At 41.6% G+C, this 57,671-nt stretch carries 48 protein-coding genes, 1 tRNA gene and 1 pseudogene (2 of these 50 only partly in view); 27 read left to right on the plus strand and 23 right to left on the minus strand.

Annotation, left to right across the window (positions count from 1 at the left end):
* Together L3V77_RS14750 and nudF are read right to left on the minus strand one after the other, a co-directional pair.
* Positions 1-346, minus strand: the 5' portion of a protein-coding gene (locus L3V77_RS14750; RefSeq protein WP_195704331.1) for a DUF1249 family protein. It extends 92 nt beyond the left edge of the window; 346 of the gene's 438 nt are visible here — the first part of the coding sequence; the start codon lies at positions 344-346; the stop codon falls past the left edge of the window.
* Positions 334-945 (minus strand): ADP-ribose diphosphatase, encoded by a 612-nt coding sequence (gene nudF / locus L3V77_RS14755; RefSeq protein ID WP_275134804.1) that lies wholly within the window; start codon positions 943-945, stop codon positions 334-336. The genes L3V77_RS14750 and nudF overlap by 13 nt, the downstream gene beginning before the upstream one ends.
* Positions 946-1,181: 236 nt before the next feature.
* Here nudF and tolC point away from each other — a divergent pair, with 236 nt between their 5' ends.
* Positions 1,182-2,495, plus strand: coding sequence for an outer membrane channel protein TolC (gene tolC, locus L3V77_RS14760; RefSeq protein WP_275134805.1), 1,314 nt, complete (start codon positions 1,182-1,184; stop codon positions 2,493-2,495).
* A 57-nt stretch (positions 2,496-2,552) separates the two neighbouring features.
* On the opposite strand, the gene glnE is transcribed toward tolC, so the two are convergent.
* Both glnE and L3V77_RS14770 read right to left on the minus strand, forming a co-directional pair.
* Positions 2,553-5,399 (minus strand): bifunctional [glutamate--ammonia ligase]-adenylyl-L-tyrosine phosphorylase/[glutamate--ammonia-ligase] adenylyltransferase, encoded by a 2,847-nt coding sequence (gene glnE, locus L3V77_RS14765; protein ID WP_275134806.1) that lies wholly within the window; start codon positions 5,397-5,399, stop codon positions 2,553-2,555.
* Positions 5,400-5,537: 138 nt separating this feature from the next.
* Positions 5,538-7,136 (minus strand): methyl-accepting chemotaxis protein, encoded by a 1,599-nt coding sequence (locus L3V77_RS14770; RefSeq protein WP_275134807.1) that lies wholly within the window; start codon positions 7,134-7,136, stop codon positions 5,538-5,540.
* Positions 7,137-7,252: 116 nt separating this feature from the next.
* Here L3V77_RS14770 and L3V77_RS14775 point away from each other — a divergent pair, with 116 nt between their 5' ends.
* Positions 7,253-8,044, plus strand: a complete 792-nt coding sequence (locus tag L3V77_RS14775) for a potassium channel family protein (protein ID WP_275134808.1) — start codon at positions 7,253-7,255, stop codon at positions 8,042-8,044.
* Between the two features lie 217 nt (positions 8,045-8,261).
* Here L3V77_RS14775 and L3V77_RS14780 read toward each other — a convergent pair whose 3' ends face one another.
* Complete coding sequence (locus L3V77_RS14780) at positions 8,262-9,785, minus strand: inorganic triphosphatase (protein ID WP_275134809.1); 1,524 nt, start codon at positions 9,783-9,785, stop codon at positions 8,262-8,264.
* Between the two features lie 210 nt (positions 9,786-9,995).
* On the opposite strand from L3V77_RS14780, the gene L3V77_RS14785 reads away from it, so the two are divergent.
* The 3 genes from L3V77_RS14785 to L3V77_RS14795 all read left to right on the plus strand — a co-directional run bounded on the left by L3V77_RS14785 (position 9,996) and on the right by L3V77_RS14795 (position 12,832).
* The gene (locus L3V77_RS14785) at positions 9,996-10,676 is read left to right on the plus strand and encodes a TIGR00153 family protein (protein ID WP_195704338.1); all 681 of its coding nucleotides are present in this window, start codon (positions 9,996-9,998) and stop codon (positions 10,674-10,676) included.
* A 106-nt stretch (positions 10,677-10,782) separates the two neighbouring features.
* Complete coding sequence (locus tag L3V77_RS14790; protein WP_275134810.1) at positions 10,783-12,042, plus strand: inorganic phosphate transporter; 1,260 nt, start codon at positions 10,783-10,785, stop codon at positions 12,040-12,042.
* A gap of 178 nt (positions 12,043-12,220) precedes the next feature.
* Complete coding sequence (locus L3V77_RS14795; RefSeq protein ID WP_275134811.1) at positions 12,221-12,832, plus strand: TIGR04211 family SH3 domain-containing protein; 612 nt, start codon at positions 12,221-12,223, stop codon at positions 12,830-12,832.
* A gap of 110 nt (positions 12,833-12,942) precedes the next feature.
* Here the strand turns inward: L3V77_RS14795 and L3V77_RS14800 are convergent, their stop codons facing one another.
* Both L3V77_RS14800 and L3V77_RS14805 read right to left on the minus strand, forming a co-directional pair.
* The gene (locus tag L3V77_RS14800; protein ID WP_275134812.1) at positions 12,943-13,725 is read right to left on the minus strand and encodes a general secretion pathway protein GspB; all 783 of its coding nucleotides are present in this window, start codon (positions 13,723-13,725) and stop codon (positions 12,943-12,945) included.
* Positions 13,726-13,727: 2 nt separating this feature from the next.
* Entirely contained in the window at positions 13,728-15,326 is a 1,599-nt protein-coding gene (locus tag L3V77_RS14805; RefSeq protein WP_275134813.1) for an ExeA family protein, read from the minus strand.
* A gap of 106 nt (positions 15,327-15,432) precedes the next feature.
* Between L3V77_RS14805 and L3V77_RS14810 the strand changes: the two are divergent.
* Positions 15,433-16,668: pseudogene (locus L3V77_RS14810) on the plus strand (multifunctional CCA addition/repair protein); the annotation flags it as partial.
* A 113-nt stretch (positions 16,669-16,781) separates the two neighbouring features.
* Here L3V77_RS14810 and L3V77_RS14815 read toward each other — a convergent pair.
* From L3V77_RS14815 to folB, 3 genes are read right to left on the minus strand one after another with little or no spacing between them, the layout of a single operon-like run.
* Positions 16,782-17,588 (minus strand): undecaprenyl-diphosphate phosphatase, encoded by an 807-nt coding sequence (locus L3V77_RS14815; RefSeq protein ID WP_275134814.1) that lies wholly within the window; start codon positions 17,586-17,588, stop codon positions 16,782-16,784.
* Positions 17,589-17,598: 10 nt separating this feature from the next.
* Entirely contained in the window at positions 17,599-18,081 is a 483-nt protein-coding gene (folK, locus tag L3V77_RS14820; protein WP_275134815.1) for a 2-amino-4-hydroxy-6-hydroxymethyldihydropteridine diphosphokinase, read from the minus strand.
* The gene (gene folB / locus L3V77_RS14825) at positions 18,081-18,446 is read right to left on the minus strand and encodes a dihydroneopterin aldolase (RefSeq protein ID WP_275134816.1); all 366 of its coding nucleotides are present in this window, start codon (positions 18,444-18,446) and stop codon (positions 18,081-18,083) included. Before folB ends, folK begins: the two co-directional genes overlap by 1 nt.
* 362 nt (positions 18,447-18,808) lie before the next feature.
* Between folB and plsY the strand changes: the two genes are divergently transcribed.
* The gene (gene plsY / locus L3V77_RS14830; protein WP_275134817.1) at positions 18,809-19,399 is read left to right on the plus strand and encodes a glycerol-3-phosphate 1-O-acyltransferase PlsY; all 591 of its coding nucleotides are present in this window, start codon (positions 18,809-18,811) and stop codon (positions 19,397-19,399) included.
* Positions 19,400-19,454: 55 nt separating this feature from the next.
* Here plsY and tsaD read toward each other — a convergent pair whose 3' ends face one another.
* Entirely contained in the window at positions 19,455-20,477 is a 1,023-nt protein-coding gene (gene tsaD, locus L3V77_RS14835; protein ID WP_275134818.1) for a tRNA (adenosine(37)-N6)-threonylcarbamoyltransferase complex transferase subunit TsaD, read from the minus strand.
* A 196-nt stretch (positions 20,478-20,673) separates the two neighbouring features.
* Here tsaD and rpsU point away from each other — a divergent pair, with 196 nt between their 5' ends.
* From rpsU to L3V77_RS14865, 6 genes are all read left to right on the plus strand, one after another.
* Positions 20,674-20,889 carry a 30S ribosomal protein S21 gene (rpsU, locus tag L3V77_RS14840; protein WP_004396009.1) on the plus strand — a complete coding sequence of 72 codons (216 nt, stop codon included), beginning with the start codon at positions 20,674-20,676 and terminating at the stop codon, positions 20,887-20,889.
* A gap of 28 nt (positions 20,890-20,917) precedes the next feature.
* Positions 20,918-21,361 carry a GatB/YqeY domain-containing protein gene (locus tag L3V77_RS14845; RefSeq protein WP_195704349.1) on the plus strand — a complete coding sequence of 148 codons (444 nt, stop codon included), beginning with the start codon at positions 20,918-20,920 and terminating at the stop codon, positions 21,359-21,361.
* 98 nt (positions 21,362-21,459) lie between these two features.
* A complete protein-coding gene (gene dnaG / locus L3V77_RS14850; RefSeq protein ID WP_275134819.1) occupies positions 21,460-23,208 on the plus strand; it encodes a DNA primase in 1,749 nt (582 codons plus the stop codon).
* A 95-nt stretch (positions 23,209-23,303) separates the two neighbouring features.
* Entirely contained in the window at positions 23,304-25,157 is a 1,854-nt protein-coding gene (gene rpoD, locus L3V77_RS14855; protein ID WP_275134820.1) for an RNA polymerase sigma factor RpoD, read from the plus strand.
* Between the two features lie 142 nt (positions 25,158-25,299).
* A tRNA-Ile gene (locus tag L3V77_RS14860) sits at positions 25,300-25,375 on the plus strand.
* Between the two features lie 266 nt (positions 25,376-25,641).
* Positions 25,642-27,480 carry a hypothetical protein gene (locus tag L3V77_RS14865; protein WP_275134821.1) on the plus strand — a complete coding sequence of 613 codons (1,839 nt, stop codon included), beginning with the start codon at positions 25,642-25,644 and terminating at the stop codon, positions 27,478-27,480.
* A 64-nt stretch (positions 27,481-27,544) separates the two neighbouring features.
* Here L3V77_RS14865 and L3V77_RS14870 read toward each other — a convergent pair.
* The 6 genes from L3V77_RS14870 to yhfZ all read right to left on the minus strand — a co-directional run bounded on the left by L3V77_RS14870 (position 27,545) and on the right by yhfZ (position 33,733).
* A protein-coding gene (locus tag L3V77_RS14870; RefSeq protein WP_275134822.1) for an IS3 family transposase occupies positions 27,545-28,779 on the minus strand; the annotation gives its coding sequence in 2 pieces (ribosomal slippage) (positions 27,545-28,428 and positions 28,428-28,779; 1,236 coding nt in all).
* A gap of 482 nt (positions 28,780-29,261) precedes the next feature.
* Complete coding sequence (gene nagB / locus L3V77_RS14875; RefSeq protein WP_275134823.1) at positions 29,262-30,050, minus strand: glucosamine-6-phosphate deaminase; 789 nt, start codon at positions 30,048-30,050, stop codon at positions 29,262-29,264.
* 2 nt (positions 30,051-30,052) lie between these two features.
* On the minus strand, positions 30,053-31,267 hold the full coding sequence (locus L3V77_RS14880) for a phosphopentomutase (protein WP_275134824.1): 1,215 nt from the start codon (positions 31,265-31,267) through the stop codon (positions 30,053-30,055).
* Positions 31,260-32,399, minus strand: coding sequence for a YhfX family PLP-dependent enzyme (locus tag L3V77_RS14885; protein ID WP_275134825.1), 1,140 nt, complete (start codon positions 32,397-32,399; stop codon positions 31,260-31,262). Before L3V77_RS14885 ends, L3V77_RS14880 begins: the two co-directional genes overlap by 8 nt.
* Positions 32,400-32,457: 58 nt before the next feature.
* A complete protein-coding gene (locus L3V77_RS14890) occupies positions 32,458-32,811 on the minus strand; it encodes a hypothetical protein (protein ID WP_275134826.1) in 354 nt (117 codons plus the stop codon).
* 10 nt (positions 32,812-32,821) lie between these two features.
* A complete protein-coding gene (yhfZ, locus tag L3V77_RS14895) occupies positions 32,822-33,733 on the minus strand; it encodes a GntR family transcriptional regulator YhfZ (protein ID WP_275134827.1) in 912 nt (303 codons plus the stop codon).
* Positions 33,734-34,174: 441 nt separating this feature from the next.
* On the opposite strand from yhfZ, the gene L3V77_RS14900 reads away from it, so the two are divergent.
* From L3V77_RS14900 to L3V77_RS14925, 6 genes are all read left to right on the plus strand, one after another.
* Entirely contained in the window at positions 34,175-34,543 is a 369-nt protein-coding gene (locus L3V77_RS14900; protein WP_275134828.1) for a DUF2620 domain-containing protein, read from the plus strand.
* Positions 34,544-34,546: 3 nt separating this feature from the next.
* Positions 34,547-35,965, plus strand: a complete 1,419-nt coding sequence (locus L3V77_RS14905) for a YhfT family protein (RefSeq protein WP_275134829.1) — start codon at positions 34,547-34,549, stop codon at positions 35,963-35,965.
* 47 nt (positions 35,966-36,012) lie between these two features.
* A complete protein-coding gene (locus tag L3V77_RS14910) occupies positions 36,013-36,888 on the plus strand; it encodes a phosphotriesterase-related protein (RefSeq protein ID WP_275134830.1) in 876 nt (291 codons plus the stop codon).
* Entirely contained in the window at positions 36,885-37,973 is a 1,089-nt protein-coding gene (locus L3V77_RS14915; RefSeq protein ID WP_275134831.1) for an aminotransferase class I/II-fold pyridoxal phosphate-dependent enzyme, read from the plus strand. The genes L3V77_RS14910 and L3V77_RS14915 overlap by 4 nt, the downstream gene beginning before the upstream one ends.
* Before the next feature lie 342 nt (positions 37,974-38,315).
* A complete protein-coding gene (locus L3V77_RS14920) occupies positions 38,316-38,534 on the plus strand; it encodes a DUF6500 family protein (protein WP_275134832.1) in 219 nt (72 codons plus the stop codon).
* A 79-nt stretch (positions 38,535-38,613) separates the two neighbouring features.
* Complete coding sequence (locus L3V77_RS14925; RefSeq protein WP_275134833.1) at positions 38,614-39,147, plus strand: type II secretion system protein; 534 nt, start codon at positions 38,614-38,616, stop codon at positions 39,145-39,147.
* 68 nt (positions 39,148-39,215) lie between these two features.
* Here the strand turns inward: L3V77_RS14925 and L3V77_RS14930 are convergent, their stop codons facing one another.
* The 4 genes from L3V77_RS14930 to L3V77_RS14945 form a co-directional block, all read right to left on the minus strand.
* Positions 39,216-39,560, minus strand: coding sequence for a DUF3316 domain-containing protein (locus L3V77_RS14930; protein WP_275134834.1), 345 nt, complete (start codon positions 39,558-39,560; stop codon positions 39,216-39,218).
* Positions 39,561-39,822: 262 nt separating this feature from the next.
* A complete protein-coding gene (locus L3V77_RS14935; protein ID WP_275134835.1) occupies positions 39,823-41,160 on the minus strand; it encodes a sigma-54 dependent transcriptional regulator in 1,338 nt (445 codons plus the stop codon).
* A complete protein-coding gene (locus L3V77_RS14940) occupies positions 41,157-43,649 on the minus strand; it encodes a PAS domain S-box protein (protein WP_275134836.1) in 2,493 nt (830 codons plus the stop codon). Before L3V77_RS14940 ends, L3V77_RS14935 begins: the two co-directional genes overlap by 4 nt.
* Positions 43,650-43,763: 114 nt before the next feature.
* A complete protein-coding gene (locus tag L3V77_RS14945) occupies positions 43,764-46,145 on the minus strand; it encodes a hypothetical protein (protein WP_275134837.1) in 2,382 nt (793 codons plus the stop codon).
* 349 nt (positions 46,146-46,494) lie between these two features.
* Between L3V77_RS14945 and L3V77_RS14950 the strand changes: the two genes are divergently transcribed.
* From L3V77_RS14950 to L3V77_RS14980, 7 genes are all read left to right on the plus strand, one after another.
* Entirely contained in the window at positions 46,495-47,586 is a 1,092-nt protein-coding gene (locus L3V77_RS14950; RefSeq protein ID WP_275134838.1) for a cytochrome c peroxidase, read from the plus strand.
* Between the two features lie 9 nt (positions 47,587-47,595).
* Positions 47,596-48,846, plus strand: coding sequence for a cytochrome c peroxidase (locus tag L3V77_RS14955; protein WP_275134839.1), 1,251 nt, complete (start codon positions 47,596-47,598; stop codon positions 48,844-48,846).
* Positions 48,843-49,451: an arsenate reductase (azurin) small subunit gene (locus L3V77_RS14960; protein WP_275134840.1), complete on the plus strand. Its 609-nt coding sequence runs from the start codon at positions 48,843-48,845 to the stop codon at positions 49,449-49,451. Before L3V77_RS14955 ends, L3V77_RS14960 begins: the two co-directional genes overlap by 4 nt.
* A 2-nt stretch (positions 49,452-49,453) precedes the next feature.
* Positions 49,454-52,150, plus strand: coding sequence for a molybdopterin-dependent oxidoreductase (locus L3V77_RS14965; RefSeq protein ID WP_275134841.1), 2,697 nt, complete (start codon positions 49,454-49,456; stop codon positions 52,148-52,150).
* Positions 52,151-52,328: 178 nt separating this feature from the next.
* The gene (locus L3V77_RS14970) at positions 52,329-52,637 is read left to right on the plus strand and encodes a cytochrome c (protein WP_275134842.1); all 309 of its coding nucleotides are present in this window, start codon (positions 52,329-52,331) and stop codon (positions 52,635-52,637) included.
* Between the two features lie 146 nt (positions 52,638-52,783).
* Positions 52,784-53,152, plus strand: coding sequence for a PilZ domain-containing protein (locus L3V77_RS14975; RefSeq protein ID WP_275134843.1), 369 nt, complete (start codon positions 52,784-52,786; stop codon positions 53,150-53,152).
* A gap of 200 nt (positions 53,153-53,352) precedes the next feature.
* Positions 53,353-55,134, plus strand: coding sequence for a lysophospholipid acyltransferase family protein (locus tag L3V77_RS14980; RefSeq protein ID WP_275134844.1), 1,782 nt, complete (start codon positions 53,353-53,355; stop codon positions 55,132-55,134).
* 75 nt (positions 55,135-55,209) lie between these two features.
* Here the strand turns inward: L3V77_RS14980 and L3V77_RS14985 are convergent, their stop codons facing one another.
* Complete coding sequence (locus tag L3V77_RS14985; RefSeq protein WP_275134845.1) at positions 55,210-55,824, minus strand: response regulator transcription factor; 615 nt, start codon at positions 55,822-55,824, stop codon at positions 55,210-55,212.
* 156 nt (positions 55,825-55,980) lie between these two features.
* Complete coding sequence (locus tag L3V77_RS14990) at positions 55,981-56,925, minus strand: LysR family transcriptional regulator (protein WP_275134846.1); 945 nt, start codon at positions 56,923-56,925, stop codon at positions 55,981-55,983.
* A 246-nt stretch (positions 56,926-57,171) separates the two neighbouring features.
* On the opposite strand from L3V77_RS14990, the gene L3V77_RS14995 reads away from it, so the two are divergent.
* A protein-coding gene (locus L3V77_RS14995; protein ID WP_275134847.1) for a YjjI family glycine radical enzyme crosses the window boundary here: on the plus strand, positions 57,172-57,671 show its start. 1,027 nt of this gene lie beyond the right edge of the window; the window shows 500 of its 1,527 coding nt (coding positions 1-500); it begins with the start codon at positions 57,172-57,174; its stop codon lies beyond the right edge, outside the window.

The raw sequence follows: 57,671 nt of genomic DNA on the forward strand, positions 1-57,671 counted from the left end.
GCATCATTTTTAAATTTGGGTAATCATAACGAGCTTGCACTCTAGAAATCTGTTCACTTGCACACACTTCCGCAACTCTAGCATCGTGATATAGCCTCACTGTCATCTTCGGCAATGGAAAAATGGGTTGTTGATCACACTGGCTAACATCAATCAAGGTAGTGTACTTGGTTAATTCAATGACTTCTAACTGGTAGATCATCTGAGCTACTTGATAGGATCGCACATCACCGACACTCGGTTGATTTGGCAACAGAGCGTTCAACTTAGCATAATTTGTTTCGTAAACTCTCATCAACCCAGCTAAGTCTACGTGATAAGGTTTCCCTGAAATTACGGTAGCCATTCGGTTCTAAGTTTCTCGTGATTAAGTTCTAGCCACTGTAAGGCAACGATCGAGGCACCATTTTCAATTTTGCCTTCGGCTATTAATGCATAGGCATCACTTCGGTTCATGACCAATGCCCGGATATCTTCATTCTCGTATTCAAGACCATATACACCTCCAGCTCCCAGAGAACTTACCTGACCGACAAATACATCCAGCTTTTCCGAGCATCCACCAGCGGAAGGGTAATAGCTGGCAACCGAGGCAATATTTTTCACCTCTAACCCTGCCTCCTCCATCGCTTCGCGACGAACAAGTTCTTCTGTCTCTTCATCTGCATCCATTATCCCAGCAACAATTTCTAATTGCCATGGGCTTTCATGCTCCAATGCACCGACTCGAATCTGTTCAATGAGTACAACTTCATCTCTAATAGGATCATAAGGCAACATAGCAGCAGCATGACCGCGCTCAAATAATTCGCGTTCAACGGGCTGACTCCAACCACCATCAAACAACTTGTGCTTAAATGTATACTTAACCATTTGAAAAAAACCTTGAAATAAGGTTTCTTTAGAAATGATTTTTACATCTTTAGAAGTAAATTGTGGCTTCATAGAGTAGTCGGTTCCATAAATTCATTATGCACAGTTATTTAATCATAGAGTAACTTTAGTGCCAATGATATGACTCAACTTTTTTAGTAAAGTTTAAATAGTTTTTGAATTTGTCAGAATTTTATTGCACGAGCGTGTAATAAGTTGTAAAAAAGCATAAAGATTAGAACAAAATACCTTCAACATAGGTTAAACTCTTGAAGAATCGATCCTTAATTAAGGCAGGAACAAACAAAATGAAAAAGCTGCTTCCTTTATTTATCAGTGCTGCGCTAGGTACTACTTCTACCATCGCTCTTGCTGATGATCTTGCTGAAATCTATAATTTAGCAAAAGACAACGACCCGACACTGCGACGCTCAGCGGCCCAACGTGATGCTGCATTTGAAGCAATCACTTCGAGTCGTGCTACCCTTTTGCCTCAAATCAATTTGACTGCTAGCTACGATATTGCACGTAGTGACTACGACGGTGCTGAAAATAACATATTGGCTGCGGGTATTAATTTTTCGCAAGAGCTTTATCAACGCTCAAGCTGGATCACTCTCGATACGGCAGAAAAATCGGCCAGACAAGCGGATGCTGCCTATGCGGCTCAACAACAAAACTTAATTCTACGTGTCTCTACAGCGTACTTTGAAGTACTTCGAGCTCAAGATAGCCTAGAGTTTGTTCGCGCCGAAAAAGCAGCGGTCGCAAGACAATTAGAGCAAACGAAGCAACGTTTCGAAGTTGGACTATCTGCTATTACTGACGTCCATGACGCTCAAGCAGAATATGATACTGTGCTAGCAAACGAAGTCGTCAGCGAAAATGACCTTGTTAATAGCTATGAAGCACTTCGTGAAATAACAGGTCGTGAGCACACCGATCTTAAGGTTCTCGACACCAAAACGTTCTCGGCTAGTGAAACCCAAGAGTCAGCTCAGCAACTTATGGAACTAGCACAGACTAAAAACTTGACGCTATTAACCGCAAGAATATCGCAAGATATCGCCCGTGATTCCATCTCATTGGCCAGCTCTGGTCACCTCCCATCATTAACATTAGATGGTGGCTATGGATATACAGATAAAAGCGAAAGCACTTTTGATTATGATGCCAATACTTTCAATGTTGGCCTGAATCTTTCTGTACCTCTTTACACCGGTGGTGACATTACATCTCAGGTTAAACAGGCTGAGTTTAACTATGTAGCCGCAAGTGAAGATTTGGAAGCGACGTATCGCAGCATCGTCACTACCGTTCGTAGTTCAAACAACAATATCAATGCAACAATTGGGACTATCCGTGCATATGAGCAATCGGTAGTGTCGGCTAAATCCGCCCTAGAAGCGACAGAGGCTGGATTCGATGTAGGTACACGTACCATTGTTGATGTATTAGATTCTACTCGTCGTCTTTATGATGCAAACCGTAACTTGTCTGATGCTCGATATAACTACATCATCAGCGTTCTAAATTTACGTGATGCTACTGGTACACTGAGTGAACAAGAGATCCTAGACATCAATACCGGTCTTAAAGCACCAGAAGTCGCTAAAAAATAAAGCTATTTGGTGGTTAAATGACATAAAAGAGGTTGGTCATGCCAACCTCTTTTTTATTTAAACAAACCATTTGTCCCATTGTTGTCTTACGCAGTCACGCTCTTCAATGAAGCGGCTCTCATCCACATCTGCATCTTGGTTAAGTAAATTTCTGTGGTGAATTTCATCTCTAAGGGTTGTATAGGCTCTGTTCAGTGCTAACGCTTCTTGCTCTTCAATAATACCTTGGCTTGCTAATGACTCGAAAATTCTTACATTATCAGACCAACGAGTTAACGTAGGGTATTCGTTGCTGTAAGAGAGAACCAAATACTGAGCGAGAAATTCGATATCGGTGATCCCCCCTTTATCTTGTTTAAGCATAAATCGTCCCGCTTTCTTTCCACCTAAGTGCCCTCGCATCTTCACTCGCATCTCTGCAACATCTTGCTTTAGCTTTGCCTTATTTCTTTCATTAGAGAGCACGTTATGTCGTATCTCATTGAAAGCAAGTGCTAAAGGTTTGTCCCCATAGATCAGCCGTGTTCGGACAAGCGCCTGATGTTCCCAAGTCCATGCCTCTGTTTGTTGATACTCTTCGAATGCGTCAGTGGGGCTAGCCAAAAGCCCAGATGCGCCAGAAGGTCTCAAACGAGTATCCACTTCATACAAAATTCCGGAAGCCGTTCGAGTCGAAAAGATATGGACGATTCTCTGAGCCAATCGTAAATAAAATTGCCTTCCGTCAATCTCTTTCTTGCCGTCTGTATAAACATTTACAGGGCAGTCATGCATAAAAACGATATCGAGATCGGAGTTATATCCTAACTCCCAGCCACCCACTTTCCCATAACCGACAACAGCAAAGCCTTTGCCCTCTCTTTCTTTTAGATGGGTAGGTTCTCCATATTTTTCAGATAGTTGTAACCATGCTTGGTTAATAACTGCTTCTACGATGGCTTCAGCAAGGGAAGTCAAATGATCACTTACTTTCATCACCGGCAGTACATCGGCAATGTCGGCAGCGGCAATTCTTAGGCTGCAAATCTGCTTAAACTGTCGCAGCGCTTCCATCTGCTGCTCCATGTCGTCTTCTGGAATACGAGCTAAGTAATCTCGTAACTCCGTCCTATAAGATTCTAACGGTACTGGATTATACAGTTGGTTTGGGTCTAATAGTTCATCGAGCAGGATAGGGTATCGACTGAGTTGCTCCGAGATCATAGGACTTGCCGTACAAAGGCGTACTAGTTGGGTAAGAGCGGCAGGGTGCTCATCAAGAAGCTCTAGATAGGTTGTACGAGTCACAATCTTATGCAAAATATGCAGAACCCTAGACAGGCCAAATTCGACATCTTTATGCGCAAATATGGATTGAAAGACCTTAGGCATCAACTTATTTAAGACTTCTCGACCTCTTGGTCCAAGCGTTTTTTTTGCTAAATCATTCTTAAATTGGATGATCACTTGGCCTTCTTTCAGTGGGTTCTCTCTTGAAAGATCTTGTGCTAGAACGTGCTCAATCACTTCTTCGTTATGTGCCATATCCCAAAGCTCAGAGAAGTGTTTTTTCACCGCGGTACTTTCTTCTTCCTCATCACCAATTAATAACTCAAATATACGATGAACGGATTGCATATGAGTCTGCGTCTCTTGCAATAGTTCTTGCCAGGTTTCTTTGCCCATGGCCCATGCTAATTTCAATTGATCAGATTCGTTCTCAGGCAAGGTTTGAGTTTGCTTGTCTGCCATCGCTTGTAGCAGGTTCTCTTGCTTTCGCAAAAAACGATACGAAGCTTCTAGTTGAGCAACTTCCGCCACATCTAACAGATTAAGTCTCTTAATTGCCGTTAAGGTTTCTAATAACCCACGCCCTCTTAAGCTGGGCTCTCTACCACCACGAACCAATTGAAATACTTGTGCGATAAACTCAATTTCACGTATACCACCGGCGCCCAATTTAATATTATTCGCTAAGCCTCTGCGCCTGACTTCGCTGGATATCATTGACTTCATTCGTCGAAGCGATTGTATGGCACTAAAATCGATATAGCGTCTGAATACAAAAGGCCTTAGCATCTGTCGCAACTCTTGATATTCCGGGTACATTTCGCTTCCCATGACCCGGGCTTTTATCATGGCATAACGTTCCCAATCTCGTCCCTGCTCTTGGTAATAATCTTCGATGGCAGCATAGCTCATCACTAAAGGGCCACTTTCACCAAATGGTCGTAACCGCATATCGACTCGATAACAGAAGCCGTCAAAGGTTTGTTGATCTAATGCTTTAATGATCCGCTGGCCGAGCCGAGTAAAAAACTGGGCGTTGGCGATACTTCTGCGTACCCCTTGTGTCTCTCCGTTTTCAGGATAAGTGAAAATAAGATCGATATCCGATGAGAAATTCAGTTCACCACCACCAAGCTTACCCATGCCGATTATCAGCATAGGTTGAGGTTCGTCATCCGCGTTGCAGGGCGTTCCCCATTCCGCGCTACAGAGCTGATATTGCCAGCGATAGGTCTCAAAAATCATCGCTTCAGCCAACATAGATAGATGACCGAGACTTTGGTCAAGGCTCCAGCTATTGGTAAAATCTCGCCACGCAATGTAGACCATCTCTCTTCGTCTAAATTGGCGCAATACCTTAAGCCCAGCATTCTCATCGTTGCAGCTATCTAGCAGCGTAGTCAACCGTTCCCGATAGGTATGACACCGTTCATTTCCAGATAACATTTCAGGTAGCGTTCGCACCAATTCATCGTCTTGAGCAAGAGATTCAGAAACAAACTTACTGAGCAATAAGACACGCTTTAGTTCGACTTTAAGGGGCTTTGACCATGCCTCTATACGTCTTTGAGAGTCATCATTAAGTTGAGAATAGGCGGATTGATAATCCAAAAGAAAGCTATCGGGCAGTTGCATCTGACATCCTTGTTCATTTCCATGTTTTTATTGAGACCCTAACCTGAACGGTTCAGATTCACTATACTCTAGCAATAAAAAAGACCTGCTAAAACTGAGCAGGCCTTATATACGTAAGTTACGTGATCTCTGAGGTAACTATATTTGGAAGGATTTGATTTTTCCGTCCAATTCTTCTGCATTACCTTGCATCTCTTCCGACATTTCCAATAGTTCAGAAACCACCACGACCGAGGCTTCAACCAATCCTCTAACATTTGTTAGGTTTTGGTTCATTTCGTCTGCAACACTGCTCTGTTGACCTGCTGCTGTCGCAATATGTACGTTCATATCGTTAATGCTAGTGACTTGATCAACGATACCACTAAGCTCATCTCCGGCACTTCTTACTAATTCAGCGCCATCTGCCGCTTCAACAACACTCTTTTCCATCATATTAACGGCGGAACTTGCACTATTTTGTAGCTGAGTGATCATCTCTTGTATTTCAACTGTCGCCTTTTGCGTGCTCTGTGCAAGGTTACGTACCTCGTCTGCAACTACCGCAAAACCACGACCTGCGTCACCTGCTCTAGCTGCTTCTATCGCCGCATTTAGCGCCAGCAAATTAGTCTGTTCAGAGATGTTTTGAATCGTACCTACCACACTGCTTATTGAGTCAACTCTGACTTCAACTTGATTCACTGCTTCTGCTGACTGGCTGATATCTTTTGATAACTCTCTCATTTTACTGACGCTATCGAGGACAAACTGCTGACCAGTTTGAGCTTGAACCAACGCTTTTTCCGTTACTGAAGAGGCACTCTGCGCATGTTCTGCAACCGTTTGAACCGTTGCACTCATTTCATTCATTGCCGTCGCGAGTTGGTCTATTTCACCAAACTCCTCTTGTGATGAATCCTTTGTTTCTGACATGCTGATGGTCATCACTTCGGTCATGCTAGACAGCTCTTGAGACGTTTCAACCTGAGCTTTTATGACATCTTGAAGCTGCACTCTGGTTTTTTCAAGCTCTCTCGCTAAATCGCCATATTCATCTTTACAATCTAATTCAATTGGCGTTAAAAGGTCTTTTCCTGCCATACCTTTAATTGCTTCTGCAATATAAGTCGTTTGACGCAACATTACATTGGCCGCGCCAAGTAATATGCCGACAAAAACAATAATCATGATCAATGTTTGCCAGATAACCTGTTTTATATAGGCATCATAATGCTTTTGTGACACATCTGAACTTTGTGATACCACAACAACCCAATTGGCATTGGACAGTTTAATCGCATGTTCAAACCTTTCCCCACCCATTAATTCAATATCTTGGCTTTTAGATAATTGAGAGAGCAGTTGCTTTACCGCATTCCCATCATTCGTGGTCGACGTCATCGAATTTAGAGAAGAGAAATCAGGATGGCCAATAACCTTGCCGCTATCCCTATCTAAAACATAAGTAAAATGTTTTTTACTGCTGCGATTTGACATCGCCTTAATCGCCGATTCAGCCGCTTGCGTATCCGAATTGTTGGATAAGATAATATCAATAAGGCTTGCTTCAGAATTCGCTTCAATTGCAATCTGTTCTACCTGAATAGAAGTAGAGGAGTCGTAGAATGTTCGAGCATCCCATAATTGCTTAGAAATAATTAAAACCGTGCTAAAAACCATCAGCATACACAGTTTGGGAACTAACCGTATATCGGTTATCACCCTTTCCCATGGTTTAATTGTGATACTTGCCATTCCTAATTCTCCACGTATTCTGGTACTACTTAACTCGTTAGTTAAATAATAAATGTAGTTTCTCTTCCATTTATTATGACGACACTGAGCATCTTTATAATTAATTTGAGCCTCGAATGAAAAAACATCATATCAAAAATGACGTCAAACCAATGAGCTTAATGTCACTGGTACTATCCTTTTTATCCTTATTTGTGATCTCTGGACTGATATTCTTTAAACCTTCGCCAGATACCTATTCCTTACTTATCGGCATCGATAGCGTAATCTGTAGTCTCTTTTTGTTACAGCTCACAATCGATCTCTTTCGTTCTAAAAATCGACTCGTTTATTTGAAGGAACACTGGATAGATTATCTCGCAAGCATACCGTTAATAGAGCCTCTTCGTTACGGCCGAATATTCCAGATATTAAGGGTAATCAGGGTTATTCAATCGGGAAAACATATCTTTCAGCAAATAAATAAAAATAGAAAAGAAGCGACACTTGCTTCTATCTTATTGCTACTGGTTTTTCTACTTACAATTGGGTCTACCGCGATTCTCGCAGCCGAAGGGGGACAACCAGATGCAAACATAAATAATGCTGGGGATGCATTATGGTGGGCCATGGTGACCGTCTCAACGGTGGGTTATGGCGATCACTATCCGACAACAGATATAGGCAAAATTGTTGCGTCAATAATCTTAATTTGCGGTGTAGGCATATTTGGTATGATTTCAGGTTTAATCACATCGCTACTCGCCACGCCTAAATTTAATAACCTACAAGACCAATCACTTAAAAATCATCAATTAGCTGAAAACAATCAATTATTAGAAAAGCTCATCTCAAACCAACAAATCCTAGTGGAAAGAATTGATCTATTGGAGCAGTCGATTGACAACAAGTTAAATTCAGAGGAATAGCCATACCAATCCGAAAAATTAACTGAACAGCAATGTAGCGATCATGGAACCGACATCAATGGGTAGGGAGGCTCATTGCTGAACGTACAGGGATGTCTTGAGCCGTCGGCGGAATGACATTAACGTTGATCATAAACGGAGTCAGGTATAACGAAAAAGGTGGACAACATTCGTCGGCCACCTTTTAGCTAATAGAGGAATATTATCTTATGATCTTTTAACTACTCCAATAAGGTTGAACCTCTACACTCATTGCTCGGGTTTGCTCCATTGCATGTAAAATGGAAGCCTCTTGTCTCGCAAGCCATCTTTCCAGTTGACCTCTGTCTTCTTCATCAAGCTCTTTGTGGTTAATGAGCTCTTCGAGTGGCCTTAACGTAAGTAGATCGTCAATCCCGTGGAGAAGATCGTCCCAAGGCATACGGAAATTATTGCGTTGGTCAATATCGTACACCGACGCAAAACAGATACCAGTATAAAGGTTCCTCATAAGCCCATAGCGTTGTTCTATATATTCATCACGTGTGAGCGCTGTATGAGGAGGAAAGGCTTCGATCAACTCAGCCCATGTTCGATCAAGTTGGTATTGAGAAAAGCGCTTAACTGGATTTGCCATTTTCTCTTTTGCTTTTTCATCTAAAAATGGGTGCCAACCTCTTCCCATTAACCAACGACTTAAGTCAAGAAGCAACCCTGTATATCGAGCCGATGTAAATAAGGTAATCATGTCGTCTTGTGTCGGTAGCTCTTCTTTACTCTTGATAAGTTTATTCACCAGTAGCTTTCTTGCGTCAAGTTTTCGAAGAGCATGGCCTTTATCTTCACAAAGGTCATCAATATAATCGGCCGTTTTTAACCAACTAAGCTCTTCATCTAACCATTTCAACTCTTGACGCAATAATGCGCTTGCTCTTCGAGGAACAATACCACCATACACCGTTAAGATTTGTCTGATAAACGAGATCGAATTGCTAATTTGTGCAAGTACTTGATTCGAAGGGTGTTCAAAATATATCTGTTCGTGAAAATGCCAATGAGATAAAGCATGTTCAAGTGAGTTCACGAAACACACTTCAACACTGTCCTCTGTTCTAGTCTCAACCAAAGCGAGTGGCTTCACCTCGTCTCCCTCATAGCCTTGAGCGAGTCGATAACCCCTTGCCGCTTTGCTTAAATTGCCTAAGCGCATACCACCCTCTTCACTTAAACTTCTTGCCAAAGTGAAAAGTGAGTCCGCTTGTCCTGACTTAAGTTCGAGTTCCACCTCACAAATCGGTGATTCTTTGTCCCCAGCGACCACAACACCTTGATCGAATGCCACTTCAATTTGACTACCGTCAGCCATGCTTACCAACCATTGTTCTCGGGTGAAATTGGTTGAAAATATAGGGAGGATATCGTGTTGTAATTCGGAAAAGTCTTTACCTGGCGGCCATATATCTTTCGGGTGGAGTGTTAGGTCAGGAGAGTTACTACTATGTTCAGCGTTATATTCGGGTCGTTGATGTAATCCAGCTACCACTCGTCCAGATGTTTTTACAGTCTGAACATAAACCTCATCAAACCGTCGAATACGTAAGCCTATATCATGCTCACGCAGCCAGTTGTCTTGAGTATCAAAATAGATGTTACCTAGTTCTCTACAACTGTTCTGAAGCGTTTTAACCTCCGCAATTTTTCTTCGTAATTTTTCCGAAAAATCCGGTCGTACAAAAAACTTCAGTTCTATCTCGGTTTCCATTTGCTATTTATACCTTTAAAAGTAGTCCTACACAGGATATTGCCTATTTTTGCCTACCGCAAGATCGAAATTTAGCCGAATAGATGATCTAAATCAGTTTTATTGGTCAATTTATTAGGTTACCATGCGCGACTTTATAGCCCTAGGCAACCAATTACTTTTTTTTGGTATATGGTTTATGTAGGTTCTATTTTTTTAGGTTTGATCACTATGCCAGTAAATACAATCATGGGGCTGTTCGCCAAATCCCCAATAAAACCTCTACAAAAACACGTAGCGGTTGTAGATGAATGCTGTTCTCAACTTATACCGTTTTTTGAAACTTGCCATCAAGGCGATTGGGAAAAAGCGGAAGAAATTCGAGCACGCATTTCTGAACTAGAGAAAGAAGCCGATGTTTTGAAGCGTGAAATTCGCTTAAAACTACCAAGCGGATTGTTTATGCCTGTCGACCGTACAGACATGTTGGATCTCATAACTCAACAAGACAAACTCGCTAACCTCGCCAAAGATATTTCAGGCCGTGTTATAGGACGCAGACTGAACATACCTGATGCTATCAACGATAACTTTATTGCCTACGTTAAGCGCTGTATTGATTCAGCACATCTTGCGTATAGGGTCGTACAAGAATTTGATGAGTTAATAGAAACTGGATTTAAAGGCCGTGAAGTAAGTTTAGTGGCTGAGATGATTCATCAATTGGATTTGATAGAAGACGACACCGATATATTGCAAATTAAATTACGTCAGCAATTAATGGCCATTGAAAATGACTATAACCCGATTGACGTTATGTTTTTGTACAAAATTCTTGAATGGGTTGGCGAAATCGCCGATCAGGCTGAACGAGTAGGTACTCGTTTAGAACTGATGCTCTCTCGTTCATAATTTTTCAATCACTTTGTAAATTCAGGTTCAATCATTGTGCCGATTAATCGGCATCAAAGTAATGTGCGCTGCGCATAACCTGGGTTTCTTAAATTAAGGTATGACAATGGATACCCTCGCTAATTATGGCACTATCCTTCTTATCATCGCTGCACTATTTGGTTTTTTAATGGCTATTGGTATTGGGGCAAATGATGTCGCCAATGCTATGGGAACGTCTGTTGGTTCTAAAGCCCTAACGGTAAAACAAGCGATTGTTATCGCAATGATTTTCGAATTTGCCGGTGCTTACCTAGCGGGTGGTGAAGTTACAGATACCATTCGTAAAGGGGTAATCGATACCTCTTTGTTTGAAAGCCAACCAGAGATTCTTGTCTTCGGTATGATGTCAGCACTATTAGCGGCTGGTACTTGGCTTTTATTGGCCTCTTTTCGAGGGTGGCCAGTATCCACGACACATTCCATTATAGGTGCCATTATCGGTTTTGCTCTTGTTTCTGTTGGTTCAGAAGCTGTAGATTGGAAATCGGTTCAAGGCATTGTGGGGAGTTGGATAGTCACCCCTCTAATTTCAGGTATTATTGCTTACTATATCTTTGTCACTGCACAACGACTCATCTTTGATACTGCCACACCGCTTATCAATGCCAAACGTTTCGTTCCTGTTTATATGTTCATAACCACTCTAGTTATCGCCTTAGTTACGATCAAAAAAGGGCTAAAACATATAGGCTTACACCTAACTGGTTTTGAAGCTTGGGGTTGGGCAATTGCTGTTTCGGCTTGCGTAATGATCGGTGGTTACATCTACATTGGCAAGAAATTCGAAGCAAGTAAAGATGACCACAGCTTTGCTGGTGTCGAAAAAATCTTTAGCACCTTAATGGTTATCACAGCATGTGCTATGGCATTTGCTCATGGTTCAAACGATGTTGCGAATGCCATTGGCCCTCTTTCTGCTATCGCGGCAACGATTGAAAACATGGGTGAAATATCATCTAAAAGCACTATCGCATGGTGGATATTACCGCTTGGTGGTATTGGTATTGTGGTCGGCCTAGCCACCATGGGTCATAAAGTAATGGCGACAGTTGGAACCGGCATAACAGAATTAACACCGAGTCGCGGGTTCGCAGCTCAACTTGCAACCGCTTGTACAGTGGTTTTAGCATCCGGTACCGGTTTACCTATCTCAACCACGCAAACATTGGTTGGTGCCGTGTTAGGCGTCGGTTTTGCCCGTGGTATTGCGGCATTAAACCTTGGCGTTGTTAGGAATATCGTTATCTCTTGGGTTATTACCCTACCTGCTGGTGCTATTTTAGCTGTGATATTTTTCTATATTTTGGAAGCGATATTTATCTAATCAATGTTAGAGCAATGTCATATTTGATTCAAAAGTGAAAAAAGGCACGTTTATACGTGCCTTCTTAGTTGCATGAACAGCATAAAATTCTTACTATTCTCCCACTGGAAAATTCGAATAATGATTAGAACGAAATATGGTACCGATTTTATCGCCATAAATTCGTAAGGAACACACTGTGAAAAAATTGGTTTATGTTGTTTTATTTGTTTGCTTCTCAATACCAAGTGCATTTGCAGCACCGAGGTACATCGCAGATAGTCTATTCACTTATATGCATGCTGGTCCGGGTAATGAATTTCGTATCATCGGCAGTGTCGATGCTGGTGACAAAGTGAACCTTGTCGACGTGAATACCAAGGCTAAATACAGTCAGGTTATTGACTCTAAGGGTCGAAAAGGTTGGGTAGAAAGCCGTTTTGTAACTCGCCAAGCAAGCATGGCAGAACGTTTACCTAAGCTCGAAGCAGAATTATCCTCGGTTAAAGAACAGCTTGCTAATGCTCGTAAAAACTCAGATGAAGCAAAATCAGGCTTAGTTCAATCTCTTGATTTACGTAACAAACAGATCGCTGAGCTAGAGCAGAATCACAGTGACATTAGCCAGCAATTGACGAGCTCTCAAACAGAAATTCGAGAACTACGCGCTAAACTAGATACACAAAAAGAAGACCTACTGCTTAAATACTTCATGTATGGCGGTGGTGTAGCGGGTATTGGCTTATTGTTCGGACTCGTTCTTCCGCATATCGTTCCTAGACGTAAAAAAGCGCCAAACGGTTGGGCTTAATTCCTACGGTATGTCGCGATTAGCTCATCGCGATTAAATAACCTAAAAAGGTCGCAATAATCGCGACCTTTTTCTATTTCCCAGAGTAGCATGATATTTCTGTCGAACAATCAACCTCGCCATTCATAGAGCGCTGGAATCTCAATCACATCGCCATCAAAACCGACGGTGATATATCTTGGGGTAATCGTCAGTAATTGCACTGCATCACTTATCCAATCCCCTTCATACAGCTCTACACCATTAATCTTCACCCAACGATGTTGCACATTGCCGGCATACATATGTGTTTGTAAATTCATGGCGGGTAGTTTCCCCTCAAACACATATTCATAGTCAACCAATTCAATTTTCTCGACATCGTTAGGTGAGTCGTTGGACGATGGTGATTGAGAAGATACATCGCCATTTAACGCGTCTTGTACTCGCTCTGCAAGTTCCGAAGAGAGCCCACTAAGGTCAAGAGACTCTAATTGAAAGTCATCACTTGCCGGCATTACATTATTGTTTGAATGCTTCGCTTCATTGCTTGTATATCCCACCAACTTAGTTTCACTCTCTTGGAGCTCTAGCGATGGTTCGATGGTCCTAAGCTCTGCGAACTCTGGGTAAGCAAGAAATGTCACTCGTGGTGTTTTAGGTAAGCGTTGCCGCTCTTGTTGTTCTTCAAGCGCCACCATCGCCTGCTCAGTTTGTCGCTGCCACGATTGTTTGGCGTCATAGCCAATATAGGCGATAGAGGCGATAGGTGGCAGCAGTATTAAAGAGATGATCAACACCACGTTATTTTTTCTTTTTGGTTGGCTAAATTGATGTGCTGTGACAGGTGGCGGTGTATGAATCGCTTTATAGCCTTGCTCTGACTGTGCCAGAGATTTCATTAATTCAGACACAATTATGAGCCCTCTTCTGTCAAGATAATCTTAGGTGAAAACTCGGTTGTCATTCGGTCAAGTAGTTTCAACGTATTTTTTCCTACTACTCCATCCGCCGTGAGCCCTTGCCACGTTTGGAATGCTTTAACTCTATTTTCTAATTTCACGTCAAAGATCTGGCTACCCATATTTTCTTCACCTAATACTTTGGATAACATCGCGTCCAGTGTCCGGACATCTTCACCTACACTATTTCGCTTCAGTACTTGAACAATCTCACTGTACCATAGAGTTTGATATTCACCGTTCCAGTTAGAACCCAACCAATCTGCGGCTAGCACGACACGTTGCTTACCATTTAGTAGCTCAATTTTGTCTTGAGACACCTTATACAACACTGCATAAAAAGTCCCAACCTCACTCTGTAAAGTAAGCACAACAGGTCTATTTTCTTGCATGATGTTCAGCAAATTTCCGTAACGACTTTCGCAATGAAATGGTGTACTTTCTGATGAGCAATTGGCATCCAATACCGACGCTTTCACTCCCCACAAACGATACAGCGTTTGCATTACATCGATTTGATTTTGACTTTTTTGGATAAATACACGTAATTCGTCATCAATACTCTGTTGTTTTTCAAGGCTAGATTCCACAATAGGAATAGGTGGAAAATAGGATTGAATGAGGGATTCTATCGGTTGATTAAATTTAAACACCAAACCGACCAGAATAACCGCCAACATGGCGGCGCTAAACATTGTAGGGAACGCGTTGGTTGTGCTGGCCTTAATAGTGGGGGCCATTGGTGCTTGAAATGACATCACGTCCTGACAAGCTTTTTCAGCTTGTTCTGCGGTCACCTCTTTTTCACCACTATAAAAAGCATACAGCAGTGCTTTATCGCACACTAAATTAATCAAGCGAGGGACACCCTGGGTGTGCTTGGCAATAACCTTTGATGCCTTAGCACTAAATAATGAATGTTGACTTCCTGCTATGTGTAGACGAAATTCGATGTATTGGAACACCTCTTTATCGGATAACGGCAACAAATGATAACGACCCGTTATACGTTGAGATAGCTGTCGAAGCTCAACAGTTTGCAGCTTAACTTGCAATTCAGGTTGACCAATTAATAGCACCTTAAGAAGCTTTTGGCTGTCGGTTTCTAGATTCGTCAATAGACGTAGCTGCTCTAAAACTTGGGATGAAAGATGTTGCGCCTCATCGATCAACAGTAACGATTGAACCCCATTCGCATAATTTTCCAGTAAGTACTGGTGGATACCTTTGGTTAACTGCTTAAGCGTGGCTTTCTCGGGGTACTGAACATTGAACTCATCGCATATCGCTTCTAAAAGATCGGTCTCTGAGAAGGTTGGATTAAGAATTAACCCTGCTTTTACGTCATCATTTAGAGACGCTAACATCGCTTTAGATACGGTTGTTTTGCCCGTCCCTACCTCTCCGGTCAGCATCGCAAATCCACCGCCATCACCAAGGCCTGCTTGAAGATGCACCATTGCCTCTCGATGACGAGAGCTCAGAAACAAGTATCTTGAACTTGGAACTATCGAAAATGGTGCTTCAATAAATCCAAAATAATCCTTATACATTCACTAATCTCTTTTCGTAATAATTCGTTCGCGTTAAATAGACAAAATGTTTTATGCAAAGTACCACTGGCTGATAGAATGTAAAGCCTGACTAAACGTTTTTACCAAGGAGCCTTGTTTGCAAACCTATCTTGTTGGCGGAGCCGTGCGTGACAAACTACTCGACATTCCCAATTACGATAACGACTGGGTTGTCGTCGGTTCTACCGTGGAGCAGATGCTCTCTCTTGGCTTTCAGGCCGTAGGTAAAGACTTTCCTGTTTACCTGCACCCTAAAACTAAAGAAGAGTACGCATTAGCACGGACAGAGCGCAAATCAGGTCATGGATATACAGGTTTTCAATGCCACTTTTCTCCTGATGTATCATTAGAAGAAGATCTTACCCGACGGGATCTTACCATCAATGCAATCGCACAAGATGAGTTCGGTGTCATCATTGACCCATACGGTGGTCAGGATGATCTCAATTCTCGTATTCTTCGTCATGTATCCGACGCATTCATCGAAGATCCATTGCGAGTGCTACGTGTCGCCCGATTTGCAGCAAAACTCGCGCCTTTAGGTTTTACCATTGCGCCTGAAACCATACAACTCATGAAAAGTATGGTTGATTCAGATGAGCTAAAGCATCTTACGCCTGAAAGAGTATGGCAAGAATGGCATAAATCATTAAAAACTGAGCGACCTGATATTTTTCTCTCCGTGCTAAAAGAATGCGGAGCGCTTAAGGTTATCATTCCTGAGATTGACCAGCTATTTGGTGTCCCTCAACCAGAAAAATGGCATCCGGAGATAGACACAGGTGTCCACACGCTCATGGTGGTAAAACAAGCCGCTCTGCTCACGAGTTCTACTGTTGTTCGCTTTGCCGCTCAAGTCCACGACCTTGGCAAAGGGGTAACACCAGAATCTGAGTGGCCTAGCCACAAAATGCATGCTCACACAGGGCTAGCCATCATTAAGGCGCTATGCCATCGGGTAAAAGTGCCTAACGAATACAAAGAGATCGCCCTTGCTGTTTGCGCCCAGCATTCCAATGTACATAGAGCAAATGAACTTAAGCCTGCCACTTTCTTAAAGATACTGAATAAACTAGATGTTTGGCGTAAACCAGACAAACTCAACCTAGTATTGCTCGCATGCGCTGCCGATCACAGAGGAAGGAAAGATCACGAAGACTTACCGTACCCACAACGGTCGATCTTTGAAGATGCTTATAAAAGCGCATTATCCGTTGATGTACAAAATGTCATTAAAGATGGCTTTGAAGGGCAACATATCCGTGAGGAACTCGACAAGAGACGAATAGAAGCGATTGCGTTTTCTCGACAACGCGAGTGATAGGTAATCCCTCATCGCAAGAGCTTATTTCTGTATTATCGTCGGATGTCTTCGATCCCCACTTTCGTGGGGACGTCCGGACGTAATTAGAATTAGCACCAAAGATAATTGAACTAAGAACCAAAAATCAAGAACCCAAACAGACCAAAACCAAGTATCAATCTATAGATAACAAACGGCAACATCCCCATCTTGGAGATAAGCTTCAAGAAGAAGAAAATACAGATGTACGCGCTGATAAACGAGGTCATTATTCCAGTCATTAAATAGCCAAAATGCACTGGCTCCGCGCTTGTTACTAACTTAAGTCCTAAATATCCACCTGCGAGCATAATGATGGGGATAGACATCAAGAAAGAAAAACGCGCAGCGGCTTCACGAGTAAAACCCAAATAAAGTGCCGCCGTAATCGTCGCACCAGATCGTGATGTTCCGGGGATAAGAGCTAAGGCTTGCGCAATACCAATCATCAATGACTTTTTACCGTCAGCCTGATATTCGTCATCTTTCAATCGCGCATTGTTATCAACCCACCATAGCAACAACGCAAAAACCACGGTTGTTGTCGCGATAATCCAAGGACTTCTTAAATACAACTCAATAATATCTTTGATAAAGAAACCCAAAATACAGGCTGGAATAGTCGCAAGTATCAGCATCCAAGCTAATTTACTCTCTTTCGAGCGTTCACCCTTGAATATCGATCCAATTAAAGCAGTTAAAAGGATCATGACTTCATTTCTAAAATAGATCATCACCGCGGCAAGAGTGCCTACATGCACGGCAACATCAAACGCTAAACCTTGATCATCCCAACCAAATATTGCAGACGGTAAAATTAGGTGAGCAGAACTAGATATAGGGAGAAACTCGGTAAAACCTTGAACCAAGGCAAGTATAAATGCTTCAAAATACGTCATTACAATTCCATTAATAAACAAAATCCACTTTCGTTAGGGATTCTAGGTGATCCATTATCTGCCAAATCTCTTTCACTCTTCTTCCGTCATTAGGGATAACCAATTCAGGTACAAGATCGAACAGAGGCTGAATGACAAATGGATATTTAAAAATATCGTCTCGGGGTACCGTCGGAGAGTGTGGTGAGATTTCATCACCAAACAGTAAGATATCGAGATCTAGGTTTCTATCTTGACACTTTTTAGCGTCTTCAGGACGGCCCCACTTTAGCTCTATTTTACGAAGTTCGTGTGAAAAATCCGTCAATTTTTTATGCGTAGAAAGCTCTACAACAAAATTATAGAACGAACTGCTATCAAAACCGACAGGCGCACATTCATAAATGGGCGAGACCTTTCTTTGATTATCCAACAAAAAAAGTTCATTAATCGCAGCATGAGTGTGCCTTATTCTCTCTACGTTAGTACCAACGCCAACATAAACTATTGTCATCAGGTGTTTCTACTGCCTCTTTCAATCACTACACCTACACCTGCGGCTTGAGGAATGGCACCGGGTTTGGTCAAACGAATGTGAATCCAAGGTACATTAAACTGAGTCATAATTAATTCGGCTATCTCTTCTGCAACACGCTCAACCAACAAAAACTGACCATTCTCTATATGTTCGATTACCGCTTTGCTTACCTTGGCATAATCCAATGCGTCTTCAACATCATCACTTTTTCCTGCCGGTTTATTATCATGAGCCATTTCAATATCAAGGACCAGTTTCTGTTTGATCTCTTGTTCCCAGTCATACACGCCAATCGTGGTGATGACTTCAAGTTTTTCAATAAACACTTTATCAACTGACATTTTCTATCCTTTAAGATAGTAAGGCAAATCACCGACGTGCCTTACATTACAATAATTCTGGTCACCGATTGGTCGTATCTCACAGGTGCCATTACGCTACGAAATAGTTCAGATGCAAATAGTTTACATGACTAAAAGTACGTAGCGAAGCATGGAACCTTTATTTACGCCATTTTCCTGTACTTTAGTTCACTCACTTCCCACACCGTTTCGTTCGCAAAATTGAACAAACATGACAACTTGTCAAGAGGTCGGATACCAAAGAGAGCAAAAACAAAGTATTATTTTCAAACGAGCTATACTAGATGCTCGAAAGAAGAAAATACCAGTTCGATTCTCACGTTTAGCTATTAAGGACACCTATGACACCATTAGCGCTTGGAATGATCATCTTTGCCTATCTGCTAGGATCCATATCTAGTGCGGTGTTGATTTGTCGACTGCTTAAATTACCCGACCCAAGAGAAAATGGTTCAAAGAACCCCGGCGCAACCAATGTATTAAGAATTGGCGGAAAACCAGCCGCAATAACGGTATTGCTACTTGATATGTTAAAGGGCACCATTCCAGTCTGGATGAGTTATTATCTCACTGTTGAACCTCTGTATCTTGGTCTAATAGGCATTGCAGCATGTTTAGGCCACATCTATCCTATCTTTTTCCATTTTAGAGGCGGCAAAGGTGTTGCTACTGCAATTGGTGCCATAGCACCGATAGGCTGGGGATTAACGGGGTTATTAGGTGTTACATGGCTGGTCGCTGCGATTATAACAAGGTATTCATCCCTTGCGGCCATTATCACCGCGTTGCTAGCCCCCTTCTATGCTTGGATATTTAAACCACTCTATACGCTTCCTGTTGCGATGCTATGTTGTCTGATATTGCTCCGACACTACGATAACATCCGCCGCCTTATTGATGGTACAGAGCCAAAGATTGGCTCTGCGTCTTAAATCTTTGAAATCGATTCTTTTTCAAACAGGCTAATGTGCGCTAACGAAGCGAAAACTAATACGACTTGATAGGTGATAGTTGATCAATTGGCCAACGAGGTTGAGCTTTAACCGATAAATCTGAGGATTCATTGTTTTTTAGCCTCTGCATACCAGCATAAGCAATCATCGCTCCATTATCGGTACAAAATTCAGTTCTTGGGTAGTAAACTTCCCCGCCTATTTTTTTAGCTAAACCTTCTAAATCCGCTCTTAACTGTTTGTTAGCGCTGACTCCTCCAGCAATCACGATGCGCTTCATTCCCGTTTGCTCTAATGCTCGTTTACATTTAATCACTAAGGTTGCACAGACCGCTTCTTGAAATGCGTAAGCAATATCTGCTCGGGTTTGGTCATCACTGTCATTCGCCGCGATGGTGTTAGCTGCAAAAGTCTTCAAGCCAGAAAAACTCATATCCAAACCGGGGCGATTCGTCATCGGTCTAGGGAATTTAAAGCGACCCTGAGTGCCTTTTTCCGCCAAACGAGAGAGAAGTGGTCCACCTGGATAATCCAACCCCATCAATTTAGCCGTTTTATCAAAAGCTTCTCCCGCAGCATCATCTATCGATTCACCCAATATTTGATAATCACCAATGGCTTTCACTTCCACAATCATAGTGTGACCACCAGAGACCAGCAGAGCAATGAATGGGAATGGTGGTGGTGTCTCTTCTAACATAGGAGCAAGAAGGTGACCTTCCATATGGTGTACAGGAATCGCTGGCACATCCCACGCATAAGCGAGACTGCGGCCAATGGTCGCACCAACTAAAATAGCGCCAACCAGACCCGGTCCGGCAGTATAGGCAATACCATCGATATCTTTCTCAGATAAGTTGGCTTCTTTCATCGCCTCTTTAATTAGAGGAATTGTTTTCTTTACATGGTCTCTTGAGGCTAACTCTGGTACTACACCGCCATAATCGGCATGCAGCTTTACTTGGCTATATAATTGATGTGAAAGTAATCCTTTCTCGTCATCATAAATAGCGACGCCTGTTTCATCACAGGAGGTTTCAATACCTAAAATACGCATGTTTTTCTCATAGAAATCGGAAATTGATGCAATATTACCTAATCTAAGAAAATTTGACCACGATAATACTTTACAAAGGGGCAGTGATCGGATTAAAATTCCGCACCATTTTTGATCTAACTGATTAGTGACCAATCGACTAAGATTTGAGTCCAAAGAATCAGTATTAACGAATAACCCCTGAGGTGAAAGGCATATGCCAATAGTTAAAGTACGTGAAAACGAACCGTTCGACGTTGCATTACGTCGTTTCAAACGCTCTTGCGAAAAAGCAGGTATTCTTTCAGAAGTGCGTCGTCGTGAGCATTATGAAAAACCTACTACAGTTCGCAAACGCGCTAAAGCAGCAGCTCAAAAGCGTCATGCTAAGAAGCTAGCTCGCGAAAACGCTCGTCGCGTACGTCTGTACTAATAACTGAGTCCCAAAAAGGAATCTAGTTATGGCTCTTATTGAACAACTCAAAGAAGAGCAGAAAATTGCGATGAAAGCCAAGGATAAATTACGCCTTGGCACTATTCGTTTAGCCTTATCAGCAATTAAACAACGTGAAGTTGACGAGCGGATCACTCTGACCGACGACGATATCGTAGTAATAATGACTAAGATGGTTAAACAACGTCGCGATTCTGTATCGCAATTTGAAGCAGCAGGTCGTCAAGACTTAGCTGATGCTGAGAAAGCAGAAATTATTGTACTTGGGGATTTCATGCCTCAACCGTTGTCAGAAGAAGAAGTATCAGCACTTGTTGAAAGTGCTATTGCCGAATCTGGTGCTGCGGGCATGCAAGACATGGGTAAAGTAATGGGTGTACTTAAGCCGCAAATTCAAGGGCGAGCAGACATGGGTAAAGTAAGCGGTTTAGTTCGTTCTAAATTGGCTTAAATCCCAAATCAATTTAACAAGCCGTGTTATTCTTCTAGAATGCACGGCTTGTTTGTATCTGCACGTCATTGTACTAAATTTATAAACAGTAAGGTTTTATGGCAGGACATATCCCACGACACTTTATAGATGATCTACTTGCTAGAGTGGATATCGTTGATATTGTCGATTCCCGCGTAAAACTTAAAAAGAAAGGCAAAAACTACGGTGCTTGCTGCCCTTTTCACAATGAAAAAACCCCCTCTTTCTCCGTAAGCCAAGAAAAACAGTTCTATCACTGCTTCGGTTGTGGTGTACATGGTAATTCCATCGACTTTGTCATGGAGTTTGACCGGTTAGACTTTGTTGAAGCGATAGATGAAATTGCCTCTGGCTTAGGCCTAGAAGTTCCAAGGGAACAGAGAAGTGGCGAACAATTTAGCAATACTCCTCGTGCCAATTCGCAAGAAAAGCGCGACCTCTACGATTTGATGGGGAGCATCGCTCAGTTTTATCGCTCACAACTCAAGGTCTCGTCGAACAAGCACGCTATCGACTACCTTAAGGACCGAGGTCTTTCTGGGGAAATCGTACAAAAATTCGGTATTGGGTTTGTAGCCGATGAGTGGGACGCTGTACGCAAAAACTTTGGTCAGCAAAAGTTAACACAAGACATGCTAGTAACTGGTGGCATGCTTATCGAAAACGATAAAGGTAACCGTTATGATCGCTTTCGTGGCCGCGTTATGTTTCCTATCCACGATAGACGAGGACGCGTTATTGGCTTTGGCGGTCGAGTCATCGGCGACGGAACACCGAAATACCTAAACTCGCCTGAAACGCCTATTTTTCATAAAGGTAAAGAGCTTTACGGCCTTTATGAAGTACTGCAAGCCTACAGAGAGCCAACACAAATTCTGGTTGTAGAAGGCTATATGGATGTTGTCGCGTTAGCGCAATATGGTGTTGACTACTCGGTGGCATCATTGGGAACATCAACAACGGGCGATCATCTACAACTACTGTTTAGACAAACCAACACGGTCGTCTGCTGTTATGACGGGGACCGAGCAGGTAAAGAGGCCGCATGGCGCGCACTTGAAAATGCACTCGGATATCTAAAGAGTGGCAACATTCTTAAGTTCTTATTTTTACCTGATGGGGATGACCCAGACAGCTTTATACGAACACATGGTAAAGAAGCATTTGAAGAGAAAGTGACGAATGCGACACCATTGTCTGAATATTTGTTTAAAAACCTGACCGATCAGGTTCAAGTCGGTAGTGATGAAGGTAAAGCGGCACTTTCTGCGCTTGCTGTGCCACTTATCGAAAAAATACCTGACGAACACCTACAAGCTCAGCTTTTAAAAATCCTAGGACAAAAGACTGGAATTTTCTTAGAGCACCAGTTCAATACAAAGAAAACCGTAAAAAATGAGACAAAAGCACCACAAAAGATAGCAAAAACACCAATGCGCGTAGTTATTGCGCTCTTAGTTCAAAATCCAAGCTATATTGAATATGCGCCGGATTTAACAAGTGTTCGAGAAATAGCCGTTCCAGGATTAGGTTTATTGATAGAAGTGCTTGATAAATGCCGAACAAATCCCCATATAACCACTGGTCAGCTAATAGAGCATTGGCGTAACCATAAAAATGAAACAATGTTGTCGCGTCTGGCCAGCTGGGATATCCCACTGGGAAAAGATGAAGATAATGAACATGATGTATTCATGGATTCACTGGATAAAATTTTAGTCCAGTGTATCGACAAACAGATCGAAGTTTTACAGGCTAGAGCAAGAAGTGTCGGCTTATCAGCCGAAGAAAAAAGGGAGCTTCAAGATTTGATCTTAGGAGCGTAACCCAGAGTAGCCAGTAAAGATTATATTTGCTATAATTGGCGGTTTGCATTTCGCATACTTTCACCATCACACAGACCTCAAGTTGGATATCGTCTATGGATCAAAATCCGCAGTCACAGCTAAAGTTACTTGTCATTAAGGGTAAGGAACAAGGCTATCTGACGTACGCCGAAGTAAATGATCACCTACCTGCAGAAATCGTAGATTCTGAACAGGTAGAAGATATCATTCAAATGATCAACGACATGGGTATTAAAGTCGTTGAAACTGCACCTGACGCAGATGAAATGTCCATCAATGAAGATAATAACGTCACTGATGAAGACGCTGCTGAAGCTGCCGCTGCTGCACTCTCGAGTGTAGAAAGCGAAATTGGCCGCACTACCGACCCAGTTCGTATGTATATGCGTGAAATGGGCACAGTAGAGCTGTTAACTCGTGAAGGCGAAATTGACATTGCTAAGCGTATTGAAGATGGTATTAACCAAGTTCAATGCTCTGTAGCAGAGTACCCAGGTACTATCTCTTATATCCTTGAACAATTTGATAAAGTTCAGGCTGAAGAGTTACGCCTAACAGACATTATCTCTGGTTTTGTAGACCCGAATGATGATGGTTCTGCTGCTCCTACCGCGACTCACATCGGCTCTGAACTTACTGGATCTAACTTAGCAGATTCAGACAAAGAAAAAGACGAAAAAAGCGACGATGATGAAGACGAGGAAGAAGAAGACACGGGTATTGACCCTGAACTTGCTTTAGAAAAATTCACTGGTCTTCGAAATACTTATCAAGATATGCAACTCGCCATCAATGAGCATGGCCGCGATAGCAAAATAACAGCTAACGCAAAAGAAGCGCTACTTGAAGTATTTAGAGAGTTCCGTCTGATCCCTAAACAGTTTGATTACCTAGTAAATGAACTGCGTACTTCAATGGATCGTGTTCGTACACAAGAGCGTTTAATTATTCGCCAATGTGTTGAATACGGAAAAATGCCTAAGAAGACGTTTGTTCAAGCATTTACCGGTAACGAATCTTCTGACGCATGGCTAGATAAAGTACTTGCTTCAGAAAAACCTTATGCGGAAAAGATAAAACGCAATGAAGAAGACATTCGTCGTAGCATATATAAACTACGAGTTATCGAAAAACAAACTTCACTGCCAGTTCAAGTTATAAAAGATATCAGCCGTCGTATGTCAATTGGTGAAGCGAAAGCACGCCGAGCGAAGAAAGAGATGGTTGAAGCGAACTTACGTTTGGTTATTTCTATCGCGAAGAAATACACTAACCGTGGCCTACAATTCTTGGACCTAATCCAAGAAGGTAACATTGGCCTAATGAAAGCGGTAGATAAGTTCGAATATCGCCGTGGTTATAAGTTCTCTACTTACGCAACATGGTGGATTCGTCAGGCGATTACACGTTCTATTGCTGACCAAGCTCGTACCATCCGTATTCCGGTTCACATGATCGAAACGATCAATAAACTGAACCGCATCTCTCGCCAAATGTTGCAAGAGATGGGTCGTGAGCCGCTTCCGGAAGAGCTAGCAGAACGCATGCAAATGCCAGAAGACAAGATCCGCAAAGTACTGAAAATCGCTAAAGAGCCAATCTCTATGGAGACACCAATCGGTGACGACGAAGATTCGCACTTAGGTGACTTTATCGAGGATACCACTTTAGAACTTCCGCTAGATTCAGCTACTTCTGGTAGCTTGAAAGTAGCAACGAAAGATGTTCTAGCTGGCCTAACTCCTCGTGAAGCGAAAGTACTGCGTATGCGCTTTGGTATCGACATGAACACTGACCATACCCTAGAAGAGGTTGGTAAGCAGTTCGATGTTACGCGTGAACGTATTCGTCAGATCGAAGCAAAGGCGTTACGTAAACTTCGTCACCCTAGCCGTTCAGAAACTCTGCGTAGTTTCTTAGACGAGTAAAATGACAGAAACTGATGAAAAGGTGAGCAGTTGCTCATCTTTTTTATCAATTTCGGTCTAAGTGGATAAAAACTAAGCGCAAATGCCCTATAAAGCATCTAGACAGCATTGGTTACATCCCCTATAATCGTCAACCTAATTCGGCCCCTTAGCTCAGTGGTTAGAGCGCTCGACTCATAATCGATCGGTCCGCAGTTCAAGTCTGCGAGGGGCCACCAAATTTAAAGGCCTGAGAGCGTTTTTGCTTCTCAGGCCTTTTTTATTAATCTCTATTTATAGCAGATTTTTATTTATAGCAATTTATCGAATACGCCAACTATCAAACCTCTCCAAATCCACCACACACTTGATATAAGCTCTTCAATCCGCACGGTATTCTAATACTCAACTAGTGACACACTTAACGTTTTTATATTAGTAAGTTTTCATACTCAATATGTGGAGTATGCTAGAACTAATAATAATAAAATTAGGTACAACGTCAATGAAGCTGAATCAAGTATTATCTCATACCAATCAAGTCGAACGCTCAAAGTTCGTAAATTGCATAGATAAATTGTGTCAGGATTCTAAAGACGACAAAGCACTATCTATCCAGCTGGACAAAATTGATGGTCAATTAAAAGCTGCGTCTGGGAATGAGATAACCCAATTATTTGGGTTGGTTAAAAGGCATTTCAAAAAATCTATTCAAGAACAGATTGCTCTCGGTGGTCCACAAGTATCATTACTCATAAATATTCTATCTCGCGACGGTAACTGTATTGCCACCGTCCCGTGGATTGAATCGTTGTATACAAAAGAATACAACGAGATTAATAACCTTAGCCAGGAAATCATTAAAAGCATCACAGAAGCTGAATCTGTCGATTTTGAGCTTATTGGGAGACTTAGGATTTATCGTGATTGCGTGGATGCAGCATTTAACAACGATCTCAAATCTAATCGAGCAGCAAAAATATCTGAAGATGAACGCACAATCTTAAACGTTCTATCAGAAAGCTTACATTTATCAAGAGAAGAAGTTCACGCCATTGAACACGCCATCGACCCAATACCTGAACTAGGTATAGAAAGCGCACTTGAATATTTGCGTGAGAGTGGTGTTGTTCTTGTGAATAGGCGTCGTTCTGAGGTAATGGTAGCCGACGAAGTTGTCAACATACTTCATGAAATTCAAGGAAAAGAACTCCCTGATAAATACGTACTTAGAATTTTAAGATCTCTATCTGATGCAGAACTGTCTCATATTCTCAAAAATCATGGGCACAAGATTAGAGGAGTGAGTCGACAAGAGAAGATATCAGTAATTGCACATTCTGGTTTATCTATTCGAAGTATCCTCTCCACAGACCTACACGCTGATGATTCAACACAAAATCAACGCAAAGATCGTATCAAACAATTAATTGAGGATATGAGTCTAAATATTCAGCGAATCGGAACACGGCTACAAGATAGGATTGATGTCCTAATTGATTGCTTGAAAGAAAGTGAAGAAGAAGAATTCAATACTTTAAGCGTGAGTGGTTATAAAGAGTTATTGGAAAGATTTTCTTTGACCAATCCAACGGTTGAAGAACGTTTAAGAGCTGACTTTGAAATTGAGAATAAAGAGACTCTAGACCCTGAAAAACTTAAGGCTCTTGGTATCACACCGTTTGATATCCTTTATCTTTACAATAATGATGAAATTAAAAATATTCGAAATGAAATGAACTTATCGAAAAAAAGAAATCCTAGGTTACTCATTGTCGATAGCTTCGCTAGTGCAAACGATAGGTTAATCGAAAACTATCACTTACTCGCTTGTAGAGACCTACAAGGCTTAATTTCAGCAGGTGTCGATGTCAAAGAAGCAGATATAGGAATCAAGTTTGAAGAAGCTACACGCTCCATACTGGAACAATTAGGTATGAACGTAGATGAAGACCTAAGAAAGGATATCAATACTGCTAAAGACAAGGCAGATATTATCGTGTCGCTAGAAAATGACGATGTGATCATTGGAGAAGCTAAATCATTCAAAAATGGTCAATTTGCTAAGTACTCATCAACATCAAGGCAAGTTAAGGCTTATGTAAAGCGTTGTGAGGCAAGCGGGCACCGTGTTGCTCAAGTATTGATAGTTGCTCCCGCTTTTTCCGATGATTTTGTTGATGCTGCCGATATGGATACTGAAATTAATATTTCTTTACTGGAAGCGGAAGGTTTACAGAAAATTTTAGCGGCTTACAAGCAGAGGCGAAACCCTAACTTTTCGGCAAAACTCTTAACTAAAGGCGGGTTGTTGAAGGCTGATTTGATATCGAAGTCTATTTAAAACTCATATGAAATAAAAACTAGATATTTATAGTCTTGTCCCGTCCTAAAATACGTTGACGGTTTTAATAGAAGGTCAGAAGCTTTTCGCTCTGACCTTTTTTGTGCACCTCGTTTGGTGTCTCCATTCCCAAGCTTAAATGCGGTCTCATTTCATTATATATCTGTATTGATTCATCAACGAGCAGTTTTAATTCATCAAGTCCTCGGCACTTGTACAACAAAAACTCCTGTTTCAGTATGCCATTTATACGCTCTGCAAGGGCATTTTGATAACAGTCATACCCATCTGTCATCGATGGCTTAATTCCGCTTCTTGTCAATGCTGTCTGATAAACACCAGAGCAATATTGTAGTCCTCTATCTGAATGATGAATGGCATTACGGCTGTATTGCCGATTCTTGACGGCCATATTCAGTGCTTTGACGACATCTGTTGCCTTCATCTCGTTACTTAATTCATATCCCATTATTTTCCTGCTGTAAGCACCAGTGACCAAAGACAAATAATGTACTCCTTGCTCTGATTCCACATAAGTAATATCGCTAACAAATACTTCTTCAGGTGTTTTGGGGGAATGCTCTTTAAGTAAGTTCGGATGCTTGCGCATCCAGTGGTTACTATTCGTCGTTTTCGTATAACTTTTACGAGGTTGGACAAGCATTCCTTGTTCTCTTAAGTAACGAAATAACCCATCCCTACCAAGCTTGATACCTTGTTTTTCCAGTTCTGGCTTAATTAGTTGGTAAAGCTTTCTAGCCCAAATTCGTGGCATATATTTGCGCCAGTACATCACGCACTCTCGAACAGGTTCGAGTTTCTTAGCTCTATTTTGTATCCGTTTGATCGCTTGATAAACACATTGAGCAGTCATCCCTAGAGCGCGACAAGCAGGAGCGAGTTTTACTTGTCCCTTTTCTTTGGCTTGCCAGAGGGTTCGGATAAGTACTTTTTTCTTAGACCTGCCCCGTATTCTTTATCCATGATATCAACCATCCCATTGAGGACGATATTCTTCATTTTCTCTTCTTCTAGTTGACGTTCGAGGCGCTTGATTTTTTGAGCTGGAGTCTCTTTTGATTTAAGCATATTGGGTACATAAATTGGTTTCGACCAATCTAGTTTACCATGCTTTCTTAACCACACGAGCACGGTGCTGCGCCCCTGGATGCCATAGTATTTTTGAGCTTGCTTGTAGGTGAAATCGCCTTTTTCAACTTGATTGACTACTGCCAATTTAAAGCCTAATGAGTAATCTCTTTGTGAGCGTCGAGCTCGGTTGGGTGTTGGATTGTCCATTTTAAAGTCCTCAATGTGTAAACACATTTCAGGACGAGACATCTTATTAATAAAAGCCAAAAATATACCTTTTATTGGCTTTTAATTTTACTACACATTAACTAGTTCCGTGAGAGTGCACGCACTTGACAAAAAATAGAAGTAAAATAGTGTGCGTAATTGTATGCATTGATGGTTAATTACGTCGTTGGAACTGACGAATCCCCCAACAAGCCGCCCAAGCATCCACTCTAGCCGCCGCATCTAGTGGGTCTTCATCCTAAATACCTGTGTCCAGAAGCCAAAGGGAAATAAACCATACAAAACCGAAAGGTAACTAATTAACAATATGAATGTAGTGGAGCAGAGAGCAATGGGCAGGGATGCCCATTGATAAGCGTACAAGGACGTCTTGAGCGGTCTGCGGAATTATATATATTTATGTTGTTCAAAAACGTCACACACTACGCTTAATACTACAAAGATATTCGAACAGCTGGCGCTTAAGAAAAACTCTCAATATCTTGATAATATTTGATAGTTTTTAGCTTCAATTCCTGTTGTGCATATTGGTCGGCAACAATAATAGCGTGCCTGTGTAATTGAAGAGCGGTGACTGTCCATATATGAGTAATGTTACCTTCAACGGCATGCTGGACAGCAAGCGCTTTGTTATGACCAGAAGCAAGAATCATCACTTCTTTTGCAGACAACAACGTAGCCACACCGATCGTTAATGCATAATCAGGGACGTTATTTACATCATTGTCAAAGAAACGTGAGTTCGCTTCTTTTGTAGAATGCGTCAGTTTCATCGAACGAGTAAGGGAAGACAACGATGAGCCAGCCTCGTTGAAAGCAATATGACCATCAACGCCAACTCCACCAAGGAAAAGATCGATTCCGCCAAATGATTGAATTTTGTCTTCATATGCAGAGCATTCCGCTTCTAGATCAGCAGCATTACCGTTAAGAAGGTGGATGTTTTCTTCCTTAATATCAATGTCATTAAACAAATTTTTGTACATAAAAGAATGATATGACTCTGGGTGTTCTTGAGGTAACCCAACATACTCATCCATATTAAAGGTAACGACATTTTCAAAACTGATTTCGCCCGCTTTAAATAAATCAATTAGGCAGCGATAGGTGGCTAAAGGTGTTCCTCCTGTTGGAAGCCCTAATACAAATGGGCGTTCAGGGGTTGGACCAAATTCATTGATTTTGTTAATAATATAAAGAGCAGACCATTGAGCAACCTGCTCACCGCTGTCTAAAGGAATAAATCTCATTGTTACGCCTCAATTAAATTTGGTAGAAATGAAGAGCCATATTGTGGCGGTTGAGCATTAAAAAAATCACAGGCGGTAGCGCCAATATCCGCGAGTGTTGTTCGTTCGCCCAAGTTTCGGTGATCTAATCCGGATTGATAAACGAGCAGTGGCACATACTCACGAGTGTGTTTGGAGTGCCCTATGTATGGGTCATTCCCGTGATCTGCCGTGACGATCAACAGATCATCGTCTGCCATGAGATTGATGATTTTACTTAATCCCAAGTCTGCCCGTTCTAATGTATGCCAATATAAATCTGGATTCTGTTTGTGCCCAGAAAGATCGGTTTCCTGAACATTAATACAGAAGAACCCCTGCGGATTATTTCGTATCTGCTTAAGACTTGTCGAGAAAACATCGTCAGTATCAACGATCTTGTCATGGCTTATGCCATGCGGATTTTGTACGATATCAGCCACTTTTCCGACAAGTGTCGTTTTGATATTTTGTTGATGAAGCATCTCTGGTGCTTGGACCAAATGATCGACACCATAGCCGAGATGAACGACCTGAAATCCATTGTCATAAGCGCCAGACTTGGGTGCATTGACACCTATACATTGCCCTTTAACTTCGATTGCATTGATCAAATTTTGGTTGGAATCTAAATAGCCACCAAACACCACATTTCTGGCAACATAGCTGTTATCTCTAACTACCTTACCCAATACTTGCAACGCTTCAAAGCTTATATGATTGAAATTAGCCGTCACGTTATAGACCTGCCCTAACTCTGCTTCCAAATTATCGCCAACCGCAACGCAACCATCAACAAGCAGAAGTTCAGCCCCCTCTCTAGCGATTCGTTCAACGACATATCCTTCACAGACGAGTGCTTTTTCAACCTGGTCAATGGCATTAAAAAAAGGCTTTACCAAAGGAGATTTCGGTTTTGTCCCCATTAATTCTTGATGGCCAGCGAAGGTGTCACAACCTTCGTGTTTTAGTTGGATTTTCCCTGTATTTGCACCTTGTGAGAATGGAATAGCTGAGCGACGACATTGAACAATATTATTGAGCCCTAGCTTACCCAATGTTGGCAACTTTTTTGTTGAAAAGGCAGACAACAGTTTATGTGCCGTATTCGCGCCAATATCTTGAGGTCTAGACGTTTTGACATCGGGCATCTCGCCAATACCAAACCCGTCAAGCACCACCACAATAAACCTACTCATTAATAGGATCTCCCAAAGCCGTGTAGCGTCCAATAATTTTAGGTGAACCCGTTTGGATACCATCAACAAGAACCACATCCGATCGCGTTACAAAGATTTGGGTTCTGAATGCCATGATGACCGGTGAACCAATAGCATGTTTTCCTGATAACTTCAGGTGGTAATCGATTGAGCTTGGTTCATCATTGGAGACCAAAACCTTCTCACCATTTACAAGTGCTTTATTTAAATGACCACGGCGATAATACCCACCAGCAAAACAGTAAGAGTTGTCAGCAAAGTGATGCGAAACCTCTGACAAATACAACATCGCTATTTTTTCTGGTTGAGAGCCGTCTGTATTTGCGGGAAACGTGCCTGTGAGTGCATGCCCTGGTTCGCCGTGAGTCCCGCCAAACTCATGAATCATTGGAAGCGTTTCACAGCACGTTGACGACGGCATGTTTAGTTGATTCAATGGAATAGAGTTGGGCCAGTTTTTTTTCACGCTAAGTAATGTTTTCAAATTATTGGTAGGCTTAACACTTTTACCATCATGTAAAAAGCAAGGAAAGTGAGTGATTCCTTCTATTATCAGTCCTCCCAGCTTGCTTAATTTAGCGAGAACATCAGGCATAGTTGACAATGAGAAGCCAGATTCTTGGTTGATGTAGAGCAGGTCATCCTTGTCATAAAATTTGACAAGAATACGCTGTTTAATATTTAGTTCACTCGCAATTTTCGAGATGGATTGCGCTTTTTCCAAGGAATACACGGTGATGACTTCGGGTTGAATGTCGCGAATGATTTCCCGCAACATACTTTCTGGTGGTTGGACAAGGTGACCAATATGGCTGATCTTGATTCCAGATTTATGAAGTACTCTTGCTTCTTTAAAATCGACGGCAACTACGCCTTCAAATCCCATATTCTCTAATAACTTAGCCAAGTACGGGTTCCGACCAAATTGTTTTGTCATGCAGTACAGTTTAATGCCCAACGCATCGGCTTTTTGCTTGATTTTTAAAGCATTATTTCTAAATTGTTCTACATCAATGATGTATGAATCGGGCAATAATTCGCCGTTAGCGTGCAAAGCAATAGCCGCATTAATTAACGAAGAATTTTGTTTTTCAAGGGCGTCTAAAAACATCAGTTACTTACCATTAATTCAATATTTTGAATATTTACAATGTAAAAAAAATAGGTACTTAATTTAATAAAATAGAATAGAGGTTGCTAAGAAAGAAGCTATTCTCCGATTCTGGTACATGAGATAACCCTGCTGCGTGACACAATTGGTTATTCATCTCGACAATAATAGGATATTTCTCATCAGTGAGTATTTCATCAAGAATATCCGCATCTAAACCAGCGCTGATAGCGTCTTCAGATCGAATTCGATCAACCGCTCTTGCGAAGTGCGTCATAGCCATTTGAATCTGTTCGCTAGAGGTGTCCACATCCCACTCTTTAACTAAGATGTTCACAGCCTGTAAGGTTGCATCATGTGCATATTGACTAATAACATTAGCGCCTAGCAGCATTGTCATTCTTTCGTTCATATTTACTCCATTAATAGCTGGGAATTAACTTGCCAGCTATTACTTTTTGTTGGTATTCAAGTAGTTCTTGTGTGTTGATTTGCATTGATATTAATTTTTCTAGATATTCGGATTTAGTATTAATGCAAATAGCCACTTCTGATGCTTGAGCACACTCTGGAATATCTAAAGTGATATGGGTGAGTCCCTTGGCCGATAAATCACTGATGTTAGAGGGGCACCAAATCGAGCCATCGATAAAACCGGTTTCTATCGCATTTAAACATTCGTTATACGGCACACTTATAACTTCAATTTCTTTGTCTTTAAAATAAGCATTGGTTAGCAATATTTGATCAGGCGAGTCACTATCGACCCCAATTCTCAACGGTTTATTATCATTTTGTGGCGCGTTTTCCTTAGTGATAAAAAGATGACGTTGAGTGTAACTTTCTGTCCCTAACGACAATACAATCTTTAGCTCTCTTTTGTCTTCTAAAGAGAGCGCTGAAAGCTTAGACATAATGGCCATTTGATAAGTCATGTTGGCTAAACACTCGGCTCTTACTCCAGCCCCTCTCATATGAGCGAAGTAAAATGGAAATGAAGTGATTTGTTTTTTTAATCCTCCAGCCAACCCTTCATAATGCTTGGTATAGGGTAATGGCATTGCACATACCACGTTGCCTATATCCGCAAGTTGGAGAAGTTTTTTATAATTCATTTGAGTAATGAACGTGCCATTCCTACCTTGTTTGTGTAGGAATACCGCTTCTTCTGATTCAATCAAATGAATAGCTTTTGTCGCGTAACCTACAGATACACCGTAAAGTTCGGCTAATGTGCTCACTTTCTCTAACCGATTACCTACTTCTTCTTTAAGTAAATGGCGTGCGATATTTCGTACCGCAGTGCCTTTCTTCATCAAAAACTTATCGCTCATATCCACAAATCATCACAAAATTGATGATTTATTCTAAGGTTTAATGTCTTCAGTGCAATAGCCAATGTTAGTAAGATTAGACGTACATCACATAATCTATATAATCCACTGAACCAATAAATATCAATACTCTTAAAATTCATGACGTTACAACCAACATTATGATGAGCCTCTCATTTATAATCAATTTTACTTCAAACAAGTCGTGCCTAGATGTATCTTTCTCTCATTCACGTCGTTTCTTCATCTTTAATCTTCATTATTTTGAATATTAAAGATGAAGAAACTCTGGTTAGAAAAATAACGAGTAAAATGAACATGCTAGGTTTTTCGTTCTATTCTGTTTTTGAATAGGGAAACGTCATCGTTTTCTTAAGTATGAAGGATCGTATAGTTGTGTAACGCATCGTGATTCTTAATCAATTAAATAAAGGGACAAATATGAAATTTGTAGTTGGTGGTCAAATCGAACGTGATGCTATCCGTAACGCGCTTGAGGGTTTAGTCCAAGGCACGGATATTACGATTGACGTTATGGGTGACATTGAAGCATCACAAGCCGTTAAAAACGGTCAAGCTGATTACTACTTTGGCGCATGTAATACTGGTGCTGGCGGTGCATTAGCGATGGCGATAGCGCTTATTGGTTTTAACAAATGTGGCACGGTAGGAATGCCGGGGAAAATTATTCCCACGGAAGAAATGACGAAAATGATATCGGACGGTGTCGTTGCTTTTGGCTTTACAGGTCAGGATATTGATGTTGTTTTGCCCATTTTGGTGCCAGCAATTCTTAAATTCAAGGAGTAAGTTATGGGTGTCTTAGAAGCTGCGATTGCAACGTACAGCATTCCAGCCATTATTCTGATGGGCGTTATTGGTGCGGTATCAGCAATGTTAGTAAACCGTGGCGTAGCCGTATTCCATGATGGTTTGCGTCCCGTCATGCCAGAATACATTGAAGGTCGTCTGTCTCGTAAAGCACTTGCTGCGACGAGTTTTGCATTAAGTTTTGGTTTAATTATTGGATTTGGTATTCCCTTTTCAATTGGTCTTCCGATCATCCTAGTGCACACTTTATTGTTAGGCACAGATATTATAGGTACAGCGTGTCCGGATTCTAAGAAAGGTTTTTATGCTTCAGCTGCTGTTGGCGCGATATATGGCATAGGTATTTTGCTTGGTCTGGAATCAATTGTCTCATTTTTCAACCAACTTCCAGTGAACTTTTTGGGCAACCTAGGTAAAGTAGGTTCATTAGTTGTTGTCACGTTTTCTCTTTTCCCTGCGGTGGTTGTCGCCTATCAGTATGGGTATAAAAAAGGCTTTATTACATTATTCGCGACTATTATTGCGTATGTTATTTTCCAAACCTACGGTTATCTAAGTAATGAAGGTATTGTTCGTATCGCTGACGTAGCCAAAGAATTAAAAGGCGGAATCTTTAAAGTTAGTGGCGATGGTATGGCGTTACTAATGGGTATGGGCATGATGTTCTACTACGCTATCACCGATAAAACGAATAAAGAAAACAATACGGGAGCAAATGCTGCACTCGTTGGCTTATTTTCTGAACGTATTCAGCGCATCAAAGATAACCGCTGGTACTTAGTCTTTAGTGGTGGTTTAACAGCTGTTGCAGCCACGGTTGGAATGCACCTTCTTGCTGAAGGTCCTGTTTCTATTCAATTGATGCAAGATGGTTTGAATGCAACTGATTCCGACGTCGCTTCAGCAGCCTTCCAAGCCGCACTTCTTGTATCATTGGCTCGCGCCATTAGCTTTGTACCATTAGTAGGTACAACGGCTATTACCACCGGTGTTTATAGCCCAGAAGGTATGAAATTCGTTTTCGTTGCAGGTATTGGATCCAGCATGTTCCTACCACCAGTGGTGGCTGAAATCGTCGCATTCTTCCTTGGTTGTATCATTATGTACGGTGAAATTGCCCTGCTTGAGCGTATTGCCCATGCACTTGATAAATTCCCTGCAGTTAAAGCGTGTGCAGATCATATTCGTACCGCCATTACTAAGATGCTTGAAATATCTTTACTTGCAGGCGGTATTATTGCTGGTAATGCTATTTACCCGGGTATCGGTGCAATGCTAATTATTGGCCTGTTCCTATTAAATAGCACTGCGAAGAAACCATTGGTTGCGATGGCAATTGGTCCTGTTGGTGTTATCTGTGTTGGTATTCTTGCTAACATCTTATATCTTTTCGGACTGTAACTTTCTTAAAAGCCCACAACTCTGTGGGCTTTTTTATGGCGAAATGTATGAATAATTTTACCTTGATGCACGAGCATATTCACCTTGATCTGTCAGCCGTTAAGAATGATTCAGATTGTTTACTTAACTGTTATGAACAAACCGTAAGAGAATTAAAAGATCTTAAAGAAAAAGGTGTTAACCGAATTGTTGAAGTGACGAACGTTGGTATTGGCAGAAATATTGAATATACCGAAAAAGTTCAACAGGAAACGGGGATAAACATTGTCTCTTGTACTGGTTTTTATAAGGAACCCTTTCTTCCAAAATGGGTACACTCTTGTTCAATAGAAGATCTATCTCGCTATATGACACAAGAAATTATTGAAGGCATTGACGGGACAAATAGAAAAGCGGATTTGATCGGTGAAATAGGCTCCAGCCTCAACCTTTTTACCGATACTGAGAAAAAAGTTTTTAGAGCTTCCGCAATCACATCAAAAGAAACAGGCGTCGTGATAACCACCCATACATCACTAGGCACGTTAGGTGATATTCAAATCGAAATTTTTAAAGATGAAGGCGTTGATTTAACTAACGTTATTATCGGTCATGTCGATTTATCTGGAGACATTGATTATATACGAAAGTTATTAGATTCTGGCGTAAATGTAGAATTTGATACCATTGGTAAAGTGTCCTATTTAAGCGACGAAATACGGGCTAAAATATTAAGTGATTTGGTCCATGAAGGCTATCAAGATCAAATTCTCATGTCGATGGATATTACTAGAAAATCACATATGAAAGAGTTTGGGGGTGTGGGTTATTGCTTCTTATTTGATAGCTTTATTCCCAAGTTATATGAACTAGGTGTGTCTGAAAAAAACATTGTTCAAATCTTAGAAAAAAATCCAAATAGATTAATAGGTGTCCAAGAATGAAAACATATCCGTTAGAGTCGATTGCTTTAGAACAGGCAAAGGAAAAACAATTCAAACTTGTTGATTGTATTGCTCAAGAATTTAATGGATCAGATTTCTTATCGATGGGTGACCTTGGTGTTGTCCCAGGTTTAAATCGACCTAAAATGACAAGCAAAATTGAAAAGGTCATCGCCAATTTTTTTGATGCAGAATCAGCCATGCTAGTACGTGGTGCAGGTACTGGCGCAATTCGTTCCTGTTTATTTGCTATGATCAAATCTGGAGGGACGATCTTAGTCCACGACGCTCCTATCTACCCAACGACAGAAGTCAATATTGAGGCCATGGGATTACATGTTGTACGCGCTGACTTTAATGATTTTGATAACCTTAAGAAGATGTTAGCGAGTACCGATATTGATCTTTGCCTTATTCAACATACGCGACAAAAACCAGATGACTCATACAACCTAGAGACCACGATTAAATTAGTAAATGAATATAATATTGAAACCTTGATTGACGACAACTATGCCGTAATGAAGGTCAATAATATAGGATCTGAATTAAACGCGACTGTCTCTACATTCAGTTCCTTTAAGTTGTTTGGCCCCCAAGGCGTCGGTGTTATTGTTGGTTCTAAGGATGTTATAGATAATGTACGCAGAGTTAACTACTCTGGTGGCTGCCAGGTTCAAGGTCATGAAGCGCAAGAAGTATTGAGAGGTTTGACATTTGCACCCGTGCAGCATGCAATACAATCAGAGGTCAATGAAGCGTTAGTTCAAATACTGAATACCGAACAGTACCCTTATGTGAAAACAGCATTTCTTGCTAATGCACAATCCAAAGTTCTTCTTGTTGAGTTCAATGAAAATATCGCTGAATTGGTAACACACGCGGCAGAAAAACTTGGGGGATTGCCTAATCCGGTTGGGGCTGAATCTAAGTATGAACTGCTCCCATTGTTCTATCGTGTCTCTGGCACTTTTATTAAATCTGACCCAACGTTAAAACAAAGAATGATCCGAATTAATCCTAATCGTGCGGGACATAATACGATTCTTCGCATCTTAGATGAAGCAGTCAACGCAATAAACTAATTGCAGGGAAGTACTAATCGAATAAGAAAGACACGGCGTTACCGCCACTTGATTTCTTGATCTATAACACTCTCGTTAAACTGATGACGTCAAATTAACGAGAGTGTCCAATATTATTTTTCAAATAGCCATTTCCATCAAACTCACTACCGCTGCCAGCTCTATATAACGTTTACAAAACTACTTTTGATCTTGAATTCCATGCCTTCATTGCCTATTTTCTCGTAACATTCCACTCAACACCAAAGGCAATAGCTCACTTAGAAGCAGCTTATTTTTGTTGTTTATAGTGGCAACTATAAGTAGTGTGAACCTGGTTCCCATCATTGATCAAGGAAAAGCATGCGTAAATCATTAAGAGACAAAGTCATAACCGTTTGCAACAAAAAAATAGAACAGAAAGGCGATGTGGTGGGCGTTTCATTTTATGCTTTCTTTGCCAATAAAAATGATGACCCCGAGTTACTTATGGAAGCGGCTACATGGTGGATTAAAACTCATAAACTAAACCATTTCGAAAAAGCCAAAAAAATCATTGCGATGGTTGAATCCGGTCAATAATGATCTTTGGTTTTCAATGCATGCATAATTCAATACAATACGTTTGATATTATTAGAAAAATTCAGAATCAGGAAGAAAATGAAACACAAACAAGGTTTCACACTCATAGAACTTGTCGTCGTGATTATCATACTCGGTATCCTAGCCGTTGTCGCCGCGCCAAGATTTTTAAATCTTCAAACTGAAGCACGAATAGCTAGCGTACAAGCGTTAACTGGTGCATTAAATTCAGGGGCCTCATTAGTTCATTCCAAAGCGGCGGTAGATGGTTTAGATACAGGCAATGCCGAGCTTGATGTAAACGATGACGGTACAGAAGATATTTCGTTGCGAGCAGGATACCCAAGAGTAAAATCAGATTGCGCGAATTTCATAGAAGACATGGGATATTGGGTTTCTCTCGATTTTAGCTTTACCTGTAATACCGACAACGATTCGGACTGGTATGGCTACGCGAGTCAGAATATATTCTACTTTCTACCGAGTGGGTTCTCTAGCATCGATGAACAGTGTTACGTGACATATACCACCGCTTCTGAATATGACAGCACTTCTGGAACGTGGATAGATACGAGTTCCGCCACTATTATATCCACTACTGATGGTTGCTAAACATTCACATACAAAAAAGCCAACAGATCAGAATCTATTGGCTTTTTAACGTTTAAAACAATATGAGATTAGTCGTTTCTGCCTTCGCGAGAATCAAAATGGTAATCAACATTTACGATAGCGCGATATGAGATTTCACCACGAACTTCAGAAAATTCTTCAATATTAACAACCGTGTCGTCAATTTTAAGATTAGTTACTTTGCTTTCTCCGATTGGTGCCAGTTTGAAATGCAATTCAGAATGGGATGCGGTTTCTAGTGCATCGACATAATCAAAACCTGCTTCATACGCAGCCGCTTTAGACTCAAAACCCGCTGTTAATAGGTTTGTTTCGCTATAAACCGTTTGATTGCCGGCAAATGCTGATGCGCTCATTAATACAGTTGCTGCTAAAATAGTTAAATTTTTCATCTTATTTACCCTCAAAGTGTCTGTTAAAAATGAGTGACTGCTTGTTGGGGTGAAAGCCCCTCCCACTCGGTGAAGCTATTACACACTATTTTTATGTGACGTTCATCACACAAAACCACCATTCATCATGGGCGAATTAGCATCAATAAAATGAAAGTTTTTCCGAATTCCATATTTGGTCAATAGGATACGCCATAAATAGGTGTAATAAAGTACGAACTTCCCAGCAATGGTATTGACCTTGTCAGCGTTTTTCGTCTCGCTATTTAGCCTCTACACGCTCTAAAATACGTTGTAACCTAGGCCGGCTTATCTTCAGTACCTCGCAGGCTTTGCCTTTATGACCATCGACGTCATCGAGTACTCTTTGTACATGATCTCGTTCGATTTCTTCCAAACTTAACGACCTAGAATGTTGTGTAGTTTCTGTTGTTTTCTCTACCTCTACACTGCGAATATCCTCGAACAATTCAACCGTTAAAATATCACCCGGACACAGTGCCACCGCTTTAGTAAGCGTATTCTCAAGTTCTCTTACATTACCTGGCCAATCATACTGTCGCAGCATATCCATTGCTTCAATGGCCACCTTAGACACCTTTGTTCCAAGCTCTTTATTTGCCCTTGCAAGTAAGCTCGGAATCAGCTCATCGAGATCTTCTCTTCTTTCTCGCAATGATGGTAAATGTACTCGAACGACCTGCAATCGGTAAAAAAGATCTTCTCTGAACTGCTTTTGACTTATCCTGGTCTCGAAATCAATATTGGTCGCCGAGATGATTCTCGCACTGGTTTTAACCGACTGTTTGCTACCAATTGGGATAAATTCTTTTTCTTGCAGTACTCTAAGCAGCTTAGCTTGAATAGTTGGTGATAGCTCCCCTACCTCATCGAGAAAAAGTGTCCCACCGTTGGCCATCTCGAACTTACCAATTTGATCAGAAAACGCCCCCGTAAATGCGCCTTTCTTGTGTCCAAACATCTCCGATTCCAACAGGCTCTCTACTAAAGCGGCACAGTTAAGAGCAACAAATGGCGCATCTTTCACTGTTCCTGCATTGTGCATGGCTCTGGCAACCATTTCTTTGCCTGTCCCTGATTCTCCGGTGATCATGACTGATGCATTAGTATGAGCAACTCTGCCGATGGTTTTATATATCTGTTTCATCGCATTCGATGAACCGACCATAGAGTTTCCGTAGGTATCTGGTATCAGTACGGCATTTTGATGACTTGATGCTTGATATTCAATCGCCACCGTTACCGCACTGTCCAATTCATCTATATCTATTGGTTTATGGATGTATTCATCCGCACCTTGTTGCATCGCTTCAATAGTACTATCCATATCGTGAAAAGCAGTAATCATTATCACTCTGGCGTTTCTGCAGCATTGTTTAAATTCTGGCAACCCTTCGAGTCCAGATTTACCTTCCATTCTTATATCGAGAATGATGACGTCTGGTTGAAACCGTTTTGCCATTGCAACACCTGCATCTACACAGTTTGCAACTTGGACATCAAACGATAAAGATTGGTAGTGGAGCTGGAGCGTACGGCTTATTCCATTATCATCATCAACAATTAACATCTTATTCATTGAATCGTATTTCCTTCGTTCGGCATCTGTTTTGGTGCCGTGGGTAACCGGACGCGGGTCATTGTGCCCATTGGGATAATCGGCGAAATCTGAATCTGACCTTCATGGCTATCTATTATTCTTTTTACTATTGAAAGCCCCAGTCCAGTTCCTTTTGCTTTCGTCGTAAAGAACGGTTCAAACACCTTATCAGACATACAAGGATCGATAGATTCACCATTATTTTCAATACTAATGATCAGCTCCGTGTTTGATTCTGTAATCAGGATATTAGACAGAACTTTGACCTTCCCCCCTTCAATACCCGTTGCGGCTTGGATAGAGTTTATCAATATATTTTGAATCGCTTGGCGCATTTTTATTGGATCGATATAGACCGTTGGTAAGTTCGGTAACAATGCTACGTCAATTGAAACACACGCCTCTTTTGCCAGTTTCTGTTGGCTCGCGACGGTCATATCAATTATTTTATTTATATCTAACCACAGTGGTTGAATCTGGTCTGGCCGAGAATAAGCGAGTAACTCTTCCAATATCGCTTCCATATACCTGACTTGCTCAAGAGATATTTCAAACATCTCATTTTTATTCTTTCTTTCTTGTATCTGAAGTATCATTTTTATTGAGCTAAGTGGGTTTCTCAGGTCATGCGCTATCATATTTACCACTTTGCCAATTTCTGCTAATTTCTCGTGTTGGATACGTTCATTGGTCTGCCTCTCAACCTCTTTAGCCAACCGCTTCTCTTCTGTTATGTCTTGCTTAACAGCAACATAATATAGCGTTCTATTCTCGATATCTTTTACCGGAGATATACGAGCGCGCTCCCAGAACAGGTCACCATTTTTTTTCCGGTTGTGGAATTCACCACGCCACTCTTTACCCGCTTTTAATATCGACCATAGATTATTGTATTCGTTTGATTCCATTTCACCCGATTGCAGAAATCTGGGTGCTCTTCCCATCACCTCCTCTCTACTGTATCCAGAAAGCTCACAAAAAACCGGATTCACGTAAACGATACGTCCCTCCAAATCTGTGATCATGACTGAACTTTGACTACTTTCTACCGCATGACTAAGTTGTTGCAACTGATCCTGCGCCATTTTCTGCTCAGTAACATCTTCACCTAGAAGCGTTAAGGTTACCGCTTTCTCTTTAGATTCAGTAAAGGTTGATGTCCAAGAAACCAGATGAACCTCACCAGATTTACTTAATACCACGCTTTCACTTTGAGGTTGATGCGTTTGCTGACGAATAGTTTCGTCCAATGCCTCTTGAGCTTGAGATTGTAACTCATCCGGGATAAACCGTTTTATCCATGAGTGTCCTATGACCTCGGTTCTTTGATAACCGACTAAAGATAAAAAATAATCATTACAAAAAGTAATGATTCCCGACCGATTGATGCTAACAGCCGCTAATTGAATGTTCTCCAGAGTATGCCGGAATTGCTGCTCATACTGTTGTTGATAAGTTAAATAGCGGGTTTGAACTCGATATCGACTAAAGATGAACGCCACAATACCCACAACAACAAAGAAAACCGTATAAATAAACGTATATTTTTCACCAAATGCCACTCGAGAGAGATTAAATCGACTCTCTGGAAACTCGGAAATAATCGTCCACTTACCATTATTCGGTGCCAGTACTTGTGCAAAAGTATAAAAGTTTTCGTGGTCTAATAATTGCCCTTTATCTAAGGTGCTTAGTTGGTCAAGTACACGAGATGGGATGTCATTTTTTGTATCGATGGCATAACTCACATCCCCACTGTCCGTTGGGTGAATAACCGCAACACCTTGGGGATTGAATAGATAAACGTGATTAATAAAACTCGGCGCGACGGTAAACAGTTTATTGATTAATTGTGTACCTTTATAATTAAGAATAATCACCCCAATCCGACGACCTTTGGCTGTAAATACAGGTGTTCCAACTCGAATCGTAGGGTTTAAGGGCTTTTGAATTACCCCACCCTCTACGTTCAGATCCATAGGCGAGATATACACCTGCCCCTTCGCTAACTGATTAGAGTATTGCCAGTAATATCGATGTGCTTTGTTTTGCAGTTCCTTGGAGCCGACAATGGAAATATCGCCATTGATATTATTTACTCGAAGACGCTCCCATCCGTCAATGTCCACATAGCGTATCTGGTCATAGTTTTGGTTGTTTGTGCTCATTTGAATAAAATATTGTTCTAGATCCTGCAAGGGATCTGGGTGTCTAGAAACGATCTGACTAGACACATAAGAGAGATTTTTTGCATCAGCTGACATGCGTGTCAGCGTTTCACCTAACACCTCTTCGATTAAATCGACGATGACTCTTTCATTATGTAGCGCATACTGCTCATCATTATCGATACTAAGAATATAATGAGTACTCATCACGATGGCTAAGGCCAGATAAGCAGGCAATAACCACAACAGCAATTCCGTCGTAAAAACTCGTTTTCCTGGAAGAATGTTCTCGTTTTCCATAAGAATCGCTATTTACTTTTTATTAACAAGAATAACAATATAAACCAAGTTACAACAAATCGTCTGTGCGTTTCATCGTACAAAAACAAAATGATACGTACAGACCCTAGTCATTTACTCCATCAGAGCGCCCATAAGTTTAATTGCATTTGGTTGATGATGATCTCTGAGTGAGAGTAAGCGATTCGCTAAAATATCAATCGCGTCTGCATTACATTCCTCTTTTGACAATACAAATTCCGCAGCTTTAAGGCACGCCTCATCATTTATGGCCACCTCTATCAACCTGGTGAGCGAAATGTCTACTTTATTGCTATTGAGTGCGGCAAGTTTAAGAGCCTGCTTTTTCACTCCAGAAGAAGGATCCATTAGGCATTTATTGATCACGAATGAAACGGCTTCTCTCTGATTTTGTTTCACCTTGGACATATGAGCTTCCAAAGAAGTGAGGCTACAGAGACGAACGTGTTCATTCTTGTCTGTCAAAGCGTAAAGCAGTAATGGAATCGCTTTGCTTGCAGGCATATTTGCCAGCAAACTAATGGCGGATTGCTTGGTTAAGTCATCACCATGATAGACACTGTTCCCTGCGGCTCCTAACCCATTGTTGACTTCTTTACTCTCTGGGCGCGCCATTTTAATACGTTTAAGCGACTGAAATATTTCTCTTAACTCATTGGGCTGTGCACCAAGAACCGAGACAACAAGCCATTGAGCGCTTTCTTCCGAATGTGATAACCCTAAAGATTTAAGTGCCAATATTTTATTTGATAACGAAGGCAACTTAGCAATTTTTCGACGATTCAAATCAAGCTTCTCTGCACTATCAAAATTATCTTTGACCAACTGTGCATACTCTTCTAATTCAGAATCCAACCCTTCAACCATTTCAACAATGCGTTGCTGCTGCTCTGGTTCATCTTTATCCGGGGTGAGTTCTGACTCTATATTGGCTTGCTGAATGGCCCCCAACGTAGAGTTTGGTGTGTTCACGACATTGAGTGGCGTATCAATTTTTGCTTCGTATTGACTCAGCAATGACGCCAACTCTACTTCAGATGGTGCTTCTTCTTTCACAACACCATCAGAAACATTTTCCTCTTCGCTAACATCAAGTTCATCGGGCGATTCGACAACCTCAACGTCAATTGGATTAGCGTAAGCATCGACACCAAATAGCGCAGTTTTGATTAACTGTTTACAAGCAGGGTATTCGGAACCAGCAAGTGCGTCATAAGCCGCTTGCCTAATACTCACGTTGTATTGGCATTCTAGCGTCTGTTCATCTATCCGTGTGATGTAGTTTTGCAGCACGGTCAATAACGACTTTTCGTAGCCGCCTATTTTTGAGGCTTGACGAATCAATGCGGTTAAAGAGGCCGTCTCTGATTCGCTTGATTTCATTGCATTTTTGTACAGTTCGAGTAGCGTTTCTGTTTGCGCATCGGTGAGTGTTGATACCAGTAAAAGGTTGGTAATATTAAGCAGTGAATGTGATGTCGAAACCACTAATAATTCTAACACTCTATAGGTGTTTTCTTCTGTTAATGCACCAGAGTTACTTAGTAACTCAAACAAAAGTGGTCTAGCGTTTATTTCAGCACGTTCTATATAGTTTATCAGTCTGTCTTGGTCTATATCTGACGCTAAACTAAATTGAGTCAAGGCAAGGGTTGCGGCTTTCTGAACGCTAAAATCACTGTCTTGTAAACAGTTAACAATGTCCCAGAAATACTCGCTTGCTGCTTTTTGAGCAATACCTTCTATCGAAAGCTTTCTTATCGCCGCGTCTTCCGAGCGTAGTTGCTTAAACAAAAAAACGGTGGCAATAGGCTCTTCACTAAATGTCAGCGACTTGACTAATTTTCGTTTAGAAGCGGAAGAGGACGTTGAAAGCTGGTCAATAACCCAACTAACATCATGACGTACGATGCCTTGATACAGTTTTGACTCAAGCTCAGGTTCTGGATCTAAATCGAGTATTTGCTTAAATGTTGCTACAAACTCTGGTTTACTATATTTGGCTAAACTAGCTACCGCCTTTAGTTGAATGTCCCACCAGTCGTCCCAATCACTATTGCTTCCCCAACTATCTTCAGCCGCACGACCTGTAGCCAGATCGATAAACAATGCTTCTACTTTCGGGTTCTCAATCATATTCTCTAAAGCATCCATTGCCGCGAGTCTTGCATCTGCCTCTGGGTGTAACGTGGCGACTTCGATTAATCGTATTACGTCGCCAATCGATAACCTTGCAAGGGTTGTTGCACTGTCAACCACCACGTCTGGGTCTTCGTGATAAAGATTATCGTTTAATACAGCTTCCACAAGCGGCAATGTGTCTGGCGTCAACGCGTTAGGGCTTAAGGCTCTTGCGCTATAACATCGTTGCGCTTCATCACCACTATTTAGCAACTCAACAAGCGTGCTAATTGGCGTAATATTTTTGTTTTTTGGCATGTCGACGGTAGGACAGTGTGTTTCAGTTACTTGCATCAGTGAATCCTTGCTGTACAGAGTAACCAACACAGTAAGCATTAAGCATGCCGGAACATTTTATTCTTTTATTACAGAGAGTTAATACAAAGTAATCCTGCTCAGTTATTCAAGAACCGAATATATTTAACGTTTCGTTAAGAACCATCGATAAAAATTCAACGAAACGTTAAATTTTTGCCAATGAGATCTACATCCCAAACATAAGTATCCCATTGTAAACATTGCATTTTATTCTCATAAAAAAGTTGGCTCAAATTATGCTCATACAGCTGCGAAGATAATTAAAAATACTCGTAGTGATAATTTAATCATATACGGAACTAGCTGGAAGCTAAGGAGCATAACAATGAGAAAAATGCTAATCCTTGCTGCAACTGTCAGTATCTCCTGTTCTGTATGGAGCCAAACCGATGAAACACAGTTTGGCTCTCTACCTGAACTCAAAATAGATACTGCAAAAGCAGAACTTGGAAAACGCCTATTCTTTGATAATCGATTGTCTGGTAATACCGCCCTTTCTTGCGCGTCTTGTCATGTGCCTGAAAATGGCTATGCACATCCAGATGCTCTAGGGCCTGCTTACACAGGCAGCAAAGGATTTAGAAACATCCCTACACTTATTAACACCGTCTACAAAAAATCTTGGTTCCATGATGGTCGAATTGGCACCAACTTAAATGATGTCACCCGTGAGAACATCACCGAAGATTGGTTAATGAATATGGACATGCGATTGATGCAAGAGCGTCTTAAGCAGGATCCTATCTATGTGGCAATGTTTAAAGATGCTGGTTATGGTGAACCGTCAAATGGTTCTGTCCGTAAAGCCATTCCGGAGTACTTAAAGACTCTGACATCAAATCGTACCTCTTTTGATCAATCTAAGCTGAACACTTCAGCAAAATCAGGTTTTGAACTGTTTGCAGGAAAAGCAGGCTGCTCATCTTGTCACAATGGTCCATTGTTTAGTGATGGCAAGCCTTACAACACTGGTGTACCTGAAAACCTCGATATATTCCGAGACCCAATGCGTCATCAAACTTTTATTGCCTTCAATATGTTTATGGGTACCGAGAATTACATGAACCTGAAGCGTGATGTCGGTGCTTATGTGCAAACGCACAAAGTGGATGGCAGCGATATGGGGAAATTTATGACCCCTACATTACGCGAGTTGAAACAAACCGCACCATATATGCACAACGGCATGATAGCGACCCTCCAAGAGGTCGTCGCATTCTACAATCAGGGTGGTGGCGAGGATTCAAATAAGGACTCCCGCATCAAGCCTCTTAATCTGACTGATCAGGAACAGAAAGACCTAGTCGCGTTTTTGGAATCCCTTTCAAGCGAACCTTTAACAACCGGTGCGCACGTATGGAAAGCCAATGACTACGACTACAAGTTGATTTCTGACTGGCGCAACGTGAAAAATTAGGAGGACGAGATGAAAACACAATCAATCACCTTGTCTGCTCTAGCTTTAGTCGTGCTCACTATGACCGCACTTCCCGCTAGCGCAAATCAAGCAGCAGCGAAAGCTGATAAACAAGAAGTCACAAAAGCGGATGAAATAGCCGCCTCTCTTCCTCCTGTTACATTAAATGGGAAGCAATATCCGGCATTGGCTCCTTTAGGAGCGGTACCGACACCAAAGGACAATCCGACAACCCCAGAGAAAGTGACTTTAGGATATCAGCTTTTTTTTGATGGCCGTTTAGGGGGAGATACCTCAACACCCTGTTCTGCATGCCACAACCCCGCTCTCGGCTGGGATTTTCCTACTGACTTGTCATTAGGTTATCCGGGTACTGTTCACTGGAGAAACAGCCAAACCATCATCAACTCGGCCTATTACCAAAAGCTCTTCTGGGCAGGATCTTCTAAGTCACTTGAAGGGCAAGCAAAAAGTGCCGCGAAAGGTGGAGTAGCAGGCAACGGTGAAGACGATTTAATGGAGGCTAGATTAGCGTTAGTACCTGAGTATGTGAAACAGTTTAATACCGTATTTGGTGATAACTATCCAAAGGTAAGTAACGCATGGAAAGCCGTGGCTGCATTTGAGCGTACCTTAGTACAAACGGATACACCGTTAGACAATTATCTTTTAGGCGATAAAAATTCACTTTCTAAAATTCAGCTAAACGGTAAAGCTCTATTTGAAGGTAAAGCCCAATGTATTGCTTGCCATAACGGTGCTCTCGCATCTGATCAGAAAAATTATAACGTTGGGGTACCCACTAACCTTCGCTGGGAAAGTGATCCGTTGGCTCAGATTACCTTCCGTTATGAACTCTATGCGAAAGGTTCTAACGAGAAAATGTACCGTGAGACGAAAGCCGATCCTGGTGTTTACTTTCGAGGTAAACGCAAAGAGATGAAAGGTAAGTTCCGTACACCTAGCATTCGTTATACCAAATATAGCGCACCTTATATGCACAACGGTACGATTGCTACTTTGGCCGATGTAGTGGACTTTTATGACCGTGGGGGGGTAGCAAAAGATGGCCGAACGACTGACTTCCTTCAGACCAAGAGCCCACTCATTAAACCATTGGGTTTAACCAAGGAAGAAAAAGCCGAGCTCCTTGCATTTCTCGATGCATTCTCTGGTGACCGAATCACAATGGATTATCCAAAGATCCCTGAATATCAACCTCTATTCACAGAGAAAGAGTTGATGGAGGTGAAAAAATGAGTGTACTTAACAAAACTGAGGCTCAGGGAAAGAGCAATGAGAGCGCCAACGAGCATAACAAATGCATGATGTCTCGTCGTGATTTCCTAATCTATAGCGGTGCAACAGCAGGTACGGCAAGTGTTATGTCATTAACGCTGTTTCCTGGTACTGCTCAAGCTAAAAAAACACAAGCACGGGTTGTCGGTTACCCAAGGCAACTATTAGGCAAACTTAGTGACCTTAAAAACAACAAACCAATCTATTTTAATTACCCGGACAATGGACCAAATTCTCAAGGTATTTTGGTGAAGATGGGCGTTCCCGCGGGGGGTGGTCTTGGGCCGAAACAGGACGTCGTTGGTTTTTCTCTCATGTGTACTCACCAAGGTGGTCCATTAAATGGCCAATATAAAGTGGTTGGCGAACATAGAGTACTCGGCCAATGCCCTTTCCATTTATCAACTTTCGATATGCGTCGCCACGGCATTATTGTCTCAGGTCAAGCATACGAAAGCCTTCCACAGGTTCTACTCGAGTTGGATGGAGATGAAATCTACGCGGTAGGCATTATGGGTCTGTTATTTGGACGAACAGAAAATCTTATCGCGATGCAGGAGGCGTAATCATGACGACTAATTTTTATATCCCGGAAGATCACGCACCATTACCACCGAAAGACGCTGAAGTCATCACTACGGCTTGCGACTATTGTATTGTTGCATGTGGGTACAAGGTTTATCGCTGGCCATTGGAACAAATGAATGGCGGCATGAACGCCGACGAAAATGCTTTTGGCATTAATTTTCCAAGTGCCCCTCTACAAGCTTGGGTCGCCCCGGCTCAACATAATGTTGTGATGCATGAAGGTAAGCCTCATAACATTATTGTTGTTCCCGATAAAGACACCAAAGCGGTAAACAAAAATGGTGACTCTTCTATGCGCGGTGGTCTATTGGCTCAAAAGCTATATAACCCATCGACAGGAACACGTGACCGCTTGACTCAACCTCTCGTTCGTATCGGGGGGACCTTACAGCCTGTACCGTGGGACTTCGCACTCGATATTGCCGCCGAAGTAGGAAAGCATGTCATTGATACTCATGGCTCAAATGCCTACGGCGTCAAAACATATTCTTATCAGTACATTGAGAATACCTATGCCATCACTAAGTATGCGCTAAGGCATGTCAATACCGCTAATTTCACCTTCCATGACACACCATCGGATGTTACCTCTACCCCGGGTTTTCGTGATGCGGGTTTCGATAATTTTGGACCAAGTTACGATGATTGGGGTGCAGCCGATACGTTAATGATCTGTGGCACCGACCCTTACGAAACAAAAACCATCATCTTCACACAGTACATTATGCCAGCGGTACAACGCGGCATGAAAACCGTGATACTAAATCCTCGTGAAACGGCAGGAATTGCTTGGCTGAAAAAACAGGGTGGCTTACACATCGACGTCAATCCTGGTTCGGATAATCTTGTTGTCGGAGCCATTCTCCGCGTGATTTTGGAGAATGGTTGGGAAGATAGCGAGTGGATTCAGAACTGGGTAAACAACAAGTGGGAATCGAGCTCTGGCTTTGGTCAAGGTACACGTAACACGCCGTGGCAATGGAGGACAACGTGGGGCAAATTCCAAACCGACGGCTTCGAAGGTTACAAAAAATGGAACCTAGAACAGAAAGAATATGACCCAATATACGCGGCTGGCATGGCAGGAGTAGATGTAGATAAGATCTACAAAGCTGCAGAAATGCTCGCCAAGCCAGTCAATGGAGTAAGGCCAAAAGCCTCTATCGGTATAGAAAAAGGCTTCTACTGGTCAAACAATACCGGTAATACCAACGCTATTTCTTCTCTGGCTACCGTTATTGGTACAGGTGGACGTGAAGGCCGAGTCATCGGTCGATTTGGTGGCCACCAGCGTGGTGGACAATCTGGTGGCAAGTTACCGCGGAATAAATCACCTGAGAAAGTGCCTGGCAGACGTCGTCGTGCTATCGACACTGACCGCTACACCTACTCTGGTCATACACGCTTTGCACATGTTATTGGTACAACATGGATTCAAGCAATGTGTGGTAGCCAAGGTCTTCAGAAGAAGTTTTGGGAGCTAACGATCGCTAACCCGCATCAGGTTTACTCTCATGACAAACAAGAGATCATCGATACTCTGAAAAAACGAGCCGATTCTGGTGGCATGGTAGTGATCAACCAAGATATCTATCTTCGAGATCCCATCGGCGCTAAATTTGCCGATATTGTATTTCCAGCGGCGACTTGGGGCGAAGTTGACTTTATGCGCGCCAATGGCGAGCGCCGTCTTCGTCTTTATCAAAAGTTTTCAGATGCACCAGGGCATGCGAAGCCAGATTGGTGGATCATATCTCAGCTCGCCACGCGAATGGGATACGACGGCTTTGATTGGAATAACTCAAACGATGTAGCTGAAGAAGCTTCTCGCTTTAGCCGTGGTAGTCGTAAAGATTTTCATATGATCAAAGTTGCCGCTCATGTTGAGGGAAAAACCTTACATGAGAAACTACGTGAATACGGAACGGACGGAATCCAAGGACCCGTTTTCTACAACTATGATACGAAAGAACTTGTTGGTACAAAGCGGCTGCATGATACCGAGATGTCGATGGAATCTTTAGCAGAAAAAGGCTTAACCAATGGTCCTCAAGGTGCCAATGTACTGAAAAAACAGTTAACTGCTTTCAACAGTCAAACTGGTAAAGTGAACCTACAGAAACACCCTTGGGATCTGTTTAGCGACTTCTACGCTTGGTTACAGCCAAAAGAAGAAGAACTTTGGTTCTCAAACGGACGGATCAATGAGATCTGGCAGTCCGGCTTCGATGATGTGGAAAGGCGTGCATATGTGATGCAGCGTTGGCCTGAAAATTGGGTTGAAATTCATCCTGACGATGCAGCAAAACGTGGTATTGAGTCTGGCGATCAGGTGATGATGTATTCAAACCGAGTCGCAAACTTTAAAGACACGATTCTTGGTGTTCATGGCGATGATTTCCAGTTTAGTAAACTGATGGAAAATGGCCATATCAAGCTTGATAAAGCCGCCGTAACTGCCGTAGCAATCGTAACCCCCGCCGTGAAGAAAGGCGTGTTATACGCCAATATGATTGACATGCGTCAACCGTCAAATGCTTTGACAACGCGTGTTGTCGACCAAATTAGTGGCAACTACAACTATAAAATGGGCGTCGCTAACATTAAGAAACTAGGAGAATCTAAGTACAAGAGTGAGTTCCGCGCATTCTCATTTGCACCACGAAATATTGTGTAGGGCGACTGACACCGACGAGTAAATTCGTCGACACATCACCAACGATGTACCGCGTCACCGTCACCCTCTAAGAACGTAAGGGGGGACGGTGACACGACTAGATATGATGAGTCGCGAATAATTAATTTCAATCTCCTTGCCTCTCTACGCTCAAGGAATTCAATAAAAGGACGTATTTATGTTTAAAAGCAGTGCGCTATTGTGTGCAGGCTTACTACTTGGTTTTGCCTCTACGGCTGTTGTTGCCGGTGATATTGAAGCTGGAAAAGCAAAATCGGCAACCTGTTTAGCGTGTCATGGTGCGAACGGTATTTCGGTCGTTGACCTTTATCCAAACCTTGCTGGACAAAAGAAAGCCTACTTGGTGAAGCAGATCAAAGCGTTTAAGAGTGGGAATCGTAAAGACCCGACGATGACAGCGATGGTTGCTGCACTCAACGATGTGGATATAGAGAATCTAGCGGAATACTATTCCAGTATAAAATAACATCAAATGACAGGAAGTGTTCAGTATGAGCTCTTCCTGTTTTTCATTAAGAGCATTCTAATTTCACACTTGGAAGGATTTCATTTAGATATAACCCAATTAAATATGATAGCATTCTATAAGATAAGTCATATATTAAAAGAATTATGGATCAGCAATCAGAAGCACAAAGAAGACAATACTTTCGTCTTAGGTACCCAAAAAGCGAGCGACCAAGAGCACATATTCTTGATCGGGATTTTCGCATCTGTGAAATATCTGAGCAAGGAACACGTATTCTGTTTACTAATTCACACCCTGTCTCACGTGGTGTCATCATTAAGGGAACCATACGCTTTCATGATGGCGTTGAGATTCCTATTGAAGGACGCGTTTTAAGACTTGATGATAACGAATTAATTGCTAATCTTACAAAAGGTCCCGATCTAAAACGTATGACAGCAGAACAAATTTACCTTCGTAAAAAGTATCCCGGACTATTTTCTAAAACAAAAGATTTTTCTTTTGTAAGATAATCTTAGTTTCCTCGGTCTGCTGTAATAATTAAACTATTTAGATTACTTCCTGAGACCGCGAAATTGATCTTATATAGATGAATTACATGGCTGAAAAATTAATGTCATACACTGTTCATCTATATCTAACCTTCAAGTCGCATAAATGAAACCTAGTATTCATAAAATCTCAGAAAGTTAACCCGTATTTTGAGGTAATTATGCAAGCAGTCCAGCAACTAACAAGCCCATTTCGTCTTCCACGTAAAACCCCTTTTGGTCTGGGTGAGTCTCTTGCTGAGTGGGCCACAGGATTAAGTACATTAAACAAAATTTATGCTCAACGCCCTGTCGGTTGTAATACTCAAGAGTTTTTGCGTTTCGCACTCGACGAGCTCGGTATTGATTACAAAGTGATGCGAGGTTCGCTCAGTAATGTACCGTCGTCCGGTGCTACTGTGGTCGTTGCAAACCATCCTTTAGGTTGCGTGGAAGGGGTCATATTGGCCGAGTTGCTACTCTCAATACGTAATGATGTTCAAGTCCTTGCCAACCAATACCTTAAAACCGTTCCCGAACTAGACGAACTATTTATAGGCGTCGACGTTTTTGAAACACAAGACGCAAAACGTTCCAATATGCGAGCACTTCGCTCGGCCAATAAGCATCTCGCCAATGGCGGATTATTACTGATGTTCCCGGCGGGTGAAGTTTCCCAATTGGTTGATAGTAAAAAAGGCAAGCTTGAAGACAAAGAGTGGAGTCGTTCTGTTAGCTCACTTATACGGAAAAACAGAGCCGTTACTGTACCCATGTTTATTAATGGGCAAAACTCCAAGCGTTTCTATATGGCAGGTAAAATCCACCCTTTGCTGAGAACATTGATGTTAGGTAGAGAACTTCTGAACAAAAAAGAAGAGGTCATCGCCATCGCAATAGGCGATGTTATCAAGTACAAAGAAGTGAATAACCTTGATGACAAAAAGTTAGTTAATTATCTCAGGCTCAACACTTACTTGTTAAATAGAAACATTCAGTCTAAGACTGAACCAGCACCCGACTTAAATGGAAGCATGCCTGTCGCCGATGCTTTACCTTACGAAGCGATTCAATTGGATTTAAATAATCTGCCAGAAGAAGCACACCTGCTTACCAACAAGGAATTTGACGTTTACTGTACCAGAGCACAAAACATTCCTAGCTTAATGCACGAAATAGGGCGACTACGTGAGCTGAATTTTCGTCAAGTAGGAGAAGGTACTGGTTTAGAACTTGATCTGGATAAGTTTGATGAAAAATACCTCCAACTTTTTGTCTGGGACAGGGAACAGCGCCGACTTGTTGGGGCATATCGCTTAGGCTTGGTTGATGAAGTCACTCTTCACAAGGGCGTCGATGGTCTTTATTCCACAACCCTATTCCATTATGACCAACGATTTTTGGACAGAATGAATAACGGAAAGGCGATAGAAATGGGGCGTTCTGTTATTGCTCAAGAGTATCAACGAAGCATGAGTGCACTTCTTCTGCTTTGGAAAGGTATTGCTACGTACGTTCAACGTAACCCTCAGTATACTCACTTGTTCGGACCCGTTAGTATCAGTAATGACTACAGCCATGAAACACGTCAGTTATTGGCAGAAACCATGACGCTGCATCATTATGATATCGAAAGTGCGAAATGCGTAAAGGCATCTAACCCTTTAAAGAACCAAGGGTCCACCTGGAATACAAGTTTGCTTACTGCGCTTGGTGATCTACAACTGCTTTCACGAGTTATTGCACGTATGGATGCAGGCAAAGGCGTACCCGTCTTACTGAGGCAGTATTTGGGTCTAAATGGTAAATTGGTATGCTTTAATGTTGATCCCGCCTTCAACGACGCACTTGATGGGCTTATTGTGGTCGATCTGCGTAAAGTGCCGAAGAAAACCTTAGGCCGTTATATGGGCTTTAATGAAAGTGAACACTACCTCTCTTCACATGGTGTCAACGTAGAATGATCTAATCTCGTCATCCCCACCAACACAACGTGTGGGGATTAACCTATTATTCCGTTCTTTAATCATTACTTATTTCTACGAATGCATGGTTGAACTTGGTGCCATATTTTGTATATTCATAATCTGAATCACTGAATCGGCATTGTATTTAGTCAAAATTCGCGTTTTATAGGTACTGACGGTCTTAGAGCTTAGTGACAACCGCTCTGAAATCTTCTGATTCGAATAACCTTTCACTAAATAGCTAAAGACAACCGATTCTCGCTTTGAGAGTGTCACCGTTTCTTTCGCTTGGTTAAGATCCTCTTTAAAAACTGAATACCCTTTAGACACTGCCAAAATCGCATCTTTAATAGTCTCTGTACTTTCTGTTTTTGAAATAAATCCGTTCGCGCCGACCAATTTTGCCGTTTGACTCACCATTGAATGATCATTATTGGAGATAAAAAGCACTTTACCAAAGAAGTCTCCCGCTTTAGCTCGTCGTACAAAATCAAAACTGCTCGATGTTTTTAATTCTGTATCGAGAATAATACCGTCGATCTCGTTTTCTCTGACGATCTGCATTCCACGTTGTGCATTGTCCGAGACAAACACGTTAATCTGTTGAAATGTTTTTTCAACCAAAGTAGTTAACGCTTCACAGACCAATGGGGAGGTTCCCATAATTAAAATATTTTTCGAGTTCATATTATCTTCTCTCTATTATTTATAGTTTGAGAAATCCATGCTCACTCAGCTCCTATAGGGACAATGTACGGTATAATCTTGGGAATGTCTGGAAGGTCATTCTTTCCAAAAAGGAAAGTAGGATAAAGGGGGAGAACGTTATTGAAGGAGTCGTGATTAGCTTTTCGGGTTTAATGTATCTAGAAGTATCCTTTTCACTTGATCATAAAAATGATTGCCTCGATTTCCCACATACTCATATAGTGATAATTCAAGTTTGACCGACTCTTTATACTCCCCAAAGGTGTTTGGATTAACGATATGAACCTCGCTATTAATATTTTGCTTAAATTTATCAATCTGATAAGAAAATAATCCGATAGCACAAGGAGTTGATTTGGATTGATTCAACATAATATTATTTGCATAACCGATATTTTCTATTTCGGTTAACTCTATGCGATTAAAAGGTATATGATAATGACTAAGCTGTTCTATGACAGGCATTCTATCTGAATTCCATCCCGGAACATGTTGTTTCAACACACGGTATTGAATACAATTTTCCCAACTCGCGACCTTATGGTCGTTTGGTATGGCTAGATTATAATAGGTTTCAAATATCCGGGTTTGGTAACACAGTTTTGAGCCATTTTCGAGCGATGGACCAACAGCGAAGTCAACGTCCTTCGAAGCAATTTTGTCCGGAGTATTACTATTCCAATTGACAATATTAAACCTAATATTTGGAAAAGATCGGCTCAACTGAGAATAAAGCGCATTGCCAAACAGACTAACATCAACAGGAAGTAAACTGATGACCACATGCCGATCGGTCTCAAATGTGTTTTCAATCGCTTCCTCAATGACGGCATCGAGTCCAGCAAGTTTTATTTCAATCTTAGGCGCAAGCCATTCTGTAAATGCGGTTGGTTCAAGACCACTGGCATGACGAACAAATAGCGGGTCATTAAAACCTTCCCTCAGCTTGCTCAACATCTTGCTTACTGAACTATCGGTATGACCCAACTGTTTGGCCACTAAAGATAAGCTTCTGAGTTTGTAAATTAATAGATAGACATGTAATAGATTATAATCAATCTTCTTAACTGCATCTGACATTTCAACCATCTCTTTACTTTTAATATTTATATAACGATGACCTACAATTTATATAAATACAGACATTATGCAATATCTAAAATATGGACGGTTCGTCAACTTGATGTGAAAAATGTTTCATTAACGACGTCTATCCGCCACTTTTTTCAAAATGTGATGAGTGTGCCTTTGCCTTTCCATATTACATTAGTTGAATCGCCCGCTTGTGGGATATAGTTAGAATAGTTTATATATCAGGGCATTTTCATGAATCAAGAACGCATTTTAAGCATCGTTACCGATGCCAATCTTTCTCCTAAACAAAAGACAAATCTATTAGCATTGGAAGCGGAAGGTAGCCTTGCCTATGTGCCTTTGTCAGCACAAGCACAGCTAGCACTTGGTGAAGGTGTTCTCTGTGACATGTTTGAAGGCAACGCGCCATTTAAACCAAGGTATGTCTTACCTGACTACGGCATGTTCCTTAAACAAGGTTCTCGTTATCTAGAACTCGAACCTGCATCGACTTTAGATGAAGCACTTAATCTGCTGACGATCATTTATCATCATGTGCCATCTGTTACTTCGATTCCTGTCTATTTAGGTCAGCTCGATGAGATATTACTACCCTATGTAAATGAATTATCAGAACAGCAAATTTATCAAAAAATTAAGCTCTTCTGGATCATGCTTGATAGAACGTTACCTGATGCGTTTATGCATGCGAATATCGGCCCTACGGACAACGTCATATGTAGAACCATATT

Origin of the sequence: Vibrio sp. DW001 (genome assembly GCF_029016285.1) — a bacterium.
GTDB lineage: Bacteria > Pseudomonadota > Gammaproteobacteria > Enterobacterales > Vibrionaceae > Vibrio.

What these genes read in the sequence shown, in the direction of transcription:
- nudF (WP_275134804.1), bottom strand. Translation starts at nt 945, where the DNA reads ATGAAGCCACAATTTACTTCTAAAGATGTAAAAATCATTTCTAAAGAA.
- tolC (WP_275134805.1), top strand. Translation starts at nt 1,182, where the DNA reads ATGAAAAAGCTGCTTCCTTTATTTATCAGTGCTGCGCTAGGTACTACT.
- glnE (WP_275134806.1), bottom strand. Translation starts at nt 5,399, where the DNA reads ATGCAACTGCCCGATAGCTTTCTTTTGGATTATCAATCCGCCTATTCT.
- L3V77_RS14770 (WP_275134807.1), bottom strand. Translation starts at nt 7,136, where the DNA reads ATGGCAAGTATCACAATTAAACCATGGGAAAGGGTGATAACCGATATA.
- L3V77_RS14775 (WP_275134808.1), top strand. Translation starts at nt 7,253, where the DNA reads ATGAAAAAACATCATATCAAAAATGACGTCAAACCAATGAGCTTAATG.
- L3V77_RS14780 (WP_275134809.1), bottom strand. Translation starts at nt 9,785, where the DNA reads ATGGAAACCGAGATAGAACTGAAGTTTTTTGTACGACCGGATTTTTCG.
- L3V77_RS14785 (WP_195704338.1), top strand. Translation starts at nt 9,996, where the DNA reads ATGCCAGTAAATACAATCATGGGGCTGTTCGCCAAATCCCCAATAAAA.
- L3V77_RS14790 (WP_275134810.1), top strand. Translation starts at nt 10,783, where the DNA reads ATGGATACCCTCGCTAATTATGGCACTATCCTTCTTATCATCGCTGCA.
- L3V77_RS14805 (WP_275134813.1), bottom strand. Translation starts at nt 15,326, where the DNA reads ATGTATAAGGATTATTTTGGATTTATTGAAGCACCATTTTCGATAGTT.
- L3V77_RS14815 (WP_275134814.1), bottom strand. Translation starts at nt 17,588, where the DNA reads ATGACGTATTTTGAAGCATTTATACTTGCCTTGGTTCAAGGTTTTACC.
- folK (WP_275134815.1), bottom strand. Translation starts at nt 18,081, where the DNA reads ATGACAATAGTTTATGTTGGCGTTGGTACTAACGTAGAGAGAATAAGG.
- folB (WP_275134816.1), bottom strand. Translation starts at nt 18,446, where the DNA reads ATGTCAGTTGATAAAGTGTTTATTGAAAAACTTGAAGTCATCACCACG.
- plsY (WP_275134817.1), top strand. Translation starts at nt 18,809, where the DNA reads ATGACACCATTAGCGCTTGGAATGATCATCTTTGCCTATCTGCTAGGA.
- tsaD (WP_275134818.1), bottom strand. Translation starts at nt 20,477, where the DNA reads ATGCGTATTTTAGGTATTGAAACCTCCTGTGATGAAACAGGCGTCGCT.
- rpsU (WP_004396009.1), top strand. Translation starts at nt 20,674, where the DNA reads ATGCCAATAGTTAAAGTACGTGAAAACGAACCGTTCGACGTTGCATTA.
- L3V77_RS14845 (WP_195704349.1), top strand. Translation starts at nt 20,918, where the DNA reads ATGGCTCTTATTGAACAACTCAAAGAAGAGCAGAAAATTGCGATGAAA.
- dnaG (WP_275134819.1), top strand. Translation starts at nt 21,460, where the DNA reads ATGGCAGGACATATCCCACGACACTTTATAGATGATCTACTTGCTAGA.
- rpoD (WP_275134820.1), top strand. Translation starts at nt 23,304, where the DNA reads ATGGATCAAAATCCGCAGTCACAGCTAAAGTTACTTGTCATTAAGGGT.
- L3V77_RS14865 (WP_275134821.1), top strand. Translation starts at nt 25,642, where the DNA reads ATGAAGCTGAATCAAGTATTATCTCATACCAATCAAGTCGAACGCTCA.
- nagB (WP_275134823.1), bottom strand. Translation starts at nt 30,050, where the DNA reads ATGAGATTTATTCCTTTAGACAGCGGTGAGCAGGTTGCTCAATGGTCT.
- L3V77_RS14880 (WP_275134824.1), bottom strand. Translation starts at nt 31,267, where the DNA reads ATGAGTAGGTTTATTGTGGTGGTGCTTGACGGGTTTGGTATTGGCGAG.
- L3V77_RS14885 (WP_275134825.1), bottom strand. Translation starts at nt 32,399, where the DNA reads ATGTTTTTAGACGCCCTTGAAAAACAAAATTCTTCGTTAATTAATGCG.
- L3V77_RS14890 (WP_275134826.1), bottom strand. Translation starts at nt 32,811, where the DNA reads ATGAACGAAAGAATGACAATGCTGCTAGGCGCTAATGTTATTAGTCAA.
- yhfZ (WP_275134827.1), bottom strand. Translation starts at nt 33,733, where the DNA reads ATGAGCGATAAGTTTTTGATGAAGAAAGGCACTGCGGTACGAAATATC.
- L3V77_RS14900 (WP_275134828.1), top strand. Translation starts at nt 34,175, where the DNA reads ATGAAATTTGTAGTTGGTGGTCAAATCGAACGTGATGCTATCCGTAAC.
- L3V77_RS14905 (WP_275134829.1), top strand. Translation starts at nt 34,547, where the DNA reads ATGGGTGTCTTAGAAGCTGCGATTGCAACGTACAGCATTCCAGCCATT.
- L3V77_RS14910 (WP_275134830.1), top strand. Translation starts at nt 36,013, where the DNA reads ATGAATAATTTTACCTTGATGCACGAGCATATTCACCTTGATCTGTCA.
- L3V77_RS14915 (WP_275134831.1), top strand. Translation starts at nt 36,885, where the DNA reads ATGAAAACATATCCGTTAGAGTCGATTGCTTTAGAACAGGCAAAGGAA.
- L3V77_RS14920 (WP_275134832.1), top strand. Translation starts at nt 38,316, where the DNA reads ATGCGTAAATCATTAAGAGACAAAGTCATAACCGTTTGCAACAAAAAA.
- L3V77_RS14925 (WP_275134833.1), top strand. Translation starts at nt 38,614, where the DNA reads ATGAAACACAAACAAGGTTTCACACTCATAGAACTTGTCGTCGTGATT.
- L3V77_RS14930 (WP_275134834.1), bottom strand. Translation starts at nt 39,560, where the DNA reads ATGAAAAATTTAACTATTTTAGCAGCAACTGTATTAATGAGCGCATCA.
- L3V77_RS14935 (WP_275134835.1), bottom strand. Translation starts at nt 41,160, where the DNA reads ATGAATAAGATGTTAATTGTTGATGATGATAATGGAATAAGCCGTACG.
- L3V77_RS14940 (WP_275134836.1), bottom strand. Translation starts at nt 43,649, where the DNA reads ATGGAAAACGAGAACATTCTTCCAGGAAAACGAGTTTTTACGACGGAA.
- L3V77_RS14945 (WP_275134837.1), bottom strand. Translation starts at nt 46,145, where the DNA reads ATGCAAGTAACTGAAACACACTGTCCTACCGTCGACATGCCAAAAAAC.
- L3V77_RS14950 (WP_275134838.1), top strand. Translation starts at nt 46,495, where the DNA reads ATGAGAAAAATGCTAATCCTTGCTGCAACTGTCAGTATCTCCTGTTCT.
- L3V77_RS14955 (WP_275134839.1), top strand. Translation starts at nt 47,596, where the DNA reads ATGAAAACACAATCAATCACCTTGTCTGCTCTAGCTTTAGTCGTGCTC.
- L3V77_RS14960 (WP_275134840.1), top strand. Translation starts at nt 48,843, where the DNA reads ATGAGTGTACTTAACAAAACTGAGGCTCAGGGAAAGAGCAATGAGAGC.
- L3V77_RS14965 (WP_275134841.1), top strand. Translation starts at nt 49,454, where the DNA reads ATGACGACTAATTTTTATATCCCGGAAGATCACGCACCATTACCACCG.
- L3V77_RS14970 (WP_275134842.1), top strand. Translation starts at nt 52,329, where the DNA reads ATGTTTAAAAGCAGTGCGCTATTGTGTGCAGGCTTACTACTTGGTTTT.
- L3V77_RS14975 (WP_275134843.1), top strand. Translation starts at nt 52,784, where the DNA reads ATGGATCAGCAATCAGAAGCACAAAGAAGACAATACTTTCGTCTTAGG.
- L3V77_RS14980 (WP_275134844.1), top strand. Translation starts at nt 53,353, where the DNA reads ATGCAAGCAGTCCAGCAACTAACAAGCCCATTTCGTCTTCCACGTAAA.
- L3V77_RS14985 (WP_275134845.1), bottom strand. Translation starts at nt 55,824, where the DNA reads ATGAACTCGAAAAATATTTTAATTATGGGAACCTCCCCATTGGTCTGT.
- L3V77_RS14990 (WP_275134846.1), bottom strand. Translation starts at nt 56,925, where the DNA reads ATGTCAGATGCAGTTAAGAAGATTGATTATAATCTATTACATGTCTAT.